The 57,671-nt window shown below is 35.6% G+C and carries 60 protein-coding genes, 2 pseudogenes and 1 other annotated feature (1 of these 63 cut by a window edge); of the genes and pseudogenes, 19 read left to right on the top strand and 43 right to left on the bottom strand.

What is annotated here, in order from left to right; genetic code table 11:
- Nucleotides 1-138 carry the 3' portion of a hypothetical protein gene (locus WAZ07_RS01055; protein WP_336470985.1) on the top strand. Its footprint begins 777 nt before the window's first position, so 138 of the gene's 915 nt are visible here — the last part of the coding sequence; its start codon lies beyond the left edge, outside the window; it ends in the stop codon at nt 136-138.
- A gap of 289 nt (nt 139-427) precedes the next feature.
- Here WAZ07_RS01055 and WAZ07_RS01050 read toward each other — a convergent pair whose 3' ends face one another.
- The 14 genes from WAZ07_RS01050 to WAZ07_RS00985 form a co-directional block, all read right to left on the bottom strand.
- Nucleotides 428-1,087 (bottom strand): hypothetical protein, encoded by a 660-nt coding sequence (locus WAZ07_RS01050; RefSeq protein ID WP_336470984.1) that lies wholly within the window; start codon nt 1,085-1,087, stop codon nt 428-430.
- Between the two features lie 4 nt (nt 1,088-1,091).
- On the bottom strand, nt 1,092-1,793 hold the full coding sequence (locus WAZ07_RS01045) for a hypothetical protein (protein WP_336470983.1): 702 nt from the start codon (nt 1,791-1,793) through the stop codon (nt 1,092-1,094).
- A 298-nt stretch (nt 1,794-2,091) separates the two neighbouring features.
- Nucleotides 2,092-3,279: a helix-turn-helix domain-containing protein gene (locus WAZ07_RS01040; RefSeq protein WP_336470982.1), complete on the bottom strand. Its 1,188-nt coding sequence runs from the start codon at nt 3,277-3,279 to the stop codon at nt 2,092-2,094.
- A gap of 28 nt (nt 3,280-3,307) precedes the next feature.
- Nucleotides 3,308-4,069 (bottom strand): DUF5986 family protein, encoded by a 762-nt coding sequence (locus WAZ07_RS01035; protein ID WP_336470981.1) that lies wholly within the window; start codon nt 4,067-4,069, stop codon nt 3,308-3,310.
- A 106-nt stretch (nt 4,070-4,175) separates the two neighbouring features.
- A complete protein-coding gene (locus tag WAZ07_RS01030; protein ID WP_336470980.1) occupies nt 4,176-5,165 on the bottom strand; it encodes a phage major capsid protein in 990 nt (329 codons plus the stop codon).
- A 38-nt stretch (nt 5,166-5,203) separates the two neighbouring features.
- Nucleotides 5,204-5,335, bottom strand: coding sequence for a hypothetical protein (locus WAZ07_RS01025; RefSeq protein ID WP_336470979.1), 132 nt, complete (start codon nt 5,333-5,335; stop codon nt 5,204-5,206).
- A gap of 288 nt (nt 5,336-5,623) precedes the next feature.
- A complete protein-coding gene (locus WAZ07_RS01020) occupies nt 5,624-5,917 on the bottom strand; it encodes a hypothetical protein (RefSeq protein WP_336470978.1) in 294 nt (97 codons plus the stop codon).
- Between the two features lie 6 nt (nt 5,918-5,923).
- Nucleotides 5,924-6,313, bottom strand: a complete 390-nt coding sequence (locus WAZ07_RS01015) for a sigma factor-like helix-turn-helix DNA-binding protein (protein ID WP_336470977.1) — start codon at nt 6,311-6,313, stop codon at nt 5,924-5,926.
- A 21-nt stretch (nt 6,314-6,334) separates the two neighbouring features.
- On the bottom strand, nt 6,335-6,556 hold the full coding sequence (locus WAZ07_RS01010) for a hypothetical protein (protein ID WP_336470976.1): 222 nt from the start codon (nt 6,554-6,556) through the stop codon (nt 6,335-6,337).
- A 339-nt stretch (nt 6,557-6,895) separates the two neighbouring features.
- Nucleotides 6,896-9,178, bottom strand: a complete 2,283-nt coding sequence (locus WAZ07_RS01005) for a phage/plasmid primase, P4 family (RefSeq protein ID WP_336470975.1) — start codon at nt 9,176-9,178, stop codon at nt 6,896-6,898.
- A 103-nt stretch (nt 9,179-9,281) separates the two neighbouring features.
- Nucleotides 9,282-9,581 carry a hypothetical protein gene (locus WAZ07_RS01000; RefSeq protein WP_336470974.1) on the bottom strand — a complete coding sequence of 100 codons (300 nt, stop codon included), beginning with the start codon at nt 9,579-9,581 and terminating at the stop codon, nt 9,282-9,284.
- A 14-nt stretch (nt 9,582-9,595) separates the two neighbouring features.
- Complete coding sequence (locus WAZ07_RS00995) at nt 9,596-9,739, bottom strand: hypothetical protein (RefSeq protein ID WP_336470973.1); 144 nt, start codon at nt 9,737-9,739, stop codon at nt 9,596-9,598.
- Between the two features lie 150 nt (nt 9,740-9,889).
- Complete coding sequence (locus WAZ07_RS00990) at nt 9,890-10,159, bottom strand: hypothetical protein (RefSeq protein WP_336471403.1); 270 nt, start codon at nt 10,157-10,159, stop codon at nt 9,890-9,892.
- Nucleotides 10,160-10,190: 31 nt separating this feature from the next.
- A complete protein-coding gene (locus WAZ07_RS00985) occupies nt 10,191-10,385 on the bottom strand; it encodes a helix-turn-helix domain-containing protein (RefSeq protein WP_336470972.1) in 195 nt (64 codons plus the stop codon).
- A gap of 147 nt (nt 10,386-10,532) precedes the next feature.
- Between WAZ07_RS00985 and WAZ07_RS00980 the strand changes: the two genes are divergently transcribed.
- A complete protein-coding gene (locus tag WAZ07_RS00980) occupies nt 10,533-11,108 on the top strand; it encodes a helix-turn-helix domain-containing protein (protein WP_336470971.1) in 576 nt (191 codons plus the stop codon).
- Between the two features lie 65 nt (nt 11,109-11,173).
- Entirely contained in the window at nt 11,174-12,355 is a 1,182-nt protein-coding gene (locus tag WAZ07_RS00975; RefSeq protein WP_461781903.1) for a site-specific integrase, read from the top strand.
- Nucleotides 12,356-12,491: 136 nt separating this feature from the next.
- On the opposite strand, the gene WAZ07_RS00970 is transcribed toward WAZ07_RS00975, so the two are convergent.
- The 13 genes from WAZ07_RS00970 to acsA form a co-directional block, all read right to left on the bottom strand.
- Nucleotides 12,492-12,644 (bottom strand): transporter, encoded by a 153-nt coding sequence (locus tag WAZ07_RS00970; protein WP_090918221.1) that lies wholly within the window; start codon nt 12,642-12,644, stop codon nt 12,492-12,494.
- A 225-nt stretch (nt 12,645-12,869) separates the two neighbouring features.
- Entirely contained in the window at nt 12,870-14,219 is a 1,350-nt protein-coding gene (locus WAZ07_RS00965) for an MATE family efflux transporter (RefSeq protein WP_336470969.1), read from the bottom strand.
- Nucleotides 14,220-14,221: 2 nt separating this feature from the next.
- Nucleotides 14,222-15,583 carry a glutathionylspermidine synthase family protein gene (locus tag WAZ07_RS00960; RefSeq protein ID WP_336470968.1) on the bottom strand — a complete coding sequence of 454 codons (1,362 nt, stop codon included), beginning with the start codon at nt 15,581-15,583 and terminating at the stop codon, nt 14,222-14,224.
- Nucleotides 15,580-16,959 carry an ATP-grasp domain-containing protein gene (locus WAZ07_RS00955; protein WP_336470967.1) on the bottom strand — a complete coding sequence of 460 codons (1,380 nt, stop codon included), beginning with the start codon at nt 16,957-16,959 and terminating at the stop codon, nt 15,580-15,582. The genes WAZ07_RS00960 and WAZ07_RS00955 overlap by 4 nt, the downstream gene beginning before the upstream one ends.
- A 15-nt stretch (nt 16,960-16,974) precedes the next feature.
- On the bottom strand, nt 16,975-18,306 hold the full coding sequence (locus WAZ07_RS00950) for a phenylacetate--CoA ligase family protein (protein ID WP_090918229.1): 1,332 nt from the start codon (nt 18,304-18,306) through the stop codon (nt 16,975-16,977).
- Between the two features lie 520 nt (nt 18,307-18,826).
- On the bottom strand, nt 18,827-19,393 hold the full coding sequence (locus WAZ07_RS00945; protein ID WP_090918231.1) for a mechanosensitive ion channel family protein: 567 nt from the start codon (nt 19,391-19,393) through the stop codon (nt 18,827-18,829).
- 61 nt (nt 19,394-19,454) lie between these two features.
- Nucleotides 19,455-20,711 carry a tyrosine--tRNA ligase gene (gene tyrS, locus WAZ07_RS00940; protein WP_336471402.1) on the bottom strand — a complete coding sequence of 419 codons (1,257 nt, stop codon included), beginning with the start codon at nt 20,709-20,711 and terminating at the stop codon, nt 19,455-19,457.
- 65 nt (nt 20,712-20,776) lie between these two features.
- Nucleotides 20,777-21,003: a binding site (T-box leader), on the bottom strand.
- 101 nt (nt 21,004-21,104) lie between these two features.
- Complete coding sequence (locus WAZ07_RS00935) at nt 21,105-21,347, bottom strand: hypothetical protein (protein WP_336470966.1); 243 nt, start codon at nt 21,345-21,347, stop codon at nt 21,105-21,107.
- On the bottom strand, nt 21,328-21,873 hold the full coding sequence (locus tag WAZ07_RS00930; RefSeq protein WP_336470965.1) for an RNA polymerase sigma factor: 546 nt from the start codon (nt 21,871-21,873) through the stop codon (nt 21,328-21,330). Before WAZ07_RS00930 ends, WAZ07_RS00935 begins: the two co-directional genes overlap by 20 nt.
- The gene (locus WAZ07_RS00925) at nt 21,854-22,309 is read right to left on the bottom strand and encodes a hypothetical protein (RefSeq protein ID WP_336470964.1); all 456 of its coding nucleotides are present in this window, start codon (nt 22,307-22,309) and stop codon (nt 21,854-21,856) included. Before WAZ07_RS00925 ends, WAZ07_RS00930 begins: the two co-directional genes overlap by 20 nt.
- A gap of 177 nt (nt 22,310-22,486) precedes the next feature.
- Complete coding sequence (locus tag WAZ07_RS00920) at nt 22,487-22,870, bottom strand: LysE family translocator (protein WP_336471401.1); 384 nt, start codon at nt 22,868-22,870, stop codon at nt 22,487-22,489.
- A gap of 172 nt (nt 22,871-23,042) precedes the next feature.
- Nucleotides 23,043-24,176: an RNA-guided endonuclease InsQ/TnpB family protein gene (locus WAZ07_RS00915; RefSeq protein ID WP_336470963.1), complete on the bottom strand. Its 1,134-nt coding sequence runs from the start codon at nt 24,174-24,176 to the stop codon at nt 23,043-23,045.
- A gap of 229 nt (nt 24,177-24,405) precedes the next feature.
- Nucleotides 24,406-26,124, bottom strand: a complete 1,719-nt coding sequence (acsA, locus tag WAZ07_RS00910; RefSeq protein ID WP_336470962.1) for an acetate--CoA ligase — start codon at nt 26,122-26,124, stop codon at nt 24,406-24,408.
- A 185-nt stretch (nt 26,125-26,309) separates the two neighbouring features.
- Between acsA and WAZ07_RS00905 the strand changes: the two genes are divergently transcribed.
- The 7 genes and pseudogenes from WAZ07_RS00905 to mscL all read left to right on the top strand — a co-directional run bounded on the left by WAZ07_RS00905 (nt 26,310) and on the right by mscL (nt 32,118).
- Nucleotides 26,310-26,942: a GNAT family N-acetyltransferase gene (locus WAZ07_RS00905; RefSeq protein ID WP_090918239.1), complete on the top strand. Its 633-nt coding sequence runs from the start codon at nt 26,310-26,312 to the stop codon at nt 26,940-26,942.
- 15 nt (nt 26,943-26,957) lie between these two features.
- Entirely contained in the window at nt 26,958-27,602 is a 645-nt protein-coding gene (locus tag WAZ07_RS00900; protein ID WP_336470961.1) for an acetoin utilization AcuB family protein, read from the top strand.
- Nucleotides 27,599-28,765 (top strand): acetoin utilization protein AcuC, encoded by a 1,167-nt coding sequence (locus WAZ07_RS00895; RefSeq protein WP_336470960.1) that lies wholly within the window; start codon nt 27,599-27,601, stop codon nt 28,763-28,765. Before WAZ07_RS00900 ends, WAZ07_RS00895 begins: the two co-directional genes overlap by 4 nt.
- Before the next feature lie 396 nt (nt 28,766-29,161).
- Nucleotides 29,162-30,019 (top strand): alpha/beta fold hydrolase, encoded by an 858-nt coding sequence (locus WAZ07_RS00890; RefSeq protein ID WP_336470959.1) that lies wholly within the window; start codon nt 29,162-29,164, stop codon nt 30,017-30,019.
- Nucleotides 30,019-30,288: pseudogene (locus tag WAZ07_RS00885) on the top strand (alpha/beta fold hydrolase); the annotation flags it as partial. The gene WAZ07_RS00890 and the pseudogene WAZ07_RS00885, both read left to right, overlap by 1 nt.
- Before the next feature lie 365 nt (nt 30,289-30,653).
- The gene (locus WAZ07_RS00880) at nt 30,654-31,403 is read left to right on the top strand and encodes a C39 family peptidase (protein ID WP_336470958.1); all 750 of its coding nucleotides are present in this window, start codon (nt 30,654-30,656) and stop codon (nt 31,401-31,403) included.
- Between the two features lie 316 nt (nt 31,404-31,719).
- Nucleotides 31,720-32,118, top strand: a complete 399-nt coding sequence (gene mscL, locus WAZ07_RS00875; RefSeq protein WP_336470957.1) for a large conductance mechanosensitive channel protein MscL — start codon at nt 31,720-31,722, stop codon at nt 32,116-32,118.
- Between the two features lie 44 nt (nt 32,119-32,162).
- Here mscL and WAZ07_RS00870 read toward each other — a convergent pair whose 3' ends face one another.
- From WAZ07_RS00870 to WAZ07_RS00850, 5 genes are all read right to left on the bottom strand, one after another.
- Entirely contained in the window at nt 32,163-32,435 is a 273-nt protein-coding gene (locus WAZ07_RS00870) for a DUF3917 domain-containing protein (RefSeq protein WP_090918251.1), read from the bottom strand.
- 136 nt (nt 32,436-32,571) lie between these two features.
- Nucleotides 32,572-33,570: a catabolite control protein A gene (ccpA, locus tag WAZ07_RS00865; RefSeq protein WP_336470956.1), complete on the bottom strand. Its 999-nt coding sequence runs from the start codon at nt 33,568-33,570 to the stop codon at nt 32,572-32,574.
- A gap of 305 nt (nt 33,571-33,875) precedes the next feature.
- On the bottom strand, nt 33,876-34,946 hold the full coding sequence (locus tag WAZ07_RS00860; RefSeq protein ID WP_336470955.1) for a bifunctional 3-deoxy-7-phosphoheptulonate synthase/chorismate mutase: 1,071 nt from the start codon (nt 34,944-34,946) through the stop codon (nt 33,876-33,878).
- A 227-nt stretch (nt 34,947-35,173) separates the two neighbouring features.
- Nucleotides 35,174-35,500, bottom strand: a complete 327-nt coding sequence (gene ytxJ, locus WAZ07_RS00855) for a bacillithiol system redox-active protein YtxJ (protein WP_336470954.1) — start codon at nt 35,498-35,500, stop codon at nt 35,174-35,176.
- A 1-nt stretch (nt 35,501) separates the two neighbouring features.
- Nucleotides 35,502-36,050, bottom strand: coding sequence for a DUF948 domain-containing protein (locus tag WAZ07_RS00850; RefSeq protein WP_336470953.1), 549 nt, complete (start codon nt 36,048-36,050; stop codon nt 35,502-35,504).
- Between the two features lie 361 nt (nt 36,051-36,411).
- Between WAZ07_RS00850 and WAZ07_RS00845 the strand changes: the two genes are divergently transcribed.
- Together WAZ07_RS00845 and WAZ07_RS00840 are read left to right on the top strand one after the other, a co-directional pair.
- Nucleotides 36,412-37,428, top strand: a complete 1,017-nt coding sequence (locus tag WAZ07_RS00845) for a trypsin-like serine peptidase (RefSeq protein WP_336470952.1) — start codon at nt 36,412-36,414, stop codon at nt 37,426-37,428.
- A gap of 414 nt (nt 37,429-37,842) precedes the next feature.
- On the top strand, nt 37,843-38,958 hold the full coding sequence (locus WAZ07_RS00840) for an aminopeptidase (protein ID WP_336470951.1): 1,116 nt from the start codon (nt 37,843-37,845) through the stop codon (nt 38,956-38,958).
- A 294-nt stretch (nt 38,959-39,252) separates the two neighbouring features.
- Here the strand turns inward: WAZ07_RS00840 and WAZ07_RS00835 are convergent, their stop codons facing one another.
- Nucleotides 39,253-39,684, bottom strand: a complete 432-nt coding sequence (locus WAZ07_RS00835; protein ID WP_336470950.1) for a VOC family protein — start codon at nt 39,682-39,684, stop codon at nt 39,253-39,255.
- A 293-nt stretch (nt 39,685-39,977) separates the two neighbouring features.
- Here WAZ07_RS00835 and WAZ07_RS00830 point away from each other — a divergent pair, with 293 nt between their 5' ends.
- Nucleotides 39,978-40,343 carry a hypothetical protein gene (locus WAZ07_RS00830; RefSeq protein ID WP_336470949.1) on the top strand — a complete coding sequence of 122 codons (366 nt, stop codon included), beginning with the start codon at nt 39,978-39,980 and terminating at the stop codon, nt 40,341-40,343.
- A 143-nt stretch (nt 40,344-40,486) separates the two neighbouring features.
- Here WAZ07_RS00830 and WAZ07_RS00825 read toward each other — a convergent pair whose 3' ends face one another.
- From WAZ07_RS00825 to WAZ07_RS00810, 4 genes are all read right to left on the bottom strand, one after another.
- Nucleotides 40,487-40,984: a GNAT family N-acetyltransferase gene (locus tag WAZ07_RS00825; RefSeq protein ID WP_336470948.1), complete on the bottom strand. Its 498-nt coding sequence runs from the start codon at nt 40,982-40,984 to the stop codon at nt 40,487-40,489.
- Between the two features lie 47 nt (nt 40,985-41,031).
- Nucleotides 41,032-41,214 (bottom strand): hypothetical protein, encoded by a 183-nt coding sequence (locus WAZ07_RS00820; RefSeq protein WP_336470947.1) that lies wholly within the window; start codon nt 41,212-41,214, stop codon nt 41,032-41,034.
- Between the two features lie 143 nt (nt 41,215-41,357).
- Nucleotides 41,358-42,266: a phosphotransferase family protein gene (locus WAZ07_RS00815; protein ID WP_336470946.1), complete on the bottom strand. Its 909-nt coding sequence runs from the start codon at nt 42,264-42,266 to the stop codon at nt 41,358-41,360.
- Nucleotides 42,254-44,086, bottom strand: a complete 1,833-nt coding sequence (locus WAZ07_RS00810) for a M3 family oligoendopeptidase (protein WP_336470945.1) — start codon at nt 44,084-44,086, stop codon at nt 42,254-42,256. The genes WAZ07_RS00815 and WAZ07_RS00810 overlap by 13 nt, the downstream gene beginning before the upstream one ends.
- A gap of 472 nt (nt 44,087-44,558) precedes the next feature.
- Between WAZ07_RS00810 and WAZ07_RS00805 the strand changes: the two genes are divergently transcribed.
- Together WAZ07_RS00805 and WAZ07_RS00800 are read left to right on the top strand one after the other, a co-directional pair.
- A complete protein-coding gene (locus tag WAZ07_RS00805) occupies nt 44,559-45,110 on the top strand; it encodes a dihydrofolate reductase family protein (protein ID WP_336470944.1) in 552 nt (183 codons plus the stop codon).
- A 315-nt stretch (nt 45,111-45,425) separates the two neighbouring features.
- Complete coding sequence (locus WAZ07_RS00800; RefSeq protein ID WP_336470943.1) at nt 45,426-46,013, top strand: GNAT family N-acetyltransferase; 588 nt, start codon at nt 45,426-45,428, stop codon at nt 46,011-46,013.
- Nucleotides 46,014-46,386: 373 nt separating this feature from the next.
- Here WAZ07_RS00800 and WAZ07_RS00795 read toward each other — a convergent pair whose 3' ends face one another.
- From WAZ07_RS00795 to WAZ07_RS00770, 6 genes are all read right to left on the bottom strand, one after another.
- A complete protein-coding gene (locus WAZ07_RS00795; RefSeq protein WP_336470942.1) occupies nt 46,387-48,000 on the bottom strand; it encodes an APC family permease in 1,614 nt (537 codons plus the stop codon).
- Nucleotides 48,001-48,571: 571 nt separating this feature from the next.
- The gene (locus WAZ07_RS00790; protein WP_336470941.1) at nt 48,572-50,056 is read right to left on the bottom strand and encodes an aldehyde dehydrogenase family protein; all 1,485 of its coding nucleotides are present in this window, start codon (nt 50,054-50,056) and stop codon (nt 48,572-48,574) included.
- Between the two features lie 133 nt (nt 50,057-50,189).
- Nucleotides 50,190-51,086, bottom strand: coding sequence for a 4-hydroxy-tetrahydrodipicolinate synthase (gene dapA, locus WAZ07_RS00785; protein WP_336470940.1), 897 nt, complete (start codon nt 51,084-51,086; stop codon nt 50,190-50,192).
- A 268-nt stretch (nt 51,087-51,354) separates the two neighbouring features.
- A complete protein-coding gene (locus WAZ07_RS00780) occupies nt 51,355-52,302 on the bottom strand; it encodes a proline racemase family protein (RefSeq protein WP_336470939.1) in 948 nt (315 codons plus the stop codon).
- The gene (locus WAZ07_RS00775; RefSeq protein WP_336470938.1) at nt 52,299-53,336 is read right to left on the bottom strand and encodes a proline racemase family protein; all 1,038 of its coding nucleotides are present in this window, start codon (nt 53,334-53,336) and stop codon (nt 52,299-52,301) included. Before WAZ07_RS00775 ends, WAZ07_RS00780 begins: the two co-directional genes overlap by 4 nt.
- The gene (locus WAZ07_RS00770; RefSeq protein ID WP_336470937.1) at nt 53,333-54,508 is read right to left on the bottom strand and encodes an NAD(P)/FAD-dependent oxidoreductase; all 1,176 of its coding nucleotides are present in this window, start codon (nt 54,506-54,508) and stop codon (nt 53,333-53,335) included. The genes WAZ07_RS00775 and WAZ07_RS00770 overlap by 4 nt, the downstream gene beginning before the upstream one ends.
- Before the next feature lie 209 nt (nt 54,509-54,717).
- Between WAZ07_RS00770 and WAZ07_RS00765 the strand changes: the two genes are divergently transcribed.
- From WAZ07_RS00765 to WAZ07_RS00750, 4 genes and pseudogenes are all read left to right on the top strand, one after another.
- Nucleotides 54,718-56,388 carry a sigma-54 interaction domain-containing protein gene (locus WAZ07_RS00765; protein ID WP_461781902.1) on the top strand — a complete coding sequence of 557 codons (1,671 nt, stop codon included), beginning with the start codon at nt 54,718-54,720 and terminating at the stop codon, nt 56,386-56,388.
- A gap of 72 nt (nt 56,389-56,460) precedes the next feature.
- A complete protein-coding gene (locus tag WAZ07_RS00760; RefSeq protein WP_090919944.1) occupies nt 56,461-56,733 on the top strand; it encodes a (2Fe-2S)-binding protein in 273 nt (90 codons plus the stop codon).
- A complete protein-coding gene (locus WAZ07_RS00755) occupies nt 56,730-57,062 on the top strand; it encodes a (2Fe-2S)-binding protein (RefSeq protein WP_090919941.1) in 333 nt (110 codons plus the stop codon). The genes WAZ07_RS00760 and WAZ07_RS00755 overlap by 4 nt, the downstream gene beginning before the upstream one ends.
- A pseudogene (locus tag WAZ07_RS00750) lies at nt 57,059-57,671 on the top strand (FAD-dependent oxidoreductase); the annotation flags it as partial. The gene WAZ07_RS00755 and the pseudogene WAZ07_RS00750, both read left to right, overlap by 4 nt.

Below are 57,671 nucleotides of genomic sequence, written 5' to 3'. Positions count from 1 at the left end.
GAAGATATAAAAACCGGACAACATATTGCGGTATGCGCATTATGTACACCTCGTATGAATGCCGGGAAAGTTAGAGAATTTTTAAATACTAATGCCCATTTGTATCACAAAAACCAGCTTGTAATTTTATCTGATTAATAAAAGTTCAAACTAATTTTATCCCTACTATTTTTTATTTCCAACTTTCAAACTCACATTCTATGATATAGAAGCGTGAGTTTGAATTTCCACCTGCCTATCCCTGTCATTTTGAATATGGATAAGTTCGCTTTTATCTATATTAATACCTTTAAAAAACTCACCTTCATATTGCTAATCACAAAAAGAGTCTTGGTTAAAACCGTAAATTATAATTTACAACTACATTCCACAACAAATTTAAAAAGAAACAAAAAGCCCTAGCTAATTATATAGCCAGGGCTTAAAATTATAATCTTAATAATTCTTCAACAAGTTCTAGAATTTGATAGTCATCCAAATTATTATATAACAAAATTGAACCATCTACTGAAATACGGAAAGTAACAGCTTGATAAGGCATATCGAAAGTCACTATAACCGCCTTTAACTCTCCAGAATTAAGCATGTTAGTATAATATTGAGTATTGTGTACAGCTGTTCCACGCATCGTTACACCATTTACCGTTTCAATTTGAACATCAAACCTTGCACTTCTTACATCAGTTGACGCATTAATTATTTCTAAAATATTAAAAGGATGTCTCACAAAGGTAAAGCCATATAGTTCCTCAAAAATATTCTTTACCTTTTCAGCATCTTCTTTTCTACATAATGTAATTAAGTGACCTATATCTCTCGCACGGTTCGGTTGGAAATATGCTTCGTGCAATTCTTGACGTATTACCTGATCCACATATTCTCCCTTTACTCGAACCCTTTGATTGTAAACCGCATCAGTAATAATACGATAATTTGTATAACCAGTTGGACTTGTTTCATTCTGAATAATGTATGTTTCCAATCTTTCTTCAAAGTCGTTAATCGTCCGAACCTCTTCTCGATGGTTAGTTCTTAGTTCTTCATTTGCTTCTCCACTTGTTTTGTCAAATATACTGATGCTTAACATAAATTCACCTCATTAGTAGAATATCTTTAGCAATCTCTTCGATTATATCAAAAGAATTCTCATTAATGGTGATTTTTTCCTTAAAGACCCTTAAGTTTTTATTATTCCGTATTATTTGATCTGTTTCTTTTCCTCTAAGAGTAGATAAGTTAAATTTACATTCAAAATAATCAACATTCTCCGGTCCTAATCTTTGAATCATTAATCCATAAAAAGGATTAGTTTTTTTTGCAAAATGAATATCCATATTATAACTTGGATTGCTACAATTGATTTTTCTTTCAAATGTAATAAATAGTCTTCGTAATTCAGATAATTTTTCATCTGCATTTGTATAAGTAACATTTACTGGATTTAAATTAATGTCTACTGTAACTAAATCCGTATTGCTAAAATCTAAATTATAAAGCACTAGAAGAGAAAAATCACCAAAGTTATATTGTTTTTTATTTGGTAAATTCACGACTCTATCTTTTTTACTAAATATCTCATCTACTGATTCCTCAAAAAACCTATACACCTCTAGATCTTTAGGTATCTTATAATTAGCATGTATTGACCATTTAGTATCACGCCACTTACTAAATATTCTTTTAAACCAAAAATAATATTTAGGTTTTTTATTATATAACCATTGATGAAGGTTAAGAAGTGCAAGAATCGTTGGAAGACCAATCTTCATAAACAGACCTAAGTACATCATCATGATTTCTCCTCTCATACTACCTTTATTATACACAAGAGCTCAAAGTCATAAAGCCTAGCTTGGACAATTTTTTATTATCCTTCATATAAAATATGAAATGTTTTTATCTCTGATACCATGCTTCAGTACCCAATAAGACAATAACTGCTTTCCAAGAATAGCGCTTTTTAATCTAAATGATATAATATTGCAACATTCACCTTGGCGGTTACATCTATATTGTAATTCTTTTTTGCTTTATCATTTTTCATAAAAAAAGAGCTAAGCTCATAATTGAGTCTAGCTCCTAGAATGTGAACTAAATTTCATTTTCATTCACAGCTCTTACTGTACGTGCCTTTAAACTAACTATATTTTCTTTAATTATTGGTGTCTCTGTAATTAAATATCCTTTATCTAAACAAAGAAGTTCTTCAACTTCATCTCTAAACAAACTTAAACCATAATGCTGTGAAAGCTTTTCTAGAAATTCGTCTCCTGTCATATAATCATTTTCAATTAACAATTCTACAGCTTGTTTCATTGCCTCTGGATCTTTAACCTCTTTAATTTCATCTAATGGCTCAACCTGGCGCCAACCTTGCTGACTTATTGAACGCTGCATATACTGATATGAACTTTGAGAAATTGCTCCAAGTTTATATGCTCGCATTACCATAGCTCCAATAGAAACACACCATTTTTTCTTTAAAAGCTTATAATAAGAAAGATCCGTTGGATGTATCAATACATCTTTCAAAAAGCTCTCTTTAGGTAATAAGAATGCTGCCGCAAAATCATTAGCTTCTTGTTCAATCTGTTTAAATTCTTCTTTACTCAAATCATCCAAATTTAGATACGGATCATGTAGTATTTTATGACCAAGCTCATGAGCTACATCAAATTGTCGTCTGAAAAACGATCTTTTTTCGTTCCCTAAAATTATTGAATAATATTGCTTCCCATTAATTTCATGATGAGAACCGAAAGCATCAATCGTTTTTTCCCCTAAATTAATTGAAGACATCACGAACCCTTTAGTTTCTAATAAATAGACAATATTTTTTATCGGTCCGTCTCCAACACCCCAATACTCTCTTAATTTACTAGCAACTTCTTCTATGTCTTCTAATTTATCTTCTTCAAAATCCGGAAGATCTAGCTCTGGAAAATCAACATATTCTTCTAATAACGCACGCATTATCGTTAAATATTTCACTCTGTCATGCTGCATTTCTCTATCTTTTTTTCCTGTAGTTAGTAAAGACCTAAAATAAGTATTGCCAGTTTTAACTTCAACGGATTCTTCATAAAAATATTCTTTAGGGAATCTTAAAATGCGTGTTAAACTAAACAAGGCTTCAAAAGTTGGGATAGCTTTATTATTTTCATATTTAGAAATCATTTGTTTACTTACCCCAAGTCCCTCGGCCAATTCCGTAATTGTTATACCACGAAAAATTCTTCCCTCCCTAACTCTTTTCCCGTTAAACTGACGTTCTAACAAGTGTATTCCTCCTTATTATCTGAGGAAATTATTGATTTAAGTCTTCCTCTTTTTTCGTATCATCTGTTTTCTTAGGTATTGTAGGTTTTAAATAATCCCTTCTTATCTTAATAGAATCTTTAATTTTTGCAATTGGTTTTGTTTCAATATCACTATCATTATCTTGCTCATTAGAAACAAAAATATCACTATAATCTTCAGAAACATACGAAGTCCAATCTTCTACATCAACTAACTCAAAATACTTATTAAACAATCTAGCTTCGACTCCCGTAACTTGTCTATCTACTTCCTGGGAAACAACAAAGACAACTTGTTTCACTTTCGGATAGTCTTCACCAAGAATCTTTAAAACCTCTTCTAATCTTCTTGCCTCATATTCTTCTGTGAACATTGGAAATAATTCTTGTTGTTGTCTATCTAAATCAAACGGATCAGAGTTTATAGATACAAGGGCATGAAAATAATGAATACTTTTTTTACCCAATTTCTTGATCACGCTCTCCAAATTTTTCTCTTTAGAAAATACTAATAACACACCATTTGCAAGATTAAGCAGACAGATAAATGTCCATATACCCCTTTTCGCTGTTAGAACAACAAGCTCATTATTTAGTCCAACTTCTTTAATTCTTTTAAAACGAACATCCCAAGCTCCACCATTTCTGAAGTTCCCTGTATCCAAACCATGTTCAATTTTTATATCATTTAATACATGGTTTGGTGAATTGGTAAATGCTTTGACAAGTTCTCTAACAGCAGTCTGATCAATTCCAAGGCCAATCTTCATTAGTTCATCTCCCATTTATAGAATATAAACTAATATTACTACATTTTATCAAAAAAAGTAAACCTATATAATAATAAATAATTATTTTTCCACCAAACAAACGGTCTTATTTAATCTCCAAACGATACACAGTTGGTTCTACCTCTGAATAGATGAGTTTGCCATCAAGAAGGTTGTATAATTTGAATCCAATTTCATTTAAATGAGCATATCTTTCATACAAAGTTTCAACTTCTAACCCTGTTGAATTTTCTTGAATGGTAAACGAATCAAAATCACCAAAATAGAATACTGCCGCTTTTTCTGTAGATCCTTCCACTGAGTCCAGGCAATCCAGTGGAAATCCTAATAACATGTAGCTTACTCCACCGTCCACACGATCAATTGTTTTTAAGGCCGCTTCTCCATTTGGTAACTTTAAATCTTCAACGTATTCAAGAGCAGCTTTATTTACAATCCATCTTGCTTTGTTTGTCACATTAGTAGATGGTTTATTTTTTAACTCTTTAATAATTGCTACTGGATCAGTTGCAATAGGTGTGAATATCTTTGCCTTATTCAATAATGAACCTTCATTAAAAGCATCCGAATGATTTCCATTAATCATGTAATCTATCTCTTTAACCAAGTATGCTTTTTTCATTACATCAATAACTAAGTCCTCTACACTTACAGTTGATGTATATAATAACTTCTTCTTAATAGTTGAAATAGAATCAAATTCCACAGGTTCTAATAATTCAGCAATTAAACCTAAATGATTGACCTGGATTTCATTTTTATCACGTTCTGTTTTATGAGCATCAACTGTTACAGCACCTTTTAAAACTGGATAGCTTAGATTTCCATCAACTTTTACGACATTTCCGTATTTACGTAATGGATTTTCTTGCTCTACATAACCAATAATTTCAGCCGCAATTGATTTTGGAACTGTTGCTTTTCCATTATTAATATTTACTCCTAAAGAGCGTGCCTCTATTTCGTCAATATTCCCTGTTACAAAATTAGCAAACGCTGAACGAATTTCTTTTTTATTTTTAATTGTTGTAGTCATGTTATAATTCTCCTTGTATTTTGTTTTTTGATTGAGCATAGGATGTTGGTCCAGAACACCCTATGCTTTTTAAGTACCTATTTAAATTTTTTCAACATACAATTAATCTGCTTAATAAGCTTCATTCTAAGTTGAACTTCTTTTCCCAGTTCTTCTTTGGATCTAACCTCTTTTCCAGCTCTAGATGCAGTTTCATAACGTCTAACCATTTTTCTCACCTCCTTTCAATACAAAATCGACAAATATCGACAAAAACAAGATAGAAAATCCCCACTTTTTCGCGTATTAAACTCATAAAAAAACACCTTACTTTTTATCTTTAGAATTGAAAACAAAATGCTCTAAATTGTTGATATAGCAAGGACTTGAACAGTCTTTATTTGTATTTTGATATAAAACACCCCCCCTTTGTTTTTTAAAATTTTCATCCAACTAGAGAGAAGACTCCCTGCTACCTATCTCCCAAACCATCAATTTTGTTATTTTTGATAGGGGGGCTATACTAAATCATTCATTTCTACATAAATCTTTTTAACGTACAAACCATTATTTAAATACGTTTCACCTTTTTCTGTTTCCTTAATAAATCCTTTTAACTTGACCTCTAAATGGTATCGTTTATCCATTTCAATTTGATAATAAAGAATACATTCATTCTTATAAGCCGTACAAAGCAATTCTCCGTACACATCATCTATGAATGAGAACAGAATTAAGTTATTATCTTTGAATCGAATGTTTTCTACACGACCAAACAAATCTATATTTCTATTAGCTGCGATATCTTCCACAGTTCTCTATCCTCCTAACTTTAATCTCTCGGCAAACTTAAACCTTCTCATGATCTCAGCATGTTTTTGTTTAACATAGCTCGGACTATAATTTAATTCCTCAGCTATTGTTTCTAATGTCATTCCATCGATATATTTCATTTTGAGTATTTTGTAGTCTAATCCTTTGAATTTACTCACTAGATCAACAAGCTGTTGCAATTGTTCTTTCTTAGATGCGAGCTCCTTCTTAAGTTGATCTATTATCTTTTCTGTTTCCTCATTACCTGGATCCATTAGTAATATATCTTTATCTCGATAGCTTTGACGTTTTAACTCTGCTTTTGTTTTTTCTAATTTGTATTCTAAATAAGCGATATCTTCTTCTAACCTTTGATAATCTTTTAGGCAAACCAATTACATATCACCTACTTAGATTTAATTCTCTTTTCTAGCAATCTCTTTACCACCCAACTTCATCTTCTTTAGAATATAGCCTGTACGAATATAAGGACTATCTTCCTCTATACAATGCGCATCCCTGTGTCCTTCACCTGTTCCATGATGATGGAACTTTCTACAGTATTGACACCATGTACTAAGATTTCCTTTTTCATCACGTTCAATTGCTAATACACTTGGAACTTTTCTAATTGCCATTTCTACACACCCCTTTAATAAAAATTGATTTATTGCTACTCTTTTGGCAACAAAGCAACAAACCAGCAATAAGTCCAATTCCTTGTCACTCTAAGGCTTGTACATATTTTATTGCTTATTGCTGGCTATCATATCTCATTCGTGCATTTATCTCACAAATAATTAATACGTATATTTGTTATAAACGTAAATACATTTTTAATAACTTATTAATAGAAACTAGCAATACGAACACTATAAACCCTTACGGCTCTAAGGCTCGTACTTATTGCCGCTTTATTGCTTACTCCGCAATACAAACACTCTAAAACCTTGCAACTCTAAGGTTTGTGCTTATTGCTATTTTATTGCTGATTTTGATTTAAACCCTTTAACCGTTTTCCATGAACCATTAATTTTTATCATCTTATCTTTCCATTCCATTTCATACTTAGTACATACTGAATCTTTGAATCGTTTTTGCCCTAATGAATACTGAACATGGTTATCTTTGCACCACTCGTCATATGCCTTTAGAGCATCCGTCCCTCTAACTTCTTCAAAAAACTGCTTATCATATTCAAAAAAGAAGTCTGCAAGCGGATCATTATATTCCATAAACTTTTGTTTAGCTTCTTCTGCCTTCTCGTTGTATGTTAGGATATCAACCGTGCGTTTTTTCATTTCTTTTATAGCATCTACCGCCAATTTCAGGACATATTCCCTTGCACTTACTGTTTCAAGTTGTTGCATGCTTTCCATTTCGGATATACGGTCTGGATCGTTCATAAAATTATAATCAAACGGTAAAATATGTAGTCGTTTATTAATCTGATTGCCATGCTCCCTAAAATTAGGATAGTGATTACTAGCTGTAATACATACCGTGTTCATTTGTACTGTTTGACTACCCTTTCCTTTATATTCGATATCGACATACCCACCTGTAATGATAGTTTTTAATGTTCCACTATCACGTATTACCTCATCAGGTTGATCGTCTACGATATTTGCCAATTTCCCATAAATACTACTACCTGCAAAAGCATTTTCCGCTAATTTCTGTGGGCTTATTGCTGATATGTTCTCCCCGGAATTGAACGTCTTCTGTATCATATATAAAACGGTGGATTTCCCGTTATGGGCACTACGTCCATATAAATAAAACATTTTCGGAACTATCAAGTGTGGATACAAAACTGCTCCAAACATTTCATGAATATTTTTGATAGTAGGTAGATGTCCATCAGATACTTTCATCAACGTTCTTTCAACAAATGAATCAAAAGCCTTCGAATTATATTTTGTTGGTATCTTTTTGGTTACAAATACATCTGGTGTAAACTCTTTAAATTGCATACTATCAAGATGCAATAAACCATTTTCTACTGCTATATAATTCTTAGATTCTTCATTTACTACTGGTGACATGTCCATAATGTATTCTTGTACTTCACGCACTTGATTTCTTTTTAATATTTCTGCATCACGAACAAGTGAACGTAATTTCCTACACGTTTTATCCAGTTCATATATTCCAGTAGCTTTGTTGTAAACATAAATATCACCATCTTCATTTGGAAAACGAACAATTTTATTTTCCTGTAAAATATAGTCGACCATGATATGATGCAAAAAACTAATCTTTCCGTTATTTTCGCCCCACCAGGAGCCTTTCTTTATACCCATTGTTTCAACTTGTTCATTTACCGAATAATGAACATCATTGTTTCGGTCGTAATCGAAACTAGGGGTATAATCAGAAACCGAACTGTGGGTAGATTCAATTGCCCTATCAATAGTCATTTGTCCGTATGTACGGCCATCACTAGAATGTGGCTTGTCCCACTTATCACGAATTAAAGTTGATTCTCTAAACATGGAATCCATCTTTGCTGCATCTTTATCTGTCCAGAATGCCAAGTGGTTCATTAGAGCCATATCTGTGGAAGAATGATCGCTATTTATGAGCATTCCACAAAATAAATCCCTAATAGCTCCACCATTTTTACTGTTAAACATTCTTTGCCATAGTTCTGAATTAGAGAGATTGCTTATGTTACTTCCCCTTGAAACAGAAGGCATTTTTGTTGCTGCAGGTATTTCCTTCTTTTCTAGATATTTTTGAAAAAGAACTTTTAAGTTTTCTGTTGATTCTTCCACAGGATGATTATTTATACTGTTTCCAGTAAAGGTAAAATAACGACCATGCCGATATATTTCAAGACCTATACTAGGATTCTTTTTCCCCGTTCCCGTCCCTCTTAATGGTAATTTTCCTTTTGCTATAATATGAATCCCTTTACCGCTGGGAGAATATTCAGTGTAACTTGGAACAATATTCATAATTTCCTGGGCTAATTCAGATAAATCTCCGTCTTGAACGCATTTATCCACGTCAATTCCAACGTAATTATCTTGTTTACTAAAAACAAATCCAATGCCGTTATATCCGCCTCGATGATACACTTCTACTACCTCTTCGAAGATAGACCAAGCATTACAATTATTCACCTGTGCCATTTTGCTATTAACTTGATATGGAACCTTTGTTGGTTTACCATCTCTTTTTTCTTTACGCCATAGCACCCACTGGGGTAAATTTTTCAATTCTGTTGGTATATTATTAAAGTTATCGAGCATAGATTTCACCTCCTATTGCTCTTCCAGAAACTTGATGTTAAAATATAAGTAGATAAATAATTGCTTTTAGAGATATATGAACCGCTAATTCATATATCTTTTTTTATTGTTCATGCGTTTTATTTTTCACAACCTTATTGAATAAATCTGTATTGATTTTATCGAATTCTTCAACACTTCCGATTAATTCAGTTTTTAATTGCCGCATGATATGCCACAAGATTCTAATCGTTCTATGATGTTCTCTGTAATAGCTTCTTTCTTCGCCTTTCATTTCTACTTCGAACATTTTGTCATTTAATTGACCTAACAGTATTTCTACATCAATTAAAGTATCTGTATGCCCTTTAATTTCGCCTGTTTCATTGTCTAATTTGAATGCTAGTTCTCTTAAATTCCCCATGTTTCCAACGCTCCTTATTTACTATTCATTTCACGTAATTTTTGCTTTGCTTCTAATTCCATAGCTTGTAATAACACTGGATTGTTCCTTGCTTCAGCACATCGCTTTACAATCTCATGTGCTTTCATTAACCTCGTTGCGGATAATACCCCGTTCATATGTATTCACCTCATTTTTGTCAATTTGACGTTGCTACCGTCTTTTTTCAGCTATCATTTCCAACATTTGCATTTATTTTCGGTCCGCAATAGACCATCTGACCAACATCTTTGTTTTTCCTATGCACACGCCAGCCAAAGCGTTATCGTTTACCATTCATCTACAATTTCTGTTATCACTTCAAATGCTTCCTTATAAAACCACCAACGTTTTCTATTACGACGTCGTTCAATGACACGCATTCTTGCATCAGATAAAATCTCATCTTCTAGGAATCTCCGTGACATTGATGTCATTACTACCAATCTTTCAATATCAACCATTAATAATGTTTCATGAAGTTGTTGATCTATCTGCTGCATTATGTATTCCTTGATTGCTTTTTCATCAATATTCACTTGCACATTTGCAGGAATCACCATTTTCACCTCTTTCTATTTATCAATTAAATTACGCTTCTACTTTTTCACAGCTTTGCATAGCTCCATTAATTAACCATGCCTCAACTGTCGGACGATGAAAAAGAATTTTCCCTTTAATTCTTGCATGAGGTATTTCTCCCATACGAGCCATTGAATATACAGTTGTTAAAGAAACACCTAGCAGATCTGCAACCTCTTTGACAGTCAGCGTTATTTTTTCCATGTTCCCCCTCCTTTATTGCTGTTGCAATAAATATAACACCACTTTATTGCAATTGCAATACATTGCAATAATTTATTACAGTTTTTTATATTTCATTGCAATTGCAATGACAAACAATTATCATTTGTTTTAAAGGAGAGGTGTTTTATGAGTGAAAACAATATTAATATTGGTGCATATATCAAAGGTTTACGTGAGCAAAAAACAATGACTATCTCTAAACTGGCTGATACTTCTAAAGTTTCTCAACCATATCTGTCACAAATTGAAAAAGGAAAAAGAAATCCTTCATTGGATATTATTCGAAAATTATCTAAAGCTCTTGAAGTTGACTTTTATGATCTAGCATGGCGTGCTGGTTTTTATACAGATGAAGAAATGCAAGAAAGAAAAGGAATAGAAGAATATTTTAATTCCATGACACCGGAAGAAGAAGCAGCATACTTAGAAGAAGAAAATAAATTGTCAAAAGTGGAAGAATACCGTAGACGTGAATATCCAGATATAAAAGAGGTTCTAGAACAAAGTGATGTTTACTTTAACGGTAAATCACTGAATAAAGAACACAGAGAGTTAGCTATAAAAATGTTAGATGTGTTATTTGAAAAACTGGAAGTAAACTATCCTTCATATAAAGAAATTGAGAAAAAATATGATTCAGTAAATACTAGGTTTTCGTTTTTCTTTAATCAAGAAGCATCTGATTACTCAAAGGATAAATAGCATCAATTCAACACTTATCCATTCCTATGCATACGCCAGCCAAAGCAATGAAAGGAATGGTAATAGTGAAGTTACACAAATCAGCAAAAGAGCCGGAAATATACTATTATTTCAATGCAAAGAATGAAAAACTGTGGATGTACCGTCATAAGTATTATGACAATACAGGTAAAAGGAAAGAGAAAAAGAAAAGTGGATTTAAATCAGAAAAGGCAGCCCTCAAATCACTTTTAGAAGTGAAGGCTGCAACAATACGTGGTGAATCTAAACAAGTCGAGCACGATCAAATGACCATTGGAGAATGGCTGGACATTTGGTATAACACTCATAAAAATAGTTGGAAACCAACATCTCGAGCACAACGTGAAATGGCTATTCGCCTACAAATGAAACCGTTACTGGGCCACTACAAATTGCAAACATTGGATAGAACCACATATAAGAGAGAATTTTTGAATATACTTGAAAAGAAATATAAACCTGGTACCGTTCATTTATTTCATACCTTGTTCAAGATCGCCATCAATGCAGCTGTGGAAGATGAAATATTATCTCGTAATCGTTTCACAAAAATTAAACTTTCAAGCCAAGAAACTGTAAAAGAAGAAAACAATAATTACTTCACCCCTGAGCAATTAGTTGAATTTTTGAAAGTAGCTAAACGTGAAGAAAACACCACAAATTACACATTTTTATTGACCGTTGCATACACAGGAATTCGTAGAGGTGAAGCCTGTGGATTGCAGTGGAAAAACATCGATTTTGATAATAAAACAATTACTATTGAACGTACCAGAGATAATAAGGGGATACGATCACCCAAGACAAAAAATAGCTATCGAACAATTCTAATAGATGATGTATTAGTAAATCAATTGAAAGCATACCGTAAATGGTGCATGGAAACAATGCTATCTTTTGGGTACAAGCTACAAGATGAATCTTTCGTATTTACATCATATCAAACCGGGAAACCTATAACAGATAGCAGTGTCCTGTATGCTTTTAGAAGGGTATTAAAGAAAACAAATCTTCCTTCAATAACAATACATGGCTTACGTCATACACACTGTACCATATTATTAAACCAAGGTTTAAATGTAAAAGTGATTGCCGAACGTTTAGGGAATACTCCACAAATGATTTATGAAATTTATGGACATGTATTGAAAGAAATGGAGTCCATGTCAGTAGAGTTATTTAGCCAAAGCTTAGCAGAAAGTGGGGCTAATTTTGGGGCTAGTTAATAATAAAGTTGCTTCAAACACTGATGTAATAAGGCTTTTTAATACTATCGAGTTCTACTCTCGTTAATGATGAAAAGCCAATCCTTTTGGATTGGCTTTTTTCGTTGTATAAAAACATTTATCTCGCAGTTTCACTTTATTTCAGTTTTATATTCATCGTTTTATTCTCTGCTTGTTTCTCCACATAAACATGTTGTTCACTACATTTTTTTTGTAATTGACTTGTTTCGTTTTCTGCTAGCTGTCCTGCATTTAGTAGTGAAAAAATAATTAATGCTTCTAGTGACATATAGATAACTCCCTCTTTTCTATCACTTTTGATATTTACAGCATACATGTTTGTTATGAACTTGAAGTGAACATACGGAAAAGTTTTGAACAAAAATTCAACATGACATAATAATGAAATTTGTTATTTCACCTTTCTCATTTGTTTCAGAAAAAGTGATAAGCAAAAAAATTGTATCATGCTCATTCACACTTATATGATATTTCAATTTAAATGTTTTCTAAATTAAACACACTCTTCACTCGCTGCCACATCTTTCATTTCTACACTAGACCAATCTAGCTTCAAATACCTATATCCAAATGCAACAAATAATCCTAAAATATAAATGTAAAACCCAATCCATGGACCATAAACCCCTAATTTCCACACAAAGGTGAAAATAAAAGATATTGGAATAAACATGAACCATCCTAATAATAAAGCTACTTTCATTGTATAAGAATTATCACCAATACCTCTTAAAGCACCAGCTAAAATTAATTGAAGTCCATCAAAAATAACGAACAATGAAGCAAAACGTAACACTTCAGCAGTTAGTGAAAGTACTACTTCTTCTGTAGTAAATAATTTTGCTACATATTCCGCTCCAAAAAAATAAATGATTGTAAATGGAACAATGAAGTAAAGTCCTACTTTCATTACATCAAATCCAATTTCTTTAGCAATGAGAGGTTTCCTTTTTCCAAGTTGTTGTCCAAGTAAAATTGTTGCTGTAATTCCAAATCCAATCCCTGGCAAATATGCGAGTGATATTACATTTAAAACAATTTCTGTAGCAGCTAATTCTATATCACCAACTCTAGAAATGAATATGGTAAAAACAAGCATTGCACCACTCATTCCTAGTTCTTCTAAGCCGATCTTTAATCCCTCTATATTAACTAGTTTAAACTCTCCTTCTTTAAAACTTATAAGCTTTCTTGTTGGAAATACATTATTTTCCCTAAAATAGCAAACTAGCAATCCTGTAACTTGAACAATTTCTGAAACAATAAATGCCCAACCTGCACCTAATACACCTAATTTAGGAAAGAATAAAAATCCATTTACCAACAATAGTGCTAATATTACATTTAAAGTATTACCTAAAATTGAAAAATACATTGGAGTCTTTGTATTTCCTATCCCTCTAAAAAATCCATTTAATACTACCCGAAACATGTTCAGTGTAAATGAAATAATTCTTAATCCTAAATAACCTACTCCAATCAATGCAATACTTTTTGAAACCCCCATAATTCCAAAAAACCATGAAGGCACAAATAATGCGAATAATAAGAAAAAAGGAACTAGAGCTATAACAGAATATATTCCTGTATACGTGTATGTAACACATTTTTTTAAATCTCTAGCTCCATAAGATTGTGATACTAAAAAGTTTACAGCGAAGCCAATGCCACTAAATAGAGCAAACAAATTTAATATAACTACGTTTGTAATACCCACTGCAGCAATTGCTTCATAACCTAAGTGTCCAATAATGATAAGATTTACCACTCCCATTAAGTTAGTGGAACTCATCTCAATGATAGTTGGAATAGTCATTTTCAAAATTTTCTTATATCTATTCATGTTTAACTCCTATAAAAAAGACATGTTACAGCTGCACCATTTTTCAGGTTCACTACATCACTTTGCTCACAAGGTAATCCCCTTAACATCGCTCCTGCGAATCCTCCATTAATAATGTATACCCCCCAACACATGATGGCTTTCTTTAAATCAATAGTTTCCTCTATTACAAAAGGAATTTCTTCTTCAAGTGGATATACCCTTTCCTGGACAATATACACAATATCAGAATTTAATAAATTTAAAACCGCTTTTTCCCAATCATTCTCATTGTACTTCCAGCCTAAAAATACCTCATTTCCTCCATAACCAATCGTTGCCTTAATCACAAGTTTATCTTTATTTTTTAAAATATACTCCATTCCCTCAACCTCTAGATTATCTTCTGACGTTACCATGTCTTTTAAAAATCGAGTCCAAGGAATGCATCTTTTTACTAAATCTAATTCTTCATTTGTAAAGAAATGACTATAATAAGGATCTGAAAGGAACACAAGATTTCCTTTATTTCCATAAAGTTCAGTATGAAATCCTGTTAACAACTCCAGATTACCAGCTTGGGAAGCTTGGACAATTGCTTGTACTTCTTCTGGATTATATAGCGCATCATCACATAAAAATGCACGATACAAAATATCAATTTTCCGGCCATTTACTGTAAGCATATTATCCTTAAGTTCCGCTTCTTTTTGAGAGCATATAATCGCATTATATCCAGCTTCTTCTAGTCTTAATTTAATATAATTTAAGGTCCCATAGTAACTATCAAGATATTCATCCCAATCCATAACAGCTATAGTTATGTCACTATAGTTTCTCCCAATCTTTATAGCTAGTTCATTTATATTTTCTATTAATATATCCATAGGATCAACATAATCCCATTTTTCAGAATCCTTTAGCATTTTATAAAACTCAAAAGAACGCATGCTTTTATTTAAATATCCTATATCTAGTCCTCCAACACTGCTATCTACATTAAATTCCAAAAATTTATATCCATCTTTTGTAAAATACATATCGCTGCGAGCTATCAAATTCTTATTTTGATACGTTGTCATCATTAATTGATATTGTTTTTCTGAAAAACCTAAAGTTGTACACATTTTTAGGATATCCCCTGAAAATATACGTTCTGGTAAAGATACAATAATATCTAATAATGCCTTGGTATCTCTACTAAGGATGTCCAATTTTTCTCCGCTTAACAATCCAGGCTTTGGAATTATCATAGTTTCTTTATCAGAATAATACTGAAGAACTCTCTCTTTAACCAATTTATTTTGTAATTGTTTAAATGAGCTGATTGCTAATTGGGAATTCTCTCGTACACTCACATTAAATTCATCAACATGTGTCTTCATACACTCATTACCTTTTCTTTCACATCTTTTAATACAATTACAGGTTGCTCATATCCACCTTGGCCAAGATTAATAACAGCTTTATCCGAAATACGTGATACGACTCCAGCATATTTTCCACCAAACATAAATATATCAATTCCAAATTTCTTGCTTTTTTTCACAATATTTTCACCTTCGGATTCTAATATACTTACACTTGGAATTTCGTTATATTCCTGAATAATCCAATTTGTATTTTTATTATCATTTACAATTTTAGCCCATACCTCTTCATCTGTATCTTTACCTAAAAATACATTTTCCCCTCGTGTAGAATTATCAACTTTTAAAACAAAGCGATCTTTATTATCAATAACATATTCAATTAAATTTATTATTTCCCCTTTAAAAGAAGTTATAGTTTCTTCTAACTTTCTTGTCCATAAAATATGTTTATTAACCATCTCGATTTGTTCGTAAGATAAATATTTTTCTTGAAATCTCGGATCTGTAAGTAAGGCTAATGTCATTTTACTCTCTCCGATAAACATAGAAGGATATGAGTTAACATTACAAACTAGCCCTTTCTCACATGCTTCAATTACATCCTCCATATCTTTATTACCTAGTTCTAATTGATCAACTTTATTATAAATAATATCGATGGGACATTCGTTATACATAAGTTGCTGCCTTTGTGAATCTAATTTTAGATCTCGCAAATCACAAATAACAATGTTATGTCCCATTTCACGACCATATTTTTTTATGTGCTCCAATTCGTATGAATAGTTACCAGCATAATTTACAAGAGCAATTTGAGGCCTATCAATATTACCTCCCATTTCTTTATAAGCATTTAATAATTCACTAATAAATCCATTAGGTGTATCACACAAAAATTGTTCCTGTTCATAAGAGCTTGTAATTTCTTTAATAAATGATAGATTAGCCCATTGCTCTTTCAATTTACCTAATACAATAACCCCTCCTGGGCAGCATGCATTTGGTTCAACGACTTTAAATCCATCTCCTCCATTCCATATACAATCAAATCTTGAGATTCTAATTTTGCGCTTATACCTTGGATTAATGTTAATTAATCTTGTATATTTATTGTAGTATGAAAAAAACTCCTTAATCTCGTCATCTTTCTCATATGCTTCTAACACTATTTCTAATGCATCAGAAAGTGTTTCAGAAGCTCTCTGAAAATATTTGTTTTCTTCTTCAGTAATAGCTAAAGGCTGAACAGAAAAAGGGAGTGCCTTTTCTTTAAATATTAATCCTTCTTGTTGAATGATTTGATCTACTTCTTTTAAAGTCTCTTTAAAGCCTCTTTCATTTTTTTCTGCTAAATTATGAAATTCTTCTCCAATTTGTTTAAATAACATATAAAATCCCTCCGTTTATTTTCTTTGATCTATAACTCGAACGATTTTTCCTGAACTTTCAGAAACCTTAAGATTCTCTCTGCTTACTAAACTGATTACTAAGGGGGCGATTACCTGTAATTGAATCATTTGTTTAAGCTTCGGTGTATAAGTTAAAATCCGCTCCCTAATTCTGTTTATTAAATTTGCTTCAATTTCTTTATCCATAGCTTTTCCTGATACTTCAAAAAAAACATGAATCATATCTCTATTTGCCTGTTTTTTTACTACTAATTGAAATTCTCCAGTCAACTCGTCTAAATGACTGCATGCCTGAGCGAAAATTTGCGGAAAGATTTGTTCACCACCTAATTTAATGATTTCCCCTTTTCTTCCGATTAATTTAATCCTTTGATTCGTTCTCCCACACGGGCACAAAGAATCTATTTTTAATACCAAATCATTTGTTTGGTATCGAATAACTGGCATCAATTTTCTTTTTAAATTCGTAATGACAAGTTCACCAACTTCTCCATCTTGTACAGGTTGGCCTTGTTCATTCAAGATCTCAACATACTGCAATTGATCATGTATATGGTACGTACCTGCTTCACAGTAATCACATTGAAAACCAATAGTCCCAACATCCATACTTTGAAACACTGATTTGAAATCTTTCACTCCTAAAGCAGATTCTAAATAATTCTGGGTAGAAGAATACATTTTTTCTCCGCCATAAACAATTCGATTTATTGAAAGTTGACTTTTGTTTTTTTCTATATATTGTGCTAAGGGTACGACATCCGAAGGCATGACTAACAGGGTTGTAACATTGAACATTTTTATATACCTAGATAACCTTTCAAGATCCGAACTCATCCCTATAGGAACAATTGTACATCCTGTTCTTTCAAGTCCTAGATAAACAGTAAACTCAGATGTTAAAAATCCTGGTACTCCAAATGTGGCAACTGTATCACTTTTATTAATTCCGGCCATTGCATAACCTTTACCATGAAAAAATATATTTTCTTTTAGCTCATCTGCTGTTAAATAAATCAGTTTAGGTTCTCCTGTTGTTCCCCCACTTGTAAATACGTAAGAATTGTGAGGAGAACTGGTCAGCATATGCTTTGGCGGAATTTCTTTCATAATATCTCGAGAACTAATCATAGGAATTTCTTCATACTCTCTAAGATTGCTTACATTCACATTTACATTTTGATATAACTCCTGGTAAAATCGCGATTGTTCGTTAGCAAAAGATACAATTTTATTTAGTTGTCCTAATTGCTTTATTTGTTTATCTTTCCTCGGGATAAAATCTGTCGTTTTCTCTAAATTTGTAAATATTGAAGTGCTAAACAATAAATCTCCTCCTTTGTTCATGATAAAAGAAATGATTAGCTTCTTTCACAATCACCATCTCTTTACTGGCATCATGTAATCACAGAAAAACACCAATATTAATCCGAAAATATTTTTTACCTTTTTTTCATAAATATTACAGTTAGAAGTTTATACGCATTAGATTTTATTTTAAATATTAAAAACAAGACAAAAATCGACACTAATATTATTAAAATGAATTTTTTTTTACTTTTTTTATTTTTTATTCCTAAATTTGTAATTAACACTAGATAAATAAAAGGGGGTTTTTTAGAAATTTTGAATACGTTATAAGTGACAGAAAAATAAGAATTGTTTTGATAAATTAAAGTGCGTCCTTTTTAAGTACCTAAAAACAAAAAAACAAGACAATTTTGTCTTGTTTTTCCACTATATTTTTTTACAAAATATTTCTTCCGTATCTTCTGGTATAAGAAAGTCCTCATACACATTTTATAAGACTCCGGCATCACCGAAGTCCTTTTTCAACCATATTCCCTTACGCTATTTCTTTACGTTTTTCACCTAAAGAGTAGTTCGCAACTTTTGTAATTGAACTGTTCGCAACGAAGTAAATCTCGCCGGTTTCTGCAACGAGCTGCGTCGTACGAAGCCCTACTTCTTCGATGATACCGTCAATATCATTAATTTTCACTTTATCGCCAACTGAAAATTGATCTTCGAAAATAATAAAGAATCCTGTTACAACGTCTTTTACTAAGTTTTGTGCCCCAAACCCAATTGCTAAACCGGCAACACTCACCCCAGCAAGAAGCGCTTTAATATCGATTCCTACTGTTTCTAAAACCGTCATAATGACCATGAAATACACAACATAATGAACAATATTTTGACAAAGCTTCGTTAATGTCGCTTCACGTCTTTCATTTGTACGCACAGGCGCTTTGCTGCTCATCTTAAATATTTGTTCAATTCCTACAGAAGCTACGCGAATAATCACTTTTGCCGCAATAAAAATAACAATAATTTTCAGGATGGTTTCCCCAAAGCTAATTAATTTGTCCGGATTTAAAATATACTCATCTACAATTTTCTGAATATCCAAAATGTTAACTCCTCTCCTTTAAAATGCAAAAAGCGTAAGAATTCTTACGCTTTTTGGCATGTTAGTAACGAATTAAGAAATATTTTTTCTTCCCGCGGCGAATGATTGTAAATTTACCTTCAATGCGGTCTTTTTCTGTTATCATGTAGTCTAACTCTTGTGTACGTTCACCATTTACATAAACCGCACCATTTGTAATATCTTCGCGTGCTTGACGTTTTGACGGTGAAATTTTACTTTCCACAAGTACATCCACTAACAATGCATCTTCTACACTACGCTCTACAGATGGTACATCCTTAAATCCTTGCTCAATTTCCGCTGCTGTTAATTCTGCAACAGAACCGCTAAATAATGCTGCTGAAATTTTAATTGCTTGCTCTAATGCTTCAACACCGTGAACAAGTTTTGTCATTTCAGAAGCTAATGCTTTTTGTGCTTCACGCTTTTCAGGTGCTTCTGCAACTTGTTTTTCTAACTCAAGAATCTCTTCATGAGATAAGAATGTGAAGTATTTTAAGTATTTCACAACATCACGATCATCTGTGTTAATCCAGAATTGGTAGAATTCGTACGGCGTTGTTTTTTCTGGGTCTAACCAAACCGCTCCGCCTTCTGTTTTTCCAAACTTCGTACCATCAGATTTCGTTACAAGCGGTACAGTTAAGCCGAATGCTTTCGCATCTTCTTCTGATTTACGGATTAATTCTAAACCAGCTGTAATGTTCCCCCATTGGTCACTACCACCAATTTGTAACCTACAACCGTGCGTTTGGTATAAGTTTAAGAAATCGTATGATTGTAAAATCATGTAACTAAACTCAGTGAATGAGATACCTGTTTCTAAACGAGATGCAACTGTATCTTTTGCTAACATGTAGTTTAAGCCAAAGTTTTTACCGATATCGCGTAAGAATGTAATTAAATCTAAAGAACCAATCCAATCGTAGTTGTTTGCGATTGTTGCTGGATTACCTTCTTTATTGAAGTCTAGGAAGTTAGAAAGCTGCTCTTTAATACGCTCACTGAAAAAGGCAACTGTTTCTTTTTCATTTAATGTACGCTCTGCTTTCTTACCACTTGGGTCACCAATTAAACCTGTAGCTCCGCCAACAAGTGCGATTGGCTGATGCCCTGCTTGTTGGAAACGACGTAATATTAAAATTGGTAGCATATGACCAATATGTAAACTATCAGCTGTTGGGTCAAAACCGCAGTATAATTTCACACTTTCTTTCTCTAATAGTTCTTGCAAACCTTCTGCATCCGTTTGTTGGTTAATTAGGCCACGAAACTCAAGATCTTGTAAAATGTTCATCATATTCACTCCTTTAAAAATAATTTGTGCGCGGAATTTAAAAACATAAAAAAATCGCCCCTTCAATAAGGGACGATTTTAATCATCGCGTTACCACCCTAGTTGCAGATAAAAAACCTGCCACTTCATTCACATAACGGCTCATCACCGTCTTTCCCCTTTCGGATGAAATCCAATCGAAGAAAGATGCTCCAGGGTCGTAATTCGCGATCATTTATGTGCTGATTTTCACCGGCCATCAGCTCTCTAAAACAGGGAAATGATCACTACTGTTCCCTTTCCACGCTCGATTATTTATATACTTCTCTTTATAACATCATTTGTATATGCCTGTCAAATGCAGCTGGAAATTTCTCGATTGTGATTTCGTTATATTACTTTTCCAAAATTTCACTAGCGAGCAATAAGTATCGTCAATAAAGAAAGGAGCGGAACACTAGCTAACAGAGAGATGTGAAACACAATTGATAAATCATTACCAATTGTCGCTTCAACAGGATCTTTAGCCGGAGACGCAAGAAAGCGTAAAAATCGATCTCCCCTATTCACTTTTTGCGGAAAATCAGGAACTTCCACATGATCACTATCTAAATGCTGTTTCAATCTATATTCTTTATCAAAGGGATTTTCGGTCAATTTCATCCACCTCCAGCAATTGCTTCAATTTCTTAATACCATGATAAAGCCTCGATTTCACCGTTCCTATAGGAATATCTAGTACCTCTGCGATTTCCTTTTGTAGCATATCATGATAATAAGAAAGAATAAGGACCGCTCGTTGGTCTTCTGGAACCTTCAAAATTGCTTCTCTCACTGTAAGACGGTCTTCTTGCGAAAATTCCTTCTCTTGAATCGGTACAAGAAATGGTATAAGTGAACGCCATTTCTTTCTTCGATTCAGTTTATTAATCATAAGCCGATAACCAATTTGAAACAAATATGTTTTAATCTTTCCTTTTTCAATCGCATACATATGTTTCTTACGTTCTAACGTCAAAAATGTGTCTTGAACGAGGTCTATACTCAGCTGTTCATCACGGTTAAAACGATATAAAAATGTATATAACGCCGGTTTGATTAAAACATATAATCTCTCCCCCGCTTGTTCATCTCCTTTTTGATAGGCGAGCATTAATTCCTCCTCAACCCCAATTTGCGTCATGTTTTTTAATCTCCTTTATCCCCTTTAATGTTAGAGATAAGCGGATAATTAAATATAAACTTGCAACAATCGTCCATACTTGTGATTGATTCGTAAAAAATTGTACATACGGATTTCGAACTGTTAATCCGCTTGAAATTAGGAAATTTAACACCTGTACACATATACAAGCGTATGCTGCAATGCAAACCGATATGGTATCAAATACATTCCAGTGAAAATAAACTTTTGTTTTTGTAAAGTCGATTTTGTTCCCAGCTTTTCGCACGATATATTTCTTATCAAAAGGGATAAGGATGGAAAATATAATGATCATCATACATGCTATCGTAATCATTGAAACTTTAAATCCTATCGCTATAGGCAAAAGTGTACCTAAAGCAATTACGATTATAATACTGATCAAAACGAATGAAAGCATCCATTTATTCGACATATGAAGCGCCCCCTAATTTATTTTTCATAAACTTATACAAATGATGGAGGCAAATGGTTCAAAAAATTATTTTTTTTTTTATCCTGCTGCTTTTGGGCAGTAAGAGTCCGATTGGGTGAGCTTTCCATCAGCAGGGATGAGGCTCCCCACTAACGGCAGCTTTACTTATAAAAGTGACTATGGTCGTTTTTCCAGCGCTAATTTAATCCCAAATGCCAAAAGTACAAAACCACTTATCCCTTGAATAGCCCGCTCTGTAGACGGCTTTTTCATCCATGTACGAATTGCATTGATTAAATAAGTATAGAGTATAAACCATAGAAAGGTTAAAACTGTATATGTCATTCCCATAATAAAAAGTTGAAAAAACGTATTTCCATCATGCTGTATAAATTGCGGTAAAAACGTTAGAAAGAAAATAGCTACTTTGGGATTTAACAAATTGGTAAGAAAACCTTGTCGGAAGCAAGAAGCACCTTGATACTTATTTTTAACTGTAATATCCTCTGTTTGTTTTCCTTTCTTCCGTAAAGACCATAATGATACGCATCCTAAATAAATAAGATAAATAGCACCAATATACGTGAATGACCCCTCCTTAACTCTTTTACGAGCTGTTTGAAGAAGGGGCTTCCTGTTTCATAGAGCGATGCTGTTTGGGTTTTCCAAGCAGTCTTACATACTCTCCGCAGGCGTCGTTTATACTGTTTGGACACAACCTTGCCCTACAGTTTCAGTCTTCAGCCGCTCTCACACATAATTGTTCTAACCCCTTTCGCAAAATGTTTAGACTTGCATTATGATCCCTGTCTAATACCGTTCCACACTTTGCACAAATATGTGTCCGAATAGAAAGTGATTTTTTCACACGATTCCCACAGCCTGAACAATCTTGTGATGTATATGCTGGATCTACTTTTACTAGTAGGCCTCCAACTTTCTCGCACTTATACGAAAGCATGTTGCGAAAAGCACCCCAGCCCACATCAGAAATCGACTTCGACACCTTTCGATTTCTGACCATGTTTCGGATATCGAGATTTCCCATACAAATCACCGAATACATTTGTGTAAGATAATAACTTAATTTGTGTAAAAAATCTTTTCTTTGATTCGCCACCTTTTCATGAAGGTTCCGAATCCGTTCCACTTGTTGATTATAATTCGCAGAACCTTTCTTTTTCTTTGAAAGATTACGTTGTGCTTTCTTCAATTGCTTTTCTTTTTGACGAAGAAATCTGGGATTTTCAACTGACATTTCATTGGAAAGAACAGCATATTTGTTTAGTCCTACATCTATACCAATTGCGTGCTCCATAACAAAAGAGGAAGGTACAGCTTGTCTTTCGACACTAAAAATAGCGTACCATCTCTTAGATTGACGTTTGATAATGAATTGTTTGATGGTTCCTTCTATCGAGCGATGAAGAAGGATATCAATTTCTCCTAATCGTTTGTTATATAATTTTCCGTTATCCGCAAATGACATCGCATAGCGGTGTTTTCCATTCGGTTTGCATCCAAATTGAGTAAAAGTAAGACTGTTATATTCTTTATATTTTTTCATTTTTGGATAGTTGGCATCCCCACGAAAAAAGCCATCATATGCCTTTTTCAGTCGTAAAAATACTTCCTGTAAGGGCTGTGATGGCACTTCTTTTAGAAAAGGATACCTCTTCTTATCAATTGCTTGTTGCTTTTGCATGTCAGAGCGTGTATACGATTGTTTATTTTCTTTATATTTTCTTTGTTTATCTAAAAGAGCAGAGTTGTAAGTTTGACGACAATATTGTAACCAACGTTCTAACATTTCTTTTTGTTCTTGAGTTGGAAAAATTTCATATTTTTGGCTGAGCAACATTGTCATCACCTACCTCTTTTTTTGTTGTAGGGTTTCAGATCCCCACACACAAAACGGAATGTATGTTCTGTTTTGTCTCTAGTACTAACATACATGATGTTACATAAAAAGGAAAGAGAAATTGCATACTCTGCTGCATTTTAAAGTTATATGTAACGCTGAACAATTTGAACACAATTTTACTATACTCTAAACAAGAAAGGTCTGAACCAGGTGTAGTTCAGACCTTTCTTGTTTAATCTTCCATCGTAGACAAGTCACCTGTTGGTAAGTTTAACTCCCATGCCTTTAATACACGGCGCATAATTTTACCGCTTCTCGTTTTCGGTAATTTATCTCGGAATTCAATTTGTCTCGGTGCCGCATGAGCTGCAAGACCTTTTTTCACAAATTGGCGAATTTCTTCTTTTAATTCTTCAGATGGTTCGTAACCTGCGCGCAGTGCGATAAACGCTTTAATAATTTCTCCGCGAACTGGATCCGGAATACCAATTACACCAGCTTCAGCTACAGCAGGATGCTCGATTAATTTACTTTCTACTTCAAATGGACCAACGCGCTCACCTGACGTCATAATAACATCATCAATACGCCCTTGGAACCAGAAGTAGCCATCTTCATCCATATACGCAGAGTCACCTGACACATACCAGTCTCCTGGCATAAAATAAGACTCATATTTTTGCGGGTTATTCCAAACAGCACGCATCATCGATGGCCAGCCTTTTCCAATCGCTAAGTTCCCCATTGTGTATGGCGGCAATTCGTTTCCTTCATTATCAACAATTGCTGCCTTTACGCCTGGAATTGGTTTTCCCATAGAACCCGGGCGAATTTCCATGCATGGATAGTTACAAATAACTTGTCCTCCTGTTTCAGTCATCCACCACGTATCATGAATGCGAAGATGGAACACTTTCATCGCCCAGCGAATTACTTCTGGGTTTAACGGTTCCCCAACACTTAAGATATGACGAAGATCTGATAAATCATACTTCTTCAGCGTATCGTCACCAGCACCCATTAACATGCGAAATGCCGTCGGAGCGCTATACCAAACTGTTACACCGTAATCTTGAAGCGTTTCATACCAAGCATCCGGACTAAAGCGTCCACCTAAAACTACATTGGAAGCTCCGACTAGCCATGGCGCAAAAATACCGTATGATGTTCCAGTTACCCAGCCTGGATCGGCCGTGCACCAATACACATCATCTTCTTTTAAATCCAGCACCCATTTTGCTGTTTGATAATGCTGCACCATTGCATTTTGAACATGCAGCACACCTTTTGGTTTCCCTGTTGAGCCAGATGTATAATGTAAAATGAGCCCATCTTCTCTTCCAAGCCATTCAATTTTTAACTTATCAGAAGCTTGTTCAAAAAGTGGATTAAATGCTACAATTTTACCGCCTTCTTCTACACCTTCTCCAACAACGAATACCGTTTTTAACGCTGGTAAATCATTAAATGGTATACGTTCTAACAATTCCGGTGTTGTTACAAGCACCTTTGCTTCACTATCCACCAGGCGGTCACATACAGCCGCTTCCATAAAAGCTTCAAATAATGGACCAACGATTGCTCCAAGCTTTGTTGCACCAAGTAAAGTAAAATACAATTCCGGCGAACGAGGCATAAAAATAAAGACACGGTCGCCTTTTTCAACATCCCCATAATTTTTTAAAACATTTCCTGCTTTATTCGACAATTCCTTCATTTCTTTAAATGTATATTTCTCTTTTCTCACACCATCTTGATAATACAATGCTACTTTATTTTTTCGGTGGGATTTGGCATGTCGATCAATGGCCTCATAAGCCATGTTTACTCGCCCAGTTTCATGCCAAGAAAAATTTTGATTAACTTCTTCCCAATTAAAGTTTTGATATGCTTCATCATAATTTAACAAATTGTTTTCCCCTTGAATAACTGGAAGTGTTTCTACTTTCATTCTTTACATCCCCCTTCTATGTACCGTATAAGTGTATTATAAATATATATTTTATAATTTTCAGTATTTTTTAAGAATTTTAGACATTTTTTTACTGACAAATTTCGATTCACATCGCATACTGAGTACAGTAGTATGAAAATAGATAGTAGATTCACAAAGCCCTGAAGGTGGTGAGCCTAAAATTGATTCATAGCAAAGTTTACAATGCAAGAAATTTAAAAACACCAAAAGGAACTTTAATTATTGAAGGTCCTGTCCAGACACATAATTTAGAAACATATGAATTTCATCCTGATTTAATTGCCTTTCGACCTGCGGCTCAGCAGTATAAAGCAATTGTCGAGATTTCTAAGTTACCAGAAGCTCGAATTATTATTGCTCGTCATGAACATACAATTGTTGGCTATGTAACATATTTATACCCTGACCCTCTTGAACGATGGTCTGAAGGAAAAATGAAAAATTTAATTGAGCTTGGTGCAATTGAAGTTGCTCCTGATTTTCGCGGCTGCGCTGTTGGAAAGAACTTATTAGAAGTTTCTATGATGGATGACCATATGGAAGACTATATTATTTTAACAACTGAATATTATTGGCACTGGGATTTAAAACAAACTGGACTCAATGTCTGGGAATATCGAAAAGTAATGGAGAAGATGATGAATGCTGGTGGACTGGAATGGATGGCAACAGATGATCCTGAAATTTGTTCACATCCAGCAAACTGCTTAATGGTTCGCATTGGAAAACGCGTTGATACAGCATCCATTCAACAATTTGACCGCTTACGCTTCAAAAATCGTTTCATGTACTAAAAGGGGGATTACATCATGATCGTTGAAGAAATCATGAATCAAAATGTAACAACGCTGCGCCCAACTGACACGATTGAAACAGCCTTGAGAACATTAGCAGCACATAGTATTCGGCACATTCCAGTTGTAAATGAAAAATATGAAGTTGTCGGCATTATTTCCGACCGTGACGTTCGCGATGCGAGTCCGTCCATTCTTGATGAACACGTTTTAAAGGATTCTCTTAAAGAGCCGATTGAACGTATTATGAAGCATCCTGTTATGACATGTCATCCTCTTGATTTTGTTGAAGAAATTGCCACGTTATTTTTTGAAAATAAAATTGGCTGTCTTCCTGTTACAAAGAGCGGTAAACTTGTCGGCATTATTTCGGAATCAACAGTATTACATACACTCGTCAAATTAACAGGTGCTCATCAACCAAGTTCACAAATTGAAATTCAAGTAAACAATGAACCTGGTATTCTCGGAAAGGTCGTTGCTGTTTTCAGTGAACTGAAAATTAACATAGTGAGCGTTCTCGTCTATCCAGCAAAAGAAGAGCGCGACAAAGTTCTTGTATTCCGCATTCAAACAATGAATCCTCTTAAAGCAATTGAAGAGCTAGAACAAAAAGGCTACCATGTTTTATGGCCAAATATTGCGGGGATGGGAACATGAAAAATGTATTCATTTACTCAGAAAATTATCAGGGCTATTCCTTTAGTCCTGATCACCCTTTTAATCAGCTTCGGGTAAAGCTAACGTATGATTTACTGCAAAAAGGTGGATTCATACATCCTTCACAGATCATTCCTCCACGAATGGCAACAGATGAAGAAATTGCTTTAATTCATACAGAAGAGTACATAAATGCGGTAAAACGTGCTGGAGAAGGAACAATAGAACAATCACTTGCAATGTCCTATGGTCTTGGAACAGAAGATACACCCATGTTTCAAAACATGCATGAAGCGAGCGCCCTTCTTGTTGGCGGCACCTTAACTGCGGTCGATGCAATTCTTGAGGGAAAGGCAGAGCATGCTCTAAATCTCGGCGGTGGATTACATCATGGCTTTCGCGGAAAAGCATCTGGGTTTTGTATTTATAATGACAGCTCGATTGCCATTAAATATATACAACAAAAATATGGTCTTCGTGTTTTATACATCGATACAGACGCTCATCACGGTGATGGTGTGCAGTGGTCCTTTTATGACGATCCTAACGTATGCACAATTTCATTGCATGAAACAGGGCGTTACTTATTTCCAGGAACAGGAGCTGTAAATGAGCGTGGTCAAGGGAATGGCTATAGCTATTCTTTCAACGTTCCTCTTGATGCTTTTACAGAAGATGACTCATTTATTCATGCATATCGCACTGTTATTCGAGAAGTCGCTGACTATTTCAAACCTGATATTATTTTAACGCAAAACGGAGCTGATGCTCATTATTACGATCCTCTTACACATCTTTGTTCAACAATACAAGTTTACCGTGAAATTCCAAAGATTGCTCATGAAATTGCTCACGAATACTGCAATGGCCGCTGGATTGCAGTCGGCGGCGGCGGTTACGATATATGGCGCGTCGTTCCAAGAGCTTGGGCGCTCATTTGGCTCGAAATGAACAACATCCAAAACATCTCAGGACATCTCCCACCAGAATGGATTGAAGCTTGGAAAGGACAAGCTAAGACAGACCTCCCGCTCACCTGGGAAGACCCAGACAACATGTATAAACCGATTCCACGCAAACAAGAAATTGAAGAGAAAAACGAATTAACTGTAGCAAAGTGCCTTGAGATAATTCGGAATAATATGAAAAAGGTGTTATATTAAAAAAACGATATAAAAACCCTTTTCTTTTTAAGGGGAGACGAGAGCATCTGGCCGCGTATAGTAGCGGTCAGGTCTTTTTTCTGCCACATGCGAAGTTTTACACAAAGAGAGAGAGCAAATAGCGGGCATGTTTTGTCTGCATAGTTGCGACCTATATAAATACAAATTAAAAAATCGACATTAAAACCGTCTTTCTTTTTAGGTGGGCGAGAGCATCTGGCCATGCATAGAAGCGGTCAGGGCCTTTTTCTGCCACATGCAAGGTTTAAAACAAAAGAAGAAAGCAAGTAGCAGTCATGTTGTATTCTGCATAGCAGCGACTTATATGTCGAAAAATTAAAATGGAGATATATATTGAAAATTTAAAATAGATTTATATAAAAAGGAGATACACTTATGTGGAAACAACAACTTATCCATACAGACCGAGGAACTTTTGAACTATTTACAAAAGGACACGGAGAGCCGCTCTGTATTACACACCTTTACTCCCAATTCAATGAAACGGGCGACTATTTTGCTGACAGCTTTACATCCTTACATAAAGTTATATTAATTAATTTAAAAGATGCAGGAAATTCAGTAACTGCTTCTCAAGAAGACGAGTTAAGTATGGAAGAAACGATTCAAGATTTAGAAGCCATTCGAGAAGCGCTGCGCATTTCATCATGGCATTTTGCAGGGCATTCTACTGGCGGTATGCTTGGACTTTTATATGCTATAAATTATCCACAGTCCTTACAATCGTTAGTAGTCGTTGGCGCTGCTGCTAGTGATTACTCCAAAATGAAAGACTGTATTTATCATCCAGAACATCCGCAGTTTGCATATATGCAGCAGCTCATCGAGGATTTGAAATTACCACATCTTACGAAAAAAGAAAGAACTACTTTATCAACTGAGCGTACAAAGTTATCCTTATACAAGCCAGAACAATATGAAACATACTTCTCAAAAGCAATCTATAAAACGATGGCCGCAAGCCGTATGAACTATTTTGCAAAAGAATTTCGCAGCTTTGATGTAAGCGAACAACTTGCTAATGTAACAACAAAAACGTTAATACTTTGTGGACAACATGACGTACAATGTCCAATTGCATCTTCCTTGCAAATTCATAAAGGCATACGAGACTCTTCATTCATTCCTTTCGAACACAGCAATCATTATCCATTTTTAGAAGAGGAAGAGAAATTTTCATCGGTGATTACAGCATTCTATCATTCCTTGAAGGAAGGTAGTGAACATTTATAATGCTTCAAAATGGAATTACTTACATAACAGTGAATCACATACGACATTGGTGTAAAATTGCCGGTGCAGAACATAAGACAATACCAATTGTCGTTGTTCACGGTGGGCCAGACGGAAATCATTATACATTTGAACGAACAATTGGTCCAAAACTAGAGGAATTTACGACTGTCATTTACTATGAACAACGCGGGTGCGGACGTTCTGATGCCCCCGAAAATGAAGAAGATTACTCGATCCCTATTCTAGTCGATGACCTTGAAAAACTAAATTTGTAGCCTCCTTTTTCTATATGGGAGCATTTTTATTTTTCAACATATAGATTACTGCTATGTAGAAAAAAGAGGCCCGCTCTCGCTTCTCTCAAAAGAATGAATCTATATCGTTTTTATTTGTGTTTATATATTATATGTGTATCCTCTTAACACTCCATATAAGCGAATCAATCCCTTTTGAAAAATAAGAAATCGTTTTTTCCTTAAAAACATTAATATGAAAAGAAGAAAAAATTGTATTCCTTCTGATTAAACCGAATCCGTGATCTTTTGAATATTTTCATAAGAAATGAAAGAATCTAATTATACAAACGCTACCATTACAACATGTATGGCACTATATAACAAAGGTGGATGCTATGAAAAAATTTTTAATTTTGTATATCCTATTCACAGTTATAACAGGCCATTCGTCCAAACAGGAAGAAGCCGAATTAACAAAAAATGTGAAATATTCACCATCCCACAATGAAACATCGCAACCTCCTGCTCCTACAGCTCCTCCAAAACAAGAAAAAGTTATTTTAGATGTACCGCTCATACCTCAAAAACCCGAGCTGAAATTCGGCTGTGAAGTGACGAGCTTAGCAATGGTACTGCAGCACGCTGGCGTAAAAGTCGATAAAATGGAATTAGCCAACAATATCAAAAAAGACAATGATCCTCCGTCTGTGAGTAAAAACGGAGACATTCTTCAATGGGGAAATCCTAAAGAAGGTTTCGTTGGAGATATAACAGGAGAAAAGATGGGATATGCCGTCTACGTTGAACCACTGCAACAATTAATGGAGCGTTATCTTCCAAATCGCACAATAAATTTAACTGGAAAATCTTTTGATGATGTACTAGCTCAAGTCAAAATGAATAAACCTGTAGTGGTTTGGACGACAGGAGATTACAAAATTCCTGACAGATGGGCATCTTGGCAACACGGAAACGAAAAAATTACAGCTCCTCTAGATTTACACGCCGTTGTGCTCGTAGGTTTTGAGAACGGTTATATTTATATTAATGATCCTTTAACTGAGAAAAAAGCACTGAAAGTAAACAAAGAAACATTTATTCAAGCTTGGGATGCGTTAGGAAAACAAGCTTTGTCGTATCGTTAACAAATACAAAAAGGATGTGCTCTTTAAAAGCACACCCTTTTTCTCATTATTTTGCTTCCGTCTGCAGCTTGTAGCTCTACTTTGCGTCCGGCAAATAGCTCTATTTTTGGATCTTTATCTAAAATAACTTGGATAGACTTATTATCAATTGCTTCATACCTTACTAGAAATTTGCAACAAAAAAAGGAAAACGTGTTCAGTTTTCTGAATTTATTTTTATTCTCCTCTACTCTTTATTTCTATCTTAACTTTATATAGAATGTGTTGATAGGAATAATAAAATTCATAGTGAGTCGTGGAAAGGGTGGAATTATAAATGTGGAACGAGTTTAAAAAATTCGCTTTAAAAGGGAACGTTATGGATTTAGCCGTCGGGGTTGTAATTGGCGGCGCATTTGGTAAAATTGTTTCTTCATTAGTAAATGATGTTATTATGCCATTGATCGGAATTTTACTAGGTGGTATTGATTTGACAGATCTTGCTTATCCAGTAGGTAAAGCTACATTAAAATACGGTGCATTCATTCAAACTATTGTTGACTTCTTCATCATCGCGTTCTCTATCTTCTTATTTATTAAGTTATTTAATAAGCTAACATTCAAAAAAGAAGCAGAAAGGAAAGAAGAAGTACCAGCACCAACAAAAGAAGAAGTACTTCTTACAGAAATTCGCGATTTATTAAAACAACAAAACGCATCAATAGATAATGCATAATCAAATAGATAAAGAGAGCAGGTACTGTATGCCTGCTCTCTTTTCTATAACGTTTCTGAGTTTGTATGAATAAACAAAATAATTCCTGCAACAAGTAAAATAATGATAGCGCCTACAAATAATGTAGTAGAAAAAAATATAAACTTCTCATGTACTTGTTCTCCAGCGCTTTCTAAAAAAATGGAAGCAACATATGTGATTAGGGCTATTCCTGCCAAAGTACTGCCAGGAATAAATCGTCTTATACCACTCTGTTTTAATGTCATATAAGCAAATAGAGCCGTCGCGCAAAGTGTAATTCCCCAAAGAATGATCATTTCATCTCCCCCTCACATAGCCTTTAGTATCATTATACATTAGAAATAATGTTAAAGCGAAGCTTCCATTTCAAAGCAACTATACTCGTTTCAAAATAAAAAACTCGCGGTTATATTCCCACGAGTTTTCTTCTTATTACTTCGTTGAATTTCTAAACTGAATGCGGTGCGGTAAAATAACTGTATGATCTTCCACCGTTTCTTTGTTCATATATTTTGTTAATAAACGCATTGCAACCGCTCCGATGTCATACATTGGTTGTACAACTGTTGAAAGCTGCGGGCGTACCATAATGGCAAGGCGTGTATTGTCAAAACCAAGTACTTCTAAATCATTTGGTACGTTTAAACCTTTATCTTGTGCTGCATGAATTACGCCTAGTGCCATTTCATCAGAAGATACGAATACAGCTGTTGGTTTTTCAGCAAGTTCCCATAGTTTGTCTAATGCTTCCATACCAGAATCGTACGTGTAGTCACCATCCACAACAAGCTCTTCATCGTAAGCAATACCTGCTTCTTCTAATGCTCGTTTGTAACCTTGTAATTTTTTCGCACTGCCTGCTTTATCAACGTAAGGGCCAGATACGAAACCAATTCTTGTATGACCTTTCTCTAAGAAATGCTTCATTGCATCATACGCTGCTTGTGTGTAATCGATATTTACAGATGGTGTAATATTTTGCTCATCAAACGATGCCGCAAGTACGATTGGAACAGGAGATTTTTTAAATTCTTCTACGTGAGTCTCTGTAATATCTTCTCCCATAAATACGATACCATCTACTTGTTTCCCAAGCATTGTATTTAATAAATGGAATTCTTTCTCTTTATTTTGGTCAGAGTTACTTAAAATAATGTTATATTTGTACATTGTTGCGATATCTTCAATACCACGTGCAAGTTCTGAATAAAACGTGTTAGAGATATCTGGAATAATAACTCCAACTGTTGTTGTTTTCTTACTTGCTAATCCGCGTGCTACTGCATTTGGACGATAACCAAGGCGCTCAATCGCCTCTAATACCTTCTTTCTTGTTGTTGGTTTTACATTTGGATTACCGTTCACAACACGTGATACTGTTGCCATTGAGACATTTGCTTCACGCGCTACATCATATATTGTTACGTTCATCTTTTCACACACTCCTTTATAAAATTCATCTATATAATATGTATCAGTTAACTTGAATGAAAAAAAAGACATCCACTCTACTTAAAGATGTCACTTCCGAGCCCTTTCACTAATGATACGATACAAATAAGGATTGAGACAATATTTTCCCGAAAAAGTTTCGAAAAAATTCGTTCCTTTTCTTATATTTTCATATTTTTAATATAAAAATACCCATTTTCCAGAAAAAAATCTATGCAGCACACAGCTACATAGATTTTCGAAGCCATTATCCCACTATTTGTGGATAGTAAGCTATCCGCTTACTATCTCATACGAAATGCTTTTAATTCATTCATAAATGCATTGAACTCTGGAATATCCATTTGCTGCGCCGAATCAGAAAGTGCTACAGCTGGATCAGGATGTACTTCTGCCATAATTGCATCTGCACCGATTGCCATTGCCGCTTTTGCAGTTGGCAATAATAAATCACGGCGCCCTGTTGAATGTGTTACATCAACAACAACTGGCAAGTGCGTTTCTTTCTTTAAAATTGGTACAGCAGAAATATCTAACGTATTTCGCGTTGCTTTCTCATACGTACGAATACCGCGCTCACATAAAATAATATCGCCATTTCCTTGTGCAATAATATATTCTGCCGCATACATAAATTCTTCAATTGTTGCGGATAATCCTCGTTTTAATAATACCGGCTTATTCACAGAACCAGCTGCTTTTAACAGCTCGAAGTTTTGCATATTACGTGCACCAATTTGAATGACATCTACGTAATCAAGCGCCATTTCAATATCATTTGGATTTAGAATTTCACTAATAACAGCTAAATCATACTCATCTGCTACTTGGCGTAAAATTTTCAACCCTTCAATACCAAGACCTTGGAAATCATATGGTGATGTACGTGGTTTAAATGCTCCGCCGCGCATAAGTTTTAAGCCTTGTTCTTTCATTACCTCAGCTACTTGGCGAACTTGTTCATAGCTTTCAACTGCACATGGTCCCATAATAAAATGCGCATTGCCATCACCAATTTTTTCACCTTTAATGTTAACAATCGTATCATCTGACTTTTTCTTACGGGATACAAGAAGGGCCTTACGATGATCATCTTCTTGCAACTCTAACCCTGTTTTAAAAATTTGTTTAAATAAATGTTGAAGCGTTGATGTTTCAAATGGCCCATCATTATTTTCCGCAATTAAATCGAGCATTTTGCGTTCACGTACTGGATCAAAACGTTTCACACCTTGTACTTCTTTTAACTTGCCGACTTCTTGTACAAGCCGACCGCGTTCATTTAATAACTTTAAAATTTGTAAGTTCGTTTCGTCAATTTGAGAACGTAATCGATCTAACTCCTGTGATGCCATAATAAAGCCACCTCTTTCAAGTTTTATATGTATACTAATAAGTAAATATAAATATCATTCATAAGATAATTTATTATATATGATACATATGCAGATGTCACTTCATACACATCGCACGAGAATGCATATGGAATCGTTATTTCCCCTTCATTTAATCGTAAAATATATAGCCCGTCAATATTATTTTCAGAAAATAAAGAAAAGCAAGCGTGTTTGCTTGCTTTTCCTTATTTCATATTTTCTTTTAATGCTTGCTTTGTAATGTTCCAATGTGATGCATGCCAGAAAACTTTACCATCTTTTATGTATAATACTTGCGGCGATTCATGTCTAATTCCAAAGTGCTCAGCAATCTTATTGGAAACAGGACGTGCATCCTGTACATATAAATAATATGCTGGCACAGCTTGCTCTTCACTGCGATATTCTTGAAACGCTGTGAAAGCACCGTGGCTAATTGGACATGTTGTACTATGTTTAAACAAGATATATGGCTCTTTACTTGCTGTTATTCCTTCGAATTGTTCCATTGTTTCAATCTTTGTCATATTCATATTATTCACCTCTCATTCGAATCGGAAGCCGTGGCAATTTCTTTTCTTTTTTCGGCTTTTTCTCTGTTCTTTCAAACTTCTCTACTTCATCTTCTTTCTTTTTTGTCCGGAAGCGATTGTACACATCAATGACCGCATTACTCCATTGTACTACTTGCGCTACTTTATCAGCATTATTTTCTACTTGATGTGCAACAGAATCAGAAACGCCGCGTAATCGTGTATTTAGAGAATGAATCGTTGTTCCGATTCCCTCTACACCTTCCATCACTTTATTTAGCGACTGTGATTTCTTTTGAATATCATCTGCTAATGCATTTGTTTTATGAAGAAGTTGCTCTGTTTCCACTGTAATGCCCTGCATTTGTTTTTCCAGGCCTTCCATCGTACTTGCGACATTTTCTAACGTTTTTTGAACAGATACTAATGTTCTACATACATATACAACTAATACGGCAAACGCAATTGCGATAATGGCTACACCGACGTATAAAAGAATTTGCATACGAACCACTCCTTTATATTTTTTATTCTTTTTTCTATTATACAATCATTTTCTGTTTCATTCTAATTGTTCCATATTTGGCTATGAATTTTACCTTTTATTGAAATAAAGTGAACCTTCCGCCCAATTAAGTACATGCCAGTCCCCCACATATTTTCTTTGTTTCCTAAATATCTTGAAATGGGAATGCAAGATGAATCCATTTTAATTTTTGAACCTATAAGTCACTGCTATGTAAAACAAAAAGTGGTCTTCACTCGTTTTTTCTTTATATGTGGTCATGAAAGGGACTACATACAAACAAAAAATTTTATGCGAATGTTTCAATTTGTTTTCATAGTGAATAACGAATTGAAATATGATATGATTGTGGCTGCAATTACCAAATATATCCAAGGGGGCATTTATGAAAAGACTACATTTTTTGGTTTTTGGAACTATATTTAGTATAATTTTCACATTATGTTTAAGTACTAATTTAGCATTTGCAACATCTAATGATGAAAATACTACTTTAAGAAATAACGATTCTCTTACCCAATCTAAAACTGCTCCAACAATCCCACCTACTATTCAAGATCCAAAAAATACAGAAGATCCTGCCGGCTATTGGACAAAAGAAAAGATGAAAAATGCAATTCCAGCAGACAAAATTAAAAATGATGGAAAAAAAGAAACGAATCCAGAGCAATTTGAATCTTCTTTAATAGGAGAGCCTACTAATATTTCTGATCCCGTTCTACCCGAAACTAACAATAACATAAACGAAGCAAATGTAGTTGTTCCATCTACAGCAGGAAAAGTATTTTTTTCATATGGCGGAAAAGATTATGTTTGTTCTGCTTCTTCAATTAATAATAATTATAAAAATCTTGTTATAACAGCAGGCCATTGTGTCCATGGAGGGAAAGGGAAAGGATGGCACTCAAATATTGCATTTGCTCCGGCATATCGTAATGGTTCAACACCTTATGGTATTTGGAACTGGAAAGACGCTCGGACATTCAACTCCTGGATAAATGATAGTAATTTTAGCTACGACCAAGCATTTTTTACTGTTTTCCCGAGGAATGGAAAAGACTTAGTAAATACGATTGGAGGGAACGGACTTTCGACTGGATATGGTACGAAGCAACCAGACGTTCGTATTTTTGGTTGGCCCGCCGAAAAACCATATGATGGACAGATAGCTTATTATTGCGACGGACCTACAACTAGTAGAGGATTGTTTAGCAGCGATGCCGCCATGAGTTGTGGTATGAATGGAGGAGCTAGTGGAGGGCCTTGGTTGAGAGAAAGAATTAATCAAGATCTTGGTTATGTTTTTGCAGTGACATCTCGGCGTTCAACTTCTGGCACACCAACTTTATATGCAACCCCTAACTCTAAAGATGTTAAAACAATGTTTGATCAAATGAAATAAAGTATAAACTATTTATTGATAAATAGCATGTATAAAAAAAGAGTAACCAGAAATACATACTGGTTACTCTTTTTCGTTTTAGGAAACCCGAACTTTCATCTCCTCAATTTATTGAGGAGATAAAAGTTTGGTCAGATGCGGTAGGTATTTACTACCTATCAAGTATCTGAAAGTCTTGTGACAACCAGTAGTGGTGTTGAGCACGCCCGTGATGTACCGACTTTTGTTGGGAATCCGAAGCTCTCCATTTTAATGGAGATGTAGTTCACGGCAGGAAATAACCCTTATCTACAACTTATCCTTTTCACATTTTACATTTATAATTTTCTTGCCAATATTTTGATAAATTATTAAACAAATTCAGATAAGTAGGTTACAATAAGGAAGGATACATATATAAGGGAGGCTTTACATATGAAAGACCCACGTATTGAAACATTAGCAAAAAATTTAATTAATTACTCTATTCGTTTACAAAAGGGCGAAAAAGTATTAATTGAAAACTTCGGTTTACAAAAAGAGCTAGTAACAGCACTTGTAAAAGCTGCATATGAAGCTGGTGGCTATCCATTCGTACTATTAAAAGATCATCAAGTAGACCGCTCTTTAATGATGGGCGCAACAGAAGAACATTTCGAGCAAATCGCTGCGTATGAAGCAAGCGTAATGAAAGATATGGATGCTTATATCGGCCTTCGCTCTGGTGATAACGTAAATGAACAAGCTGACGTTCCGAGTGAGCGTATGAAAATTTATGGAAACACAGTAGGTAAAAAAGTACATAGAGACATTCGTGTTCCAAAAACAAGATGGGTTGTCCTTCGTTATCCAAACGCTTCTATGGCACAGCTTGCAAAAATGAGCACAGAAGGATTTGAAGACTTCTACTTTGACGTATGTAACTTAGACTACGCGAAAATGGATAAAGCGATGGATAATCTTGTTGAGTTAATGAACAAAACAGATAAAGTACGTCTTGTTGGACCTGGCACTGACTTAACATTCTCTATTAAAGACATCCCGGCAGTTAAGTGTGCTGGTCATTTAAATATTCCTGATGGCGAAGTATACTCTGCACCTGTTCGCGATTCTGTTAACGGTACAGTTTCTTACAACACACCATCTCCATACAACGGTTACATGTTCGAAAATGTAAAACTTACATTTAAAGACGGTAAAATTGTTGAAGCAACTGCAAACGATACAGAACGCATTAACAAAATTTTCGACACAGACGAAGGGGCACGCTACGTTGGTGAATTCGCAATCGGCGTAAATCCATACATTTTACATCCAATGGGTGATATTCTATTCGACGAGAAAATCGACGGTAGCTTCCACTTCACTCCTGGACAAGCATACGACGATGCGTGGAATGGCAACAACTCTAACATCCACTGGGATTTAGTATGCATCCAACGCCCTGAATACGGCGGCGGAGAAATTTACTTCGACGACGTATTAATCCGTAAAGACGGCCGCTTCGTTGTACCTGAATTAGAAGCGTTAAATCCAGAGAACTTAAAATAAAAAACAAAAGGTGAGCACAGGTTGTTGTGCTCACCTTTTTATTATATAAATACAAATTGAAAAACTAATATAAAAAACCCTTTTCTTTTTCGGTGGGCGAGAGCATCTAGCCATGCATAGAATCGGTCAGGGCCTATTTCTGCCACATGCGCAGCGAAAACCAAAAAGAGCAAACAAGTGCAGGTTCCTTTTTTTCATAACACCAATCTATATGTTAAAAAACAAATTGGATTTATATATAAGACTCTGTTAATTTCTTCTTGAACGCACCCGATAGTAGATGTACTAAATAAATTAGAAAGCAATCATAGCCCCTCTTTCATCAAATACAGAATCCGGGTTCCAAGCAACCTCCCAAAGATTGTTTTCAGGGTCAGCAAAATATGCTGTTCTCCCTCCCCAGAACGCATCGCTTGGCTCTCTTAAAATTCTTCCGCCTACTTTGCGAATCTCTTCAATTGTTGTATCAACTTGTTCAGGATGATCTACGTTAATCGCAAAAGTGACACCGCGAAACGTTTCTACATCTTGAGTAATTGAAACGCCAGCATCCTTTGCTAATTCCTCAATAGGAAAGATAGAAAGAATAACACCTGCCGTTTTAAAAGCAGCGTAATTATCTGAACTTATTTCCGTTTCTTCCCACCCTAAACTTTTGTAAAATGCCCGAAGAACCGGCAAGTTAAACGCACCAATTGTTATTAAGCTTACTCTTTGTAGTACCATGATATTCCCCCCATAATATATAGAAACACTTGTTAAGTGACAAAAAGTTGTTTAATTTACAATAAAGTCGGTTAAAAAATAATAAATTTCTTTAATTCTTATTGGACTAACAGGCAGGTTAGTTGAAGAGTGTTAGTTAACTTGTGTTCAACAATTGGGCCATATTGTTGAGAATCCCTCTCAAAGAGAGTTAGTTATTTATGTTAAAATATTGCGAGTGAAATAAGGGCTCTTAACGATTTTATCAAGTATCAAGCAAAATAATTCAGAAACGAAGAAGGGACAGTACTAATATGGAAAACGTATCAAATGTAGATAAATTGGAATCAATAAAATCTTTACAATCGACAATTAGTAAACTCGAAAATGCCTTGTCACAGATGACTCAGAAAGGTGCAAATACTACCTTAGTAAAGAAACGACTCAAAGCTGTTTGCATCGGCTTAGCAATGCTAGAAAATGTTTGGAATCAAAGACCCCATCATTACACCCAGGAAGATTTAGCAGAAGCTCGCAATGTTCTTACTGGTTTGCTTCCATCAATTGAGACCATTTATGATAAGTCAAAGGCTAGTAGTCCCCAAAGAACGCTTTTAGAAAGAAGAATAAAAGCGTTGAAACTGTCTATTCAAGTGATTGACAATTTTTCTAATAAATAACTTTTCCAACTAAATAGAGTATAACGGGTGCTTTCGTTCAATAAAAATTAAACAACTTTAAAGAGTCTTACTACAAGAAAATGTAGCAAGGCTCTTATATTTTTATATCGAAATTAAATAACTTTATTATCACTTTACAACACTTACATACTCCCGCTCGAATGAAACACTTGAATTGGACCATCCCAATCTGCTTTCCTAATCTCTCGATACTCATTATTTGTGTATAAAGAAATGACTTTTCTCCAAAACGCTTGAGCTGGAGTATTTTCTTCCATCTCTGCAACTTCCCATTCCCCAGGGAATTTACAAAACAATTGGATAGCTGCTTGTTTTCCTACACCATTTTTCCGATACTTTTTCATTACAAAAAATTCTGACATCGAATAGTATGTACGACCATTTTCCTCGATCTCTCTGATCAATGCGAAACCTGCATATTTTTCGTTCACTTTTATAAAAAATGGAAAGCGACCTTCCTCTGTAAAATAATGATCTACGTACATATATTCATACAAACCGTGCTCATTCACATCTTCAGGATCAAATTCGCTGAAATCATATTTATATAGTTCCGTCAAATTCTTTAAAACTGTTTTGTTCTCTAGTTTTACTTTTTCAATTTTAAAATTGATATCCATGTTCTTTTCTCCTACTTATAGTATATATTCATATAAAATGTCTTAATCTAAGTTCTCGCTATAATAATAGCTGCAAAAGGCATATTTGCTCCGCCACCTTGTTCTGTAAATACGATAGAGAATCCAGCCGCCTCTAATTCGGTTACATATCCTTGTATTGATAATGTTTTCCCGGCTGAACATAAGGGCACTTCAACCTTTTTTATACCTTCAGGAGTAGAGACCTGCACTTGCTTTCTCCCTTTGTTTTAACCCTTGCACGTGGCAGAAAAAGGCCCTGACCGCTTCTACGCATGGCCAGACACTCTCGCCCACCTAAAAAAAGAAGGTTTTTATGTCGTTTTTTTAATTTGTATTAATATAAAGTTTCACTCTATAAAACTTTATGTATTTCGTTATTAATTACTTCAACGCGTTCCTTATAATACAGCCCTTTCTCTTTTATTTTAAGCTGAGCGATAAAAAGGTTCGCAAGCATCAACGCCGTATCAAGCCTGTAAAACAGACAAACACTTTGGGGAAGAGAATCAAAAATATGCTCATCTTTATACCCGGCTTTAAATTCACTCCAATTCACTTCATTCACTTCCGCTATTCTCATCAGTTCGAGAAGCGGATGACCAATGAGAGCATTATCCCAGTCAACGATTGCCTGAATTTCTCCGCCATGACCAATTATATTGGCAGGTCGAATATCCATATGAAGCAGCCTCTTTATCTGTTCCCCCTCCTTTAAAATTGCTTCAATTTCTTCTGCTTTTGGAAATGGAATACGTAAAGAAGTAATTTCGTTAAATGATTGTAGCCTTCTAACAAGGCGCTCTGCTATATGCTTTTCTGTCGACTGTCCATTTTCATAATGTAAATCTTCAATCGGTATATGATGAAGCTTATTGGCTAATTCTCCAATTTTGTAAGAAGAAATCGGAGTGGAGTCAGTAACTATATAGTCTGAAATTAGAAAATCAAGTTCCTCAGAAAGATGCAGTCCATGAGCAGCTGGCACAGGAATTCCTTGAGAATGACAAAACTCTGAAAGCTTTGCTTCCTTTTGTAATGAAAGGCGACTGCTAAATAAATTTTCATTTATATTAGCAACTTCACGTTCCCATGGTACACGAAAAGCGAAAGAACCTGTTTCTGAATCTCCTCGAAACACAACATTTTGTACACCGCTTCCTGCTACTTCCAAACTTTTAATTCCCAACTCTTTATATTCGCTAGTTAATATGTTTTGTAGTTTCGTTCTTAACTCTTCTGTTTTTGATGCTACATTCGGCATTTCATTCCCTCCACACTCAGAGACTTCTCTGTTAAAGCAAGATAATCTTTTATATCTTGTAAAACAATTTGCATTGCTTTCTCCCAAAATTCTTGTTTTGTTAAATCAAAACCAAGATGTTGAAAAGCTAATTGCTCAGCAGTCATTCTCCCAGTATCTCGAAGCAAATCTATATACTTTTCTTCAAAGGAATGTCCTTCTTGAAGAGCATTTGCGTAGATCCCTTGGCTAAATAGAAAACCAAATGTGTACGGGAAATTATAAAAAGGTTTATCTGTGAAATAGAAATGACGATTCCAAATCCATGAAAGATCATGATAAGAAGCAAGATAATCATTGAACGCATACTGTTGAGCCTTCTCCATCAACTGGCTCAATTCATCTACTCCTACAACCCGCTTTTTTCGGATTTCATAAAAATCTTTTTCGAATATAAAATTCCCCTGTACTCCTATTAAATAACTAAGCGCAGTTTGTATCTTTGCCTCTAGAAGGAGCAGTTTTTCATGTTCATTTGAAATATCTTGCATGACCTTATTTAAAATAATCGTCTCAGCAAAGGTAGAAGCTGTTTCACTAACAGCCATCGTATACTGCTGGGCAAATGGAGGAACATCATTTGAAATAATTCCTTGATGAAAAGAATGTCCTAATTCATGGGCAAGTATAGCGAGATTATTATGTGTTCCTTGAAAATTCATGAAGATGCGCGCTTGCTTTGTTAGTGGAAATCTAGCTGAGAATCCCCTACTTGCTTTTGTATCTCTGTTTTCAGAGTCAATCCAGCCTTCCTGAAATGCTCTTTCTGTATAATTTGCTAATTTAGGGCTAAAAGAGTGAAAACCAGTAAGGATTATTTCAGCAGCCTCTTCATATGTATAAGTCTTGGTTACCTTGCCTATAGGCGTATACATGTCGAACCAATCCATTTTTTCTAATCCTAGTAAACGTGCCTTTCTTTTTAAATATGAAGTTATGATAGGCTTACTTTGATTGACAGCTTCCCACATAGAATCAAGCGTTGTTTGTGACATTCTATTGTAGCGAAGCGGTTCTGTTAAAATGGAATCTACTCCCCGGTGTTTATATACTTGCAATCGAAAACCAGCAATGTTATTTAAAGCTGCTGCGCATGTCTCAGCCACTTTTTCCCCTGCATGATGTAAGGCATTTACGAGATTTCTTCTACTATGGTGATTGATAGATGAATGTAATAGATTATAGACTTGTCCAAAACTAAGGTATTGCCTTTGTCCTTCTTCCTCTAAAACAATCTTCGTTTTTCCAGTGACAGAGTTATATAAATTGACCCATGCATGATATCCATTAATAGAAAGATCCTGAATTAACTTTTCCTGTGCTACTGGTAATTTTCCTCTCGCCTTTTCTCTTTTTTCTTGCAGTGGATAAGCAAGCTGGTTTATTTTTTCCATTTGCAATAGCCGCTCCCAAATCTCATCCGGTATATGTACCAACGCTTGTTCAAAATCGTTTATAACGATCTCAAATTGTGATGAAATATCCCTTACTTTTTCACTTAATATAATAGCCTTCTCATCTTCAACATTTTCTGATTTCAAACATTCCACAAAGTGGGTTGCCTCAAGCAAGCGAGTAGATAGCTCTTGGATTCGATTCATTTGTTCGATCCACCGTTCGAATCCACTTATTGCTTCCAGTTCCTTCGTTTCTATTGTTGTCGCTGTTTCTTTAGAAATATCTTCCTCTAGTTCTATGAGAAATTGTTTAAATTCAGAAGACTCACTTCCTCCAGGGAAAATTCCCTCCAAACTCCAACGTTGTTGTAAAGCCTCACGCAATGCATTCGCCCCCTAAAAAAACCATCATTATCCATATTATACCACAAAAATATTAGTAAATTCAGAAAAAAGAAGAAACGCCTCTCTGTACTTAAATAGACTAAACTAAGAAGAGGATATTATGTTCAATATATGAGCATATATCCTCTTTTCTTATACATATTAGATTAGTTATCCAGATATTGAAAATACAGTTTAATATGTATATAACATTCAGAAAATATCGCATACTTAGGCGGAGGACGTAACCCATAGCGGGAGGCGTAGTGAGTGTAAAATGACAATAAAATTATTGAATTTCCAAAGGAGTAGTTACATTTACAATAAAGTTATTTAAAAATGTCAATGATGGTATTCAATTAACGAAATAAAGTTTATTCAGTTAACTGAGCAGTTTGATTAATACATAAAGGAAATTAAGCTGGTTTCATAGAATTAATTAGGCAATTCATTATCTTGGAGGAATGACTGAATGGCTGAATTGATTTATCATGTTGCGGTTTCACTGGACAATTTTATTGCGGATCAAGGTATGATAGAAGGAAATATTAATAATTCTCTCTTTTTATTTGAGGGGGATCATGTCCCAGACTTTTTAGCAGATATTCAGGAATACGATGCCGTGTTGATGGGGGGGAAAACATATGAGTTTGGGTTTCAATTCGGTGCTAAACCTGGTGAACCTGGATATAAGGGCATAAAACATTACATATTTTCAAACTCCATACAGTTTGAGGCAAACGAGGAAGTTGAACTTATTAAAGGAGATGCTATAGGGTTTATTAAGAACCTCAAAAAACAATATAACGGTAAAATTTGGTTGTGTGGAGGCGGAGAATTGGCTGGGTCGTTGTTTAAACATAAACTTATTGATCAATTAGTATTAAAGGTTAATCCAATTATAGTCGGTGAAGGTATTTCTCTATTTGGTAGCGTAAAACCACGTCTTAAATTAAAGTTAGTGAACATGAAACAGTATTCTAATGGAGTTATCAAACCTACTTACAATATTATTTATACTTAGAATTATCATGGAGAACTACTTTTTTAAATTAATTTTAAAAAATAAAATTTCATCCAATTGTTCCACTATTGCAGAAGAATACTTAACTTATTAAAAAACTTTATTGTTGCTGATTTTTTAAAAATTAGAGAAGGATAAATAAAATTAAACAATTATTCTAAACATCGTTCGATTGTTCGGACGGTGTTATGCGTGTTTATAGCGTAGAAATTAAACAACTTTATTATCATTACACAATTAAGGAGAAGGGAGTTAAATGGAATAAGATTGCTTAATAAAAGAAGTAATGAAAATATGACTACAAGGGGAAGAGTTATGAAGCATAAAACATCAGAAAGATTATTTAGAATAGATTGCGGAGATATCTATCTCCAAGAGTTTTCCATTAAAGATGCAGATAATATATACAGAATTTCAAATCAACCCGAAATATTTAATTTCTTGCCAGACTGGAAATCAACAAAAGAACAAAGGGTAGATTGGGTTACCAATTATGAGATACCAGCAAATAAAGCATTTTTTGATGCCGCTGTAAATACCTCAAACATAGATGGTCATTTTTTAAAACTAGGGGTATTTATTAAGGAAACCGATGAATTTATTGGTTGGTGCTGTACAGGTATTAAAGATGAGCTACCTTCACCGAATAGAGAAATTATGTATGCCATTTCAAGTGAATATCAAAAGAAAGGATACGCTACTAAAGCGTCTACAGGATTGATTAACTATTTGTTTACAAATACAAATTTAGATGTCATTAACGCAGTAGCTTTAATTAACAACGTTTCATCAAATAAAGTTATTGAAAAATGTGGATTTACTTATCTGAGTCAACAGAAAACAGAAAACGAATTATATAATCACTATATATTGAATAAATCAGAGTGGATAAAAAATCATTAATAGAAAATGTTGTTGTTCCAGAAAAGAGTGCGATTGTTGAACATGAAGTAAAAGGGCTATACATATTAGACATGACTAATATGTATAGCCCTTTATTTTTTATGACTTTTTACAATTTAGGTCTTGATAAAACCATTGCTTCTTCCTTTTCTTTGTTTTTATTTTTCGAACTAGAACCTCATAAACCCATTTGATTTATCAACATCCAAGTCATTGTTATACTGAAAAGAAATGATCTGCACTCTCCCTCTGTTTAACCCTAGCATGTGGCAGAAAAAGGCCCTGATCGCTGCTATGCATGGCCAGATGCTCTCGCCAACCTAAAGAGAAAAAGGTTTTTAGATCGTTTTTTCAATTTGTTCTTATACAAATATCATTTACTAACCGGCGCATTCTCTACCTGTACATAATCAGAGCTCTCCACTTCATCTTCATCATCCAAATCGACAACTGGTAAAGCCGTATGAATCGCCCAGTAATAGCTAACCAAAGAAACAATACTAACAGCTAGCAAATCTGTTGAATAGGTTAAATACCCCTTTCCCCCGCCAAACATACCGAAGTACGACACCACCATTATGGCAATGTAGTAAAAAACGAGCCATAACGATGATTTGATTTGCTGGGCAAAAGATACTTGTGAAGTTGGTGCCCATTTTTTGCAACATAGATAGATGACAAACATGATAACTTGTGAAGATAATAACCAAGAAAGTGTTTGCCAACCAGACCAGTACACGATTAATGAGGCAATGATAAATGAAAGAGGTCCAATGATTGACATTCCTTTTACTAAAAATGGACGATTTAGTTCAGGAGCCCGTTTTCTAAGCGCCGCCGTTGTAATCGGCGCGAGAGCATAACTTAATACAAGCGCTGCAGAAACAACATTAATTAATGCTTCCCATGAAGGAAATGGCAATGTCCAGAAAACAGAAAGGACAAATGTAAGCCAAAGTGCAGGTCTTGGTATCCCTGATTTGGCATCAACTTTAGAAAATACTTTAAATAAAGTTCCGCTTTGAGCCCATCCATATACAACGCGAGGAGTAGCAGACATATAAATATTTCCCGTTCCGCTCGGTGATATAATGGCATCGGAAACGATAAAATAGACCATCCAACTCAGTCCTAAGAGAACAGAAATATCTTTAAATGGTAAACTAAATTCTTTACTAATTCCTGCCCAGCCTTGGCTAAGCATTTCAATTGGAATGCTGCCAATAAAAGCAACTTGCAAAAGAACGTAAATAATTGTTGAAGAGATCACAGACAAAAGAAGAGCAATCGGTATTGTTTTTTGCGGTTTTTTCACTTCACTTGCAACTGATACAATAGGTGTCAGTCCTAAATAAGCAAAAATAACACCGCCTGCAGAAATAGCTGCTTGTACACCAGAAAATCCAAACGGTGCGAAACCAGCACTTGAAAAATTATCGCCATGTAAATACATTAACAATACAATAATTGTTAATGCTGGTACAAAAAATTTAAAGATGGTTATGATTAAATTCGATTTCGCAAATGTTTTTACACTCCAATAATTTAATAAAAAGAAAATGACGAGCAGTCCAAATTGCATAAACCAGCCGCTTACAGTCGGCAAAGTAGAATTTTCTTGAGTCAGACTTGGCCACCAGGCTGCAGCATATTGCCTAGCCGCTTCTACTTCAATTGCAATTAAACTTGAAAATGCAATAAGAGTAATGAATCCTAATAAATATCCGAGTATCGGACCATGAGAATATGCAGGATAACGAACAATTCCTCCAGCTCGCGGAAGTGATGCCCCAAGTTCACAATATACAAGTCCTAATAACAAAATAGCGATTCCACCAATGACCCATGAAATAATTCCAGCCGGACCTGCTATTCCTGCAACATGGCTAGCAGCAAACAACCAGCCTGATCCAAACATAGAGCCAAAACCGATAAAGGCTAAATCCAGTAGTGATATTTCTCTTTTAAACTTGCCTTTGTTAGACATACCCTAACCTCTCCTCTCTTGTGTCATTTTCTTAATTTTCAGTATTTTAAAGAGAGACTATTGCCATTATTTCATAATTTTCTAGAAGGACAATATAAATTCCCCTTAACGTTTAGTAGATAGAATACCCTCTAAATATATAAATGTATTTTAATTTTCTCAACATATAAATCACTGCTATGCAGAACACAACATGTCCGCTACTCGCTTTCTCCCTTTGTTTTAAATTTCGCATGTGGCAGGAAAAAGGACCTGACCGCTTCTACGCGCGGCCAGATACTCTCTTCCACATGACAAAGAAAGATTTTTTTCAGTTTTTCAATTAGCATCTACAGATAAATGCATTTTAATTTTATTCGACATATAAGCCACCGCTATGCAGAATAAAACATGCCCGCTACTTGCTTTCTCCCTTTGTTTTAAATTTTGCATGTGGCAGGAAAAGGACCTGACCGCTTCTATGCATGGCCAGATGCTCTTGCCCACCTAAAAAGAAAGATTTTTTTATGTCTATTTTCAATTTTTATCCCGCATTAACGGGCAGTAAGCCCCCACTGATGGAAGTTTCACTTTATTTCAAGTTCACCCAAATGCTCTTTACTTCTGTATAGTTGTCGAGTGCATAAGATCCCATTTCGCGTCCAATACCTGATTGTTTATAGCCACCGAACGGCGCTGCAGCGTCTTCTAAGTTGTAGTCATTAATCCATACTGTGCCAGCTTTTAAGCGATTCGCCACTTGATGTGCAGTTTTAATATTTTCTGTCCATACACCTGCAGCGAGTCCAAATGGAGTGTTATTCGCTCTTTCAATCACTTCTTCAACCGTATCGAATGGCAGAACTGCGACTACTGGACCAAATATTTCTTCTTTTGCGATTGTCATCTCATCTGTAACATCAGCAAAAATAGTTGGCTGAACGAAGTATCCTTTTTCAAACACTTTCTCACCACCAGCTGCAATTCTTGCCCCTTCTTCTTTTCCTTTTTCGATATAACGTAACACACGTTCTTGTTGCTTTTTCGAAACAAGCGGTCCCATTTCAGTACCTTTTTCCATTCCTGCACCAAGTTTTACATTGTTCGCGCGTTTCGCTAATTCTTCCACCACTGTTTCGTAATGTTTTCTATGAACGAACACGCGAGATCCTGCACTGCAGTTTTGACCATGGTTGTACATAATACCGTTAAAAGCACCAGTAATTGCCTCACCTATATTTGCATCTTCTAAAATAATATTTGGTGATTTTCCTCCAAGCTCTAATGTCACATGTTTGATCGTTTCAGCTGCTTGGCGCATAATATACTTGCCAGTATCAGTCGAACCTGTAAAAGCCACTTTTTCAATATCATGATGATTGACAATCGCTGCTCCTGCTGTTTGACCAAATCCAGGGACGAAATTCACGACGCCATCTGGGAAGCCAGCTTCTTTAAAAAGCTGTGCTGTATATAATAGAGATAACGGCGTTTGCTCAGCAGGTTTTAAGACGATTGTACATCCTGTCGCAAGTGCTGCTCCCATTTTCCACGCAGCCATCACTAACGGATAGTTCCATGGAATAATTTGGCCGACAACACCAATCGGTTCATGACGTGTATAGTTTAAATAGTCCTTTGAGATCGGGGTTGTTTGACCAAGTATTTTCGTTGCCCAGCCAGCGTAATAACGGTAATGCTCTACCGTTGCCGGAATATCATCCTCTAGCGCTACTTGATATGGTTTTCCATTATCCAGCGCTTCCAATTGAGCTAGTTCTTCTTTATGTTCGTCAATTAAATCAGCCAGCTTGTAAATTAAATGTGCTCTTTCAGCCGCACTAAGTTCAGGCCACGGCCCTTTTTCAAATGCCCGGCGTGCAGCCTTTACCGCTAAATCAACATCATCTTCCCCGGCTTCACTTACGAAAGCAAGTACTTCTTCTGTTGCCGGATTATAAGTTTCAAACTTTTTGCCGCTTAGAGCTGATACAAATTTCCCATCGATAAAGAGCTCAATATTTCCTTCTAAAAAAGCTTTCACCCTCGGCTTTAATTCTATCTGTGCAGTTAACATATTCCTCTCCCCTTTACATTTTATATCCCGCTATTTACGGTCAGTAAAACCCTACCAAATCCTAAGAAGATCGATTCGTTCAACTAACTATCAGCAGGGGATGAAGAACCCCCTTACTGATGGATTTTTCATTTTACACACGTGAAGCAGCCGTTAAACTTGATAAAATATCCTTAAGTTTTTGATCTTCCTCAGGTGTCAATCCTAAACGAGGATAACGAGAGGGTCCTCCTGCCTGCCCATTTAATTCCATCGAACGTTTCACAATTTGCACGTATTTTCCTGACCCCTCAAGGAATGTACAAAGCGGTAAAATACGATCATTGATTTCCCAAGCTTCTTTTAACTCACCCTTTTGGAAATGATTAAACATTTGCGTAACAAGCTTTGGCACAATATTCCCTGCAACAGAAATCCAGCCCGTTGCCCCGACTAAATAAGACTCCATAACTAAATCTTCTGAACCGCAGAAAATTTCAATATCCCCTTTGCCTTGTCTAACAAGATCTCTTGCTTTGCGGATATCTCCACTTGATTCTTTAATGTGAGTAACCCTTTCACATTCTTTTCCGATTTTCAGCATCAACTCTGTACTCATATCAACGCCAGATGTAAACGGATTGTTGTACAACATAATCGGTACATTCACTGCATTTGATACTTTTTTAAAGTGGAAATAAATCTCTTCTTCTTTCGGTTTGCAGTAATAAGAATTAATAATGAGTGCACAATCTGCACCATGTGCCTCCGCCTGTTTCGTATATTCAATCGTTTCTTTTGTTGTTTCAGCTGCTGTGCCTACAATAACCGGAATGCGGCCGTTTACTTCTTTCAATACAGTTTCAACCATTTGGAACTTTTCTTCTTTTGATAAACTTACAAACTCTCCAGTACTTCCGTTAATCACAATACCTGCAACGCCTTGCTCTACGAAGTAGTTCACATTATTTTTCAAACCGCCCCAATCAATCTCCTGCGCCTCATTCATTGGAGTAATTAACACTGGATAAGCTCCTTTAATTGTTGTCATTTCTATTTCCCCCTTAATATTTTTACCGTATAATTCCATTTTGATTATTCAACATACAAGCCGCAGTTGTGCAAAACAAAGCATGACGGCTACTTGCTTTCTCCCTTTGTTTTAAACCTTGCATGTGGCAGAAACAGGTCCTGACCACTGCTATGCATGGCCAGATGCTCTCACCTCCCCTAAAAAAAGGGGGGCAATTTGTATTTATATAGACAATCGTTTTTATTAATCTATAAATCTCGTATAGAGGTACATTGTTACATTTCCATTATTTTAGTAAAAAGCCAGCAGGTAACGGGTCTGTCGGATCTAATACAAACATCTGCATTCCAGTAATAAAACCGCGGCTTTTTAAAGTGAATTTGTATCCATCCTCTGTTTGTTTGGCTACTTGTACGGTCAAAGTGCTACCGAAAATACTTTCATTTACAAATGGCGGTTCCATATCCAATCTCCCTTTAGCAAGTAAACTTGTATAACACGCCTTTGTCGATTCAAAGCCGGGAGAGCGAACGATATACTGGTCTTCACGAAACGTGATTGTTTTAATTCGGCCCTCTTTTAAATGTGAATCATCCATTAAAATGATACCTCTTACTGGAAATTTCGACTCAAGAGCCTGATGCATCGTTTGTCCCCATCTCTTCAATTCAGACAGTTCCTCAACACAAATTTCTGCGGCAATATCACCTTTCTCAAACACTGCATATAATTGATCGGCTTGCACGAGGGAGAACTGTGTATTGATATTCGAATGAGAAATGTTTGTTTCTACTACTTGACACGGTTCACTTTCTATCATCACCGAAACTACTTCATCATTCTCCATCATAGCGGTAACTGAAATCACACCTCTGAGCGTTTCGATTTTATATTCATTTGATGCTCTCGGCTGTAGATGACCGCATTCCAGTAAAGTTGTAATTACAGCAACAATGCCGCCGTAATGAATTGGAACCGTTCCTTCATGATTTAAAAATAATACTGCGGCATCTACTTGTTCGTTAATCGTCGGAACAACAAGACAACCATTCAACCCAGCAAACCCGCGCGGTTCGTTTAATAAAAGGTAGATGTCATCTGCAAATACATGCATAAACTGCTCATTTAACTGCTCCAAATTTTGATAATGAATGAATGGCACATCTTTAATAACACGAAATGCTTCCCCAGCTACGTGCACATCTATCGTTGAATACGTCTTCTGAATTTTCATTTCACGTCCTCCATTTCATGTTCCATTGGCGGAATGAGCAGAAAGCCTTCTTTAAGTGGATCTTCCTCATTGTAGAAGAATCGGTGCATCCCCATTAACCAAGCGGATCCTGTAATTTGAGTTACAACAGCCTCAACCCCTTCCACATCTGTCGTTTCCAATACGCGTCCTCTAAATAAAGAACCGACAATGCTTTCATGCACAAATTCTTCGTCAATTGAAATTTCTTGATTCGCATATAGGACAGCTAATTTCGCAGAGGTACCCGTTCCACATGGAGAACGATCGATTCCTCCTGGAGGAACAATCACTGTGTTTTTCACATCTGCTTCCTCATGAGTTGGTTCAGTAAAAAACTCAACATGAGTTAACCCTTTAATAAACGCATATTGCGGATGAACGATTTCAACTTTTTCATTAATGATGTTTCTAATGTTAATTGCTGTTTCAATTATGTGAGAAGCATTCTCTGGAATTAACTCCAATCCAACCGATTTCGCATCAATGATTGCGTAAAAATTCCCTCCGTACGCAATATCGGCATCTATACGCCCAATCCCCTCAACATCAACGGAAATGCTTTTTAAAAGAAACGCTGGGATATTACAAAAAGACACTTCTTTTGCTTTTCCATTTTCTATTGAAATATCCACTTCGACGAGTCCAGCAGGCGTATCCAACTTTAAGAAAGTAACGGGCTCTTGAATGGGAATTAACCCAGACTCAACTAGAGCCGTACACACACCAATCGTGTCATGTCCACACATCGGTAAATATCCACCCGTCTCTATGTAAATCACGCCAATATCAGCCTCTGGATGGCAAGGATCCGTTAATAAAGCACCAGACATAACATCATGACCGCGTGGTTCATTCATTAACAATTTACGAATCCAATCATATTCCTTTTTCATATGGAGCATTTTTTCTGACATTGTTTCTCCAACTAATTTTGGAAGCCCGCTAATTAGTGTTCTCGTTGGATTCCCGCCTGTATGTGTATCAATTGTTGTAAAGACTCTTTGTGCCCTCATCTACTCAACATCCTTTCTGTAAATCGGTTAAAGCTAAGCGGATCAACGGGAATAGACGTTTCTTTTTCGTTAATGAGTTCTTCTACTATTTTCCCTGTTACTGCTGCGAGGCTAATGCCGTCCCCTTCATGTCCCGCCGCAATATAATAATTTGGAATTGTATCCACGCGTGAAACGATTGGCAAATGATCTTCCGTCCATGGACGTAATCCTGCATACGAACGAATTACCATCATATCCGCCATTTTCGGATAAAACCGGATTGCTCGGTTAGCGATACATTTAATGACTTCATTGTTTACTGCCGTATGAAAGCCAACAAATTCTCTGCTGCTTCCAATTAAAAAGTTTTGACTTTCCGTTGGTTCAAAGACAAGAGCGACTCCGTATTTTTCAGTTAGTGGATCAACAACGCGCTTTCCACCAAACTTAGAAATTAGGTAGCCAAACTCCATTACTTTTCGAGATCCTACATGCTGCTGCCTCGAAGCAACGATAATATGCCCTTTTCTCGGTTCAATCGGTATGGAAAGATCAAGCATCTTGCCTATTCTAGGTGCCCATACTCCAGCCGCATTGACGACATGATCCGCAGTAAAAATTCCATTTGTCGTTTCTACAACAAATGAACCACTTTCTTCTTTTTTCATTTGTTTCACTTCTGTATGTTTGAAAGCTTTGGCCCCTAGTTTTTTTGCTTCTTCCAGAAGTGAAAAAGCTAGGAGATAAGGGTTGACCGTGGAATCAGTGGCACATTCTAGCCCCCCTAATAAATCATCTGCAAAAAAGGGAGACTCATGCCGAATATCCTTCCGGTCCAGCATTCGAAATGGTAAACCAGCGGCTTTTTGACGATCTACCCATTTTTGTGCCGCTTCCATCTCCTCATCTGTTTCACAAACAAGAATACTTCCCGGAGCACGATATTCAAATGAATGCTCTAACTCTTTACTTAATTCATCCACTAAATTTTGACTAAACAACGACATCTGACTATCGAAACCTGGATCTTTATCAATCGCCAAAATATTGCCGTCACATCGTGAAGACGTGCCACTAACAAATTCTCCTTTTTCAATTATCGTTACGTCTCTTCCGTATTTAGATACATAATAAGCAATCGAACAGCCAATAATTCCTCCGCCAATGACTAACACGTCACAATGTTTCACATGGCATTCCTCCTCTCGATGAAATGGCCTCATTACCTAAAATGCAATTCGTGTGCCAATTAATGTGAAACTTGCAAAATGGATTATTATTTCTTTCCTTGCTGATGAAAAACTCACCTTATTACGAAACATTTTAAATTTTTTGTAAATAAGTGTATAATTCCCTTTACAGTGTTAATATTTTTTTACAGTGCGGAAGGGGGATCATTATGTTTTCATTGCCGTCAATAAAGGAAATAATAAAACAACTTCTAATAGATACACCGTTCGATACACAGCAGATCGAACAGAAAAACGGGGGATTTTATTATCGTTCAACACCAAAAGCGCCTGAACTTCCATGCAAAGTCGTATACGAGGACGATTCATTATTCACCTTACTTCAGGCATTTCGTCATCATTCCACAGCTATTATTCTTGATACAAACAAAAATCCATTAGGATGTATCACAGCAGCACAAATCATTCATTTTCTTCATAACTCTTACAATCAATTAAAGGCATTTTATGAAACCGTCATTCAAACGACGGATTCTTCCGTCACGGTCATTGATGATAAGGAGCGTGTTCGTACATGGACAGAAGGAGCTGAAAAAATATTCTCAGTCAAACGGCAAGATATAATTGGCCGACCAATTACCGATTTCTTTGACTATAAAAATCTAGAAATCTTACAATCTCTACATAAAGGGAAAAGGATTGTAGGACAGCACCATCAGCCTCAGTCTGATTTATTTGTCTTAATTAACTCTAACCCCGTTTATTTTAACGATCAGATTATCGGTGCAGTCGTTTCTGAAACGGATATTACAAATCAAGTTGTACTGAATGAAAAATTATTTAATATGTCCAATGAAGTACACCGTTTAGAACAAGAAGTAGCAAAATATAAGGATTCATCTGATCCCTTTTATTCCATTAAAGGAAAAAGTGCCGCTCTGCAAAGAACAGTGGATTTAGCTAGAAGAGTATGTTCTGTGAAATCCACTGTTCTTATATTGGGCGAAAGCGGTGTCGGAAAAGAGGTGTTTGCCAAAGCAATCCATGAAGCGAGCGAGGAACCGAAAGCACCTTTTATTTCGATTAACTGCGGTGCGATACCAGCATCTTTATTTGAAAGTGAGTTATTCGGATATGAACGGGGCGCCTTCTCCGGTGCTGACAGTAAAGGAAAAAAAGGAAAAATAGAACTAGCAAAAGGAGGGACATTATTTCTTGATGAAATAGGTGAAATACCGCTCGAAATGCAAGTAAAGCTTCTACGCGTGCTGCAGGAGCGGAAATATTACCGGGTCGGCGGAGAAAAAGAAATCAACATCGATTTCCGTATCATCGCTGCCACAAATCGTGATTTACAAGAATTAATGAAACAAGGACTGTTCCGTGAAGATTTATATTACCGGCTAAATGTAGTTAGTTTGCATATCCCTCCTTTAAGAGAGCGGCAAGAAGATATTATTGAATTAACTCATTATTTTTTACATGATTTTTCTTTGAGTTATCAGCGGCCAATTCATGAATTCCCACCAGAAGTCATGCATGAACTGCTTTGTTATAATTGGCCCGGTAATATTCGCGAACTGCGTAATAGCATAGAGCGGCTTATCGTATTTGCAACAGATGGTGTAATAAAAAGAGAGTATTTACCCTTCCATACAAAAAGTATTACATTTGAAGACACACTAAAGACTGCATCTCATATACTTCTAGAAAATGATTGCACCATCTTACCATTGCAAGAAGAAATGAATCAGCACGAGAAAAAAGTAATTGAAAGAGCGTTACATCTATTAGATGGAAATAAATTAGAGTGTGCAAAACAACTTGGTATCACAAGAGCCACTTTATATAATCGATTAAAGCGGCTTGGCTTAAATTAACCCTCTTCCTCCTCTAGATTGGCACATTTTTTGCATAGTATTTTTATGAACGACAATGGAGGAGGAATTCAAATGGGGAACAAAGATAGCATTGTAATTTGCCGTTGTGAAGAAGTTACTTACGGACAACTTCGTAAAACAGCAAATCAACATCAATGCACAGCAAGAGAATTAAAATTAAGAACACGAGCAGGAATGGGCTTTTGCGGAGGCCGTACGTGCCGCCTAACATTAGATAGCATTATCGAAAGCGTCATCCCAAATGTGTCACCTAGTGAAATTCCGTTAAAATACCAGCCCCCAGTTCGGCCGGTGACATTTGGAACAGTAGGTGAAAAACAATGACTAGAATTATGAATCATCCCATTTTAGGGAATTTAGATGATAGAGAACGTATTTCTTTTCAATTTGATGGAGTTGAATACGAAGCGTATGAAAATGAAACAATTGCCGCTGCTCTATTAGCAAATGAAGTAAGAACACTACGCGTTCACGAAGATAGCGGGACACCTAGAGGAATTTATTGCAACATCGGCCACTGCTTAGAGTGCCGTGTAACTGTCAATCAGCAACCAAATGTAAGAGCCTGCTTAACAGTCGCCCAGCAAGATATGGTCGTTGAAAGCGGGAAACAGCATCCGAATATTGTAAGAAGGATGGTGGAAAAGCGATGATTGATGTAATTGTAATTGGAGCAGGTCCAGCCGGATTAGCAGGAGCTATTGCTGCGGCGGAATTTGGTCTCAAAGTGACCGTTATTGATGAATTTATAAAGCCAGGCGGCAGATTACTCGGACAACTTCATCAAGAGCCTTCTGGTGAGTGGTGGAATGGAATTGAAGAATCGAAACGCCTTTATCAAAAAGCACAGCAATTAGCGGTCGATATTCGTTGCGGCGTATCTGTTTACAACTTAACGAAAGAAAATAACCTATGGAATGTGCATACAAGTGTGGATACGCTAGAAGCACCATTTGTACTAGTAGCTACTGGTGCCGCTGAGTACCCTATCCCACTGCCGGGCTGGACCCTTCCTGGTGTCATGTCAATCGGCGCGGCGCAAGTCATGACAAATGTGCACCGCGTCCAAGTCGGCCAAAAAGGAATCATTATCGGAGCGAATATTTTATCATTTGCGATTTTAAATGAATTACAGTTAGCTAGCATAACAGTTGATCGCATTGTCCTTCCGGAAAAAAGTGCCCTTAGTAAACAAGCTGGCGACCCTAAAGCGGTCATGAAATCACTCTTACATGCATCACATCTCGCTCCATCGCCGCTGC

Source organism: Bacillus bruguierae (assembly GCF_037104725.1).
Taxonomy (GTDB): Bacteria; Bacillota; Bacilli; order Bacillales; family Bacillaceae_G; genus Bacillus_A; species Bacillus_A bruguierae.
This window is presented reverse-complemented; position numbering and strand designations above follow the sequence as displayed.

Excerpts from the sequence above, each read along its gene's own strand:
- WAZ07_RS00790 (WP_336470941.1), bottom strand. The coding sequence starts at position 50,056 with ATGTTAACTGCACAGATAGAATTAAAGCCGAGGGTGAAAGCTTTTTTA.
- WAZ07_RS00995 (WP_336470973.1), bottom strand. The coding sequence starts at position 9,739 with ATGAACGGGGTATTATCCGCAACGAGGTTAATGAAAGCACATGAGATT.
- WAZ07_RS00830 (WP_336470949.1), top strand. The coding sequence starts at position 39,978 with ATGGAAAACGTATCAAATGTAGATAAATTGGAATCAATAAAATCTTTA.
- WAZ07_RS00955 (WP_336470967.1), bottom strand. The coding sequence starts at position 16,959 with ATGTTATTTAAACAAATTGGAGAAGAATTTCATAATTTAGCAGAAAAA.
- WAZ07_RS01000 (WP_336470974.1), bottom strand. The coding sequence starts at position 9,581 with ATGGGGAATTTAAGAGAACTAGCATTCAAATTAGACAATGAAACAGGC.
- WAZ07_RS00890 (WP_336470959.1), top strand. The coding sequence starts at position 29,162 with ATGTGGAAACAACAACTTATCCATACAGACCGAGGAACTTTTGAACTA.
- WAZ07_RS00980 (WP_336470971.1), top strand. The coding sequence starts at position 10,533 with ATGAGTGAAAACAATATTAATATTGGTGCATATATCAAAGGTTTACGT.
- WAZ07_RS00925 (WP_336470964.1), bottom strand. The coding sequence starts at position 22,309 with ATGTCGAATAAATGGATGCTTTCATTCGTTTTGATCAGTATTATAATC.
- WAZ07_RS00965 (WP_336470969.1), bottom strand. The coding sequence starts at position 14,219 with ATGAATAGATATAAGAAAATTTTGAAAATGACTATTCCAACTATCATT.
- WAZ07_RS01030 (WP_336470980.1), bottom strand. The coding sequence starts at position 5,165 with ATGCTCAATCAAAAAACAAAATACAAGGAGAATTATAACATGACTACA.
- WAZ07_RS00845 (WP_336470952.1), top strand. The coding sequence starts at position 36,412 with ATGAAAAGACTACATTTTTTGGTTTTTGGAACTATATTTAGTATAATT.
- WAZ07_RS00755 (WP_090919941.1), top strand. The coding sequence starts at position 56,730 with ATGACTAGAATTATGAATCATCCCATTTTAGGGAATTTAGATGATAGA.
- WAZ07_RS00900 (WP_336470961.1), top strand. The coding sequence starts at position 26,958 with ATGATCGTTGAAGAAATCATGAATCAAAATGTAACAACGCTGCGCCCA.
- WAZ07_RS00970 (WP_090918221.1), bottom strand. The coding sequence starts at position 12,644 with ATGTCACTAGAAGCATTAATTATTTTTTCACTACTAAATGCAGGACAG.
- WAZ07_RS00840 (WP_336470951.1), top strand. The coding sequence starts at position 37,843 with ATGAAAGACCCACGTATTGAAACATTAGCAAAAAATTTAATTAATTAC.
- WAZ07_RS00800 (WP_336470943.1), top strand. The coding sequence starts at position 45,426 with ATGAAGCATAAAACATCAGAAAGATTATTTAGAATAGATTGCGGAGAT.
- WAZ07_RS01050 (WP_336470984.1), bottom strand. The coding sequence starts at position 1,087 with ATGTTAAGCATCAGTATATTTGACAAAACAAGTGGAGAAGCAAATGAA.
- WAZ07_RS00805 (WP_336470944.1), top strand. The coding sequence starts at position 44,559 with ATGGCTGAATTGATTTATCATGTTGCGGTTTCACTGGACAATTTTATT.
- WAZ07_RS00895 (WP_336470960.1), top strand. The coding sequence starts at position 27,599 with ATGAAAAATGTATTCATTTACTCAGAAAATTATCAGGGCTATTCCTTT.
- WAZ07_RS01005 (WP_336470975.1), bottom strand. The coding sequence starts at position 9,178 with ATGCTCGATAACTTTAATAATATACCAACAGAATTGAAAAATTTACCC.
- WAZ07_RS00765 (WP_461781902.1), top strand. The coding sequence starts at position 54,718 with ATGTTTTCATTGCCGTCAATAAAGGAAATAATAAAACAACTTCTAATA.
- WAZ07_RS01025 (WP_336470979.1), bottom strand. The coding sequence starts at position 5,335 with ATGGTTAGACGTTATGAAACTGCATCTAGAGCTGGAAAAGAGGTTAGA.
- WAZ07_RS00870 (WP_090918251.1), bottom strand. The coding sequence starts at position 32,435 with ATGATCATTCTTTGGGGAATTACACTTTGCGCGACGGCTCTATTTGCT.
- WAZ07_RS00960 (WP_336470968.1), bottom strand. The coding sequence starts at position 15,583 with ATGAAGACACATGTTGATGAATTTAATGTGAGTGTACGAGAGAATTCC.
- WAZ07_RS00780 (WP_336470939.1), bottom strand. The coding sequence starts at position 52,302 with ATGAAAATTCAGAAGACGTATTCAACGATAGATGTGCACGTAGCTGGG.
- WAZ07_RS01045 (WP_336470983.1), bottom strand. The coding sequence starts at position 1,793 with ATGATGATGTACTTAGGTCTGTTTATGAAGATTGGTCTTCCAACGATT.
- acsA (WP_336470962.1), bottom strand. The coding sequence starts at position 26,124 with ATGAAAGTAGAAACACTTCCAGTTATTCAAGGGGAAAACAATTTGTTA.
- WAZ07_RS00985 (WP_336470972.1), bottom strand. The coding sequence starts at position 10,385 with ATGGAAAAAATAACGCTGACTGTCAAAGAGGTTGCAGATCTGCTAGGT.
- WAZ07_RS00775 (WP_336470938.1), bottom strand. The coding sequence starts at position 53,336 with ATGAGGGCACAAAGAGTCTTTACAACAATTGATACACATACAGGCGGG.
- mscL (WP_336470957.1), top strand. The coding sequence starts at position 31,720 with ATGTGGAACGAGTTTAAAAAATTCGCTTTAAAAGGGAACGTTATGGAT.
- ccpA (WP_336470956.1), bottom strand. The coding sequence starts at position 33,570 with ATGAACGTAACAATATATGATGTAGCGCGTGAAGCAAATGTCTCAATG.
- WAZ07_RS00835 (WP_336470950.1), bottom strand. The coding sequence starts at position 39,684 with ATGGTACTACAAAGAGTAAGCTTAATAACAATTGGTGCGTTTAACTTG.
- WAZ07_RS00825 (WP_336470948.1), bottom strand. The coding sequence starts at position 40,984 with ATGGATATCAATTTTAAAATTGAAAAAGTAAAACTAGAGAACAAAACA.
- tyrS (WP_336471402.1), bottom strand. The coding sequence starts at position 20,711 with ATGAACATTTTACAAGATCTTGAGTTTCGTGGCCTAATTAACCAACAA.
- WAZ07_RS00860 (WP_336470955.1), bottom strand. The coding sequence starts at position 34,946 with ATGGCATCACAGGAGTTAGATCGATTACGTTCTCAAATTGACGAAACG.
- WAZ07_RS01035 (WP_336470981.1), bottom strand. The coding sequence starts at position 4,069 with ATGAAGATTGGCCTTGGAATTGATCAGACTGCTGTTAGAGAACTTGTC.
- dapA (WP_336470940.1), bottom strand. The coding sequence starts at position 51,086 with ATGACAACAATTAAAGGAGCTTATCCAGTGTTAATTACTCCAATGAAT.
- WAZ07_RS00915 (WP_336470963.1), bottom strand. The coding sequence starts at position 24,176 with ATGACAATGTTGCTCAGCCAAAAATATGAAATTTTTCCAACTCAAGAA.
- WAZ07_RS00815 (WP_336470946.1), bottom strand. The coding sequence starts at position 42,266 with ATGCCGAATGTAGCATCAAAAACAGAAGAGTTAAGAACGAAACTACAA.
- ytxJ (WP_336470954.1), bottom strand. The coding sequence starts at position 35,500 with ATGAATATGACAAAGATTGAAACAATGGAACAATTCGAAGGAATAACA.
- WAZ07_RS00880 (WP_336470958.1), top strand. The coding sequence starts at position 30,654 with ATGAAAAAATTTTTAATTTTGTATATCCTATTCACAGTTATAACAGGC.
- WAZ07_RS01010 (WP_336470976.1), bottom strand. The coding sequence starts at position 6,556 with ATGGCAATTAGAAAAGTTCCAAGTGTATTAGCAATTGAACGTGATGAA.
- WAZ07_RS00760 (WP_090919944.1), top strand. The coding sequence starts at position 56,461 with ATGGGGAACAAAGATAGCATTGTAATTTGCCGTTGTGAAGAAGTTACT.
- WAZ07_RS00930 (WP_336470965.1), bottom strand. The coding sequence starts at position 21,873 with ATGACGCAAATTGGGGTTGAGGAGGAATTAATGCTCGCCTATCAAAAA.
- WAZ07_RS00795 (WP_336470942.1), bottom strand. The coding sequence starts at position 48,000 with ATGTCTAACAAAGGCAAGTTTAAAAGAGAAATATCACTACTGGATTTA.